Annotated in this window: 55 protein-coding genes and 3 pseudogenes (1 of these 58 running past the window's edge); 34 read left to right on the top strand and 24 right to left on the bottom strand. The window is 72.5% G+C overall.

Going from position 1 to position 55,580, the window contains the following annotated elements:
• Together IE326_RS39745 and IE326_RS39740 are read right to left on the bottom strand one after the other, a co-directional pair.
• Positions 1 to 1,098 carry the 5' portion of a M20/M25/M40 family metallo-hydrolase gene (locus IE326_RS39745; RefSeq protein ID WP_190045100.1) on the bottom strand. 273 nt of this gene lie to the left of the window's left edge, so the window shows 1,098 of its 1,371 coding nt (coding positions 1-1,098); its start codon is at positions 1,096 to 1,098; its stop codon lies off the left edge, out of view.
• Complete coding sequence (locus tag IE326_RS39740; protein ID WP_150235133.1) at positions 1,091 to 1,924, bottom strand: M55 family metallopeptidase; 834 nt, start codon at positions 1,922 to 1,924, stop codon at positions 1,091 to 1,093. The genes IE326_RS39745 and IE326_RS39740 overlap by 8 nt, the downstream gene beginning before the upstream one ends.
• Before the next feature lie 354 nt (positions 1,925 to 2,278).
• On the opposite strand from IE326_RS39740, the gene IE326_RS39735 reads away from it, so the two are divergent.
• Positions 2,279 to 3,481 carry a hypothetical protein gene (locus IE326_RS39735; protein ID WP_373310413.1) on the top strand — a complete coding sequence of 401 codons (1,203 nt, stop codon included), beginning with the start codon at positions 2,279 to 2,281 and terminating at the stop codon, positions 3,479 to 3,481.
• Between the two features lie 12 nt (positions 3,482 to 3,493).
• Here IE326_RS39735 and IE326_RS39730 read toward each other — a convergent pair whose 3' ends face one another.
• Complete coding sequence (locus IE326_RS39730) at positions 3,494 to 6,007, bottom strand: MFS transporter (protein WP_190045099.1); 2,514 nt, start codon at positions 6,005 to 6,007, stop codon at positions 3,494 to 3,496.
• A 277-nt stretch (positions 6,008 to 6,284) separates the two neighbouring features.
• Positions 6,285 to 6,728: an SRPBCC family protein gene (locus IE326_RS39725; protein ID WP_150235140.1), complete on the bottom strand. Its 444-nt coding sequence runs from the start codon at positions 6,726 to 6,728 to the stop codon at positions 6,285 to 6,287.
• 163 nt (positions 6,729 to 6,891) lie between these two features.
• On the opposite strand from IE326_RS39725, the gene IE326_RS39720 reads away from it, so the two are divergent.
• The 3 genes and pseudogenes from IE326_RS39720 to IE326_RS41990 form a co-directional block, all read left to right on the top strand.
• Complete coding sequence (locus tag IE326_RS39720) at positions 6,892 to 7,920, top strand: Rv2578c family radical SAM protein (RefSeq protein WP_190045098.1); 1,029 nt, start codon at positions 6,892 to 6,894, stop codon at positions 7,918 to 7,920.
• A gap of 226 nt (positions 7,921 to 8,146) precedes the next feature.
• Positions 8,147 to 9,760: an alpha/beta hydrolase gene (locus IE326_RS39715; protein ID WP_190045097.1), complete on the top strand. Its 1,614-nt coding sequence runs from the start codon at positions 8,147 to 8,149 to the stop codon at positions 9,758 to 9,760.
• A 227-nt stretch (positions 9,761 to 9,987) separates the two neighbouring features.
• Positions 9,988 to 11,247 (top strand): annotated as a pseudogene (locus tag IE326_RS41990) (MFS transporter); the annotation flags it as partial.
• Here IE326_RS41990 and IE326_RS39710 read toward each other — a convergent pair.
• The gene (locus tag IE326_RS39710; RefSeq protein WP_373310412.1) at positions 11,212 to 11,829 is read right to left on the bottom strand and encodes a HEAT repeat domain-containing protein; all 618 of its coding nucleotides are present in this window, start codon (positions 11,827 to 11,829) and stop codon (positions 11,212 to 11,214) included. The pseudogene IE326_RS41990 and the gene IE326_RS39710 overlap by 36 nt on opposite strands.
• 362 nt (positions 11,830 to 12,191) lie before the next feature.
• Here IE326_RS39710 and IE326_RS39705 point away from each other — a divergent pair, with 362 nt between their 5' ends.
• From IE326_RS39705 to pssA, 9 genes and pseudogenes are all read left to right on the top strand, one after another.
• Entirely contained in the window at positions 12,192 to 13,973 is a 1,782-nt protein-coding gene (locus IE326_RS39705) for a 3-hydroxyacyl-CoA dehydrogenase family protein (protein ID WP_150235149.1), read from the top strand.
• Positions 13,974 to 14,055: 82 nt separating this feature from the next.
• Positions 14,056 to 14,934, top strand: a complete 879-nt coding sequence (locus IE326_RS39700) for a TetR family transcriptional regulator (protein WP_373310411.1) — start codon at positions 14,056 to 14,058, stop codon at positions 14,932 to 14,934.
• 419 nt (positions 14,935 to 15,353) lie between these two features.
• A complete protein-coding gene (gene ccrA, locus IE326_RS39695; RefSeq protein ID WP_150235154.1) occupies positions 15,354 to 16,691 on the top strand; it encodes a crotonyl-CoA carboxylase/reductase in 1,338 nt (445 codons plus the stop codon).
• A 13-nt stretch (positions 16,692 to 16,704) separates the two neighbouring features.
• Positions 16,705 to 18,768, top strand: a pseudogene (locus tag IE326_RS39690) (ethylmalonyl-CoA mutase); the annotation flags it as partial.
• Positions 18,765 to 19,730 (top strand): HpcH/HpaI aldolase/citrate lyase family protein, encoded by a 966-nt coding sequence (locus IE326_RS39685; protein WP_030497083.1) that lies wholly within the window; start codon positions 18,765 to 18,767, stop codon positions 19,728 to 19,730. The pseudogene IE326_RS39690 and the gene IE326_RS39685, both read left to right, overlap by 4 nt.
• A 4-nt stretch (positions 19,731 to 19,734) precedes the next feature.
• On the top strand, positions 19,735 to 20,259 hold the full coding sequence (locus IE326_RS39680) for a MaoC family dehydratase (RefSeq protein WP_150235159.1): 525 nt from the start codon (positions 19,735 to 19,737) through the stop codon (positions 20,257 to 20,259).
• Between the two features lie 2 nt (positions 20,260 to 20,261).
• A complete protein-coding gene (locus tag IE326_RS39675; RefSeq protein ID WP_190045094.1) occupies positions 20,262 to 21,467 on the top strand; it encodes an acyl-CoA dehydrogenase family protein in 1,206 nt (401 codons plus the stop codon).
• A 170-nt stretch (positions 21,468 to 21,637) separates the two neighbouring features.
• The gene (locus IE326_RS39670) at positions 21,638 to 22,294 is read left to right on the top strand and encodes a phosphatidylserine decarboxylase (RefSeq protein ID WP_150235165.1); all 657 of its coding nucleotides are present in this window, start codon (positions 21,638 to 21,640) and stop codon (positions 22,292 to 22,294) included.
• Positions 22,287 to 23,162 (top strand): CDP-diacylglycerol--serine O-phosphatidyltransferase, encoded by an 876-nt coding sequence (gene pssA, locus IE326_RS39665; protein WP_030756906.1) that lies wholly within the window; start codon positions 22,287 to 22,289, stop codon positions 23,160 to 23,162. The genes IE326_RS39670 and pssA overlap by 8 nt, the downstream gene beginning before the upstream one ends.
• Positions 23,163 to 23,260: 98 nt before the next feature.
• On the opposite strand, the gene IE326_RS41790 is transcribed toward pssA, so the two are convergent.
• The 7 genes from IE326_RS41790 to IE326_RS39630 form a co-directional block, all read right to left on the bottom strand.
• Positions 23,261 to 24,244: a GNAT family N-acetyltransferase gene (locus IE326_RS41790; RefSeq protein ID WP_190045093.1), complete on the bottom strand. Its 984-nt coding sequence runs from the start codon at positions 24,242 to 24,244 to the stop codon at positions 23,261 to 23,263.
• A 118-nt stretch (positions 24,245 to 24,362) separates the two neighbouring features.
• The gene (locus tag IE326_RS39655) at positions 24,363 to 25,457 is read right to left on the bottom strand and encodes a winged helix DNA-binding domain-containing protein (RefSeq protein WP_190045153.1); all 1,095 of its coding nucleotides are present in this window, start codon (positions 25,455 to 25,457) and stop codon (positions 24,363 to 24,365) included.
• A 129-nt stretch (positions 25,458 to 25,586) separates the two neighbouring features.
• The gene (locus tag IE326_RS39650) at positions 25,587 to 26,855 is read right to left on the bottom strand and encodes an ABC transporter substrate-binding protein (RefSeq protein WP_190045092.1); all 1,269 of its coding nucleotides are present in this window, start codon (positions 26,853 to 26,855) and stop codon (positions 25,587 to 25,589) included.
• Positions 26,852 to 27,919 carry a branched-chain amino acid ABC transporter permease gene (locus IE326_RS39645; RefSeq protein ID WP_150235171.1) on the bottom strand — a complete coding sequence of 356 codons (1,068 nt, stop codon included), beginning with the start codon at positions 27,917 to 27,919 and terminating at the stop codon, positions 26,852 to 26,854. Before IE326_RS39645 ends, IE326_RS39650 begins: the two co-directional genes overlap by 4 nt.
• Positions 27,912 to 28,802, bottom strand: a complete 891-nt coding sequence (locus IE326_RS39640; protein WP_150235173.1) for a branched-chain amino acid ABC transporter permease — start codon at positions 28,800 to 28,802, stop codon at positions 27,912 to 27,914. The genes IE326_RS39645 and IE326_RS39640 overlap by 8 nt, the downstream gene beginning before the upstream one ends.
• Positions 28,799 to 29,677, bottom strand: coding sequence for an ABC transporter ATP-binding protein (locus IE326_RS39635; protein ID WP_229915921.1), 879 nt, complete (start codon positions 29,675 to 29,677; stop codon positions 28,799 to 28,801). Before IE326_RS39635 ends, IE326_RS39640 begins: the two co-directional genes overlap by 4 nt.
• Entirely contained in the window at positions 29,674 to 30,528 is an 855-nt protein-coding gene (locus tag IE326_RS39630; RefSeq protein ID WP_190045091.1) for an ABC transporter ATP-binding protein, read from the bottom strand. Before IE326_RS39630 ends, IE326_RS39635 begins: the two co-directional genes overlap by 4 nt.
• A 210-nt stretch (positions 30,529 to 30,738) precedes the next feature.
• Here IE326_RS39630 and IE326_RS39625 point away from each other — a divergent pair, with 210 nt between their 5' ends.
• Together IE326_RS39625 and IE326_RS39620 are read left to right on the top strand one after the other, a co-directional pair.
• Positions 30,739 to 31,938, top strand: a complete 1,200-nt coding sequence (locus tag IE326_RS39625; RefSeq protein WP_150235178.1) for a PucR family transcriptional regulator — start codon at positions 30,739 to 30,741, stop codon at positions 31,936 to 31,938.
• Between the two features lie 154 nt (positions 31,939 to 32,092).
• The gene (locus IE326_RS39620; protein ID WP_190045090.1) at positions 32,093 to 32,692 is read left to right on the top strand and encodes a hypothetical protein; all 600 of its coding nucleotides are present in this window, start codon (positions 32,093 to 32,095) and stop codon (positions 32,690 to 32,692) included.
• Between the two features lie 45 nt (positions 32,693 to 32,737).
• On the opposite strand, the gene IE326_RS39615 is transcribed toward IE326_RS39620, so the two are convergent.
• On the bottom strand, positions 32,738 to 33,889 hold the full coding sequence (locus IE326_RS39615) for a glycerate kinase (protein ID WP_190045089.1): 1,152 nt from the start codon (positions 33,887 to 33,889) through the stop codon (positions 32,738 to 32,740).
• A gap of 112 nt (positions 33,890 to 34,001) precedes the next feature.
• On the opposite strand from IE326_RS39615, the gene IE326_RS39610 reads away from it, so the two are divergent.
• On the top strand, positions 34,002 to 35,708 hold the full coding sequence (locus tag IE326_RS39610) for a BCCT family transporter (protein WP_190045088.1): 1,707 nt from the start codon (positions 34,002 to 34,004) through the stop codon (positions 35,706 to 35,708).
• A gap of 72 nt (positions 35,709 to 35,780) precedes the next feature.
• On the opposite strand, the gene IE326_RS39605 is transcribed toward IE326_RS39610, so the two are convergent.
• Positions 35,781 to 35,957 (bottom strand): hypothetical protein, encoded by a 177-nt coding sequence (locus IE326_RS39605; RefSeq protein WP_190045087.1) that lies wholly within the window; start codon positions 35,955 to 35,957, stop codon positions 35,781 to 35,783.
• 6 nt (positions 35,958 to 35,963) lie between these two features.
• Positions 35,964 to 36,167 (bottom strand): type II toxin-antitoxin system VapB family antitoxin, encoded by a 204-nt coding sequence (locus IE326_RS39600; RefSeq protein WP_150235186.1) that lies wholly within the window; start codon positions 36,165 to 36,167, stop codon positions 35,964 to 35,966.
• Positions 36,168 to 36,232: 65 nt separating this feature from the next.
• Here IE326_RS39600 and IE326_RS39595 point away from each other — a divergent pair, with 65 nt between their 5' ends.
• Positions 36,233 to 36,949 (top strand): SIR2 family NAD-dependent protein deacylase, encoded by a 717-nt coding sequence (locus IE326_RS39595; protein WP_190045086.1) that lies wholly within the window; start codon positions 36,233 to 36,235, stop codon positions 36,947 to 36,949.
• Here the strand turns inward: IE326_RS39595 and IE326_RS39590 are convergent, their stop codons facing one another.
• The 6 genes from IE326_RS39590 to IE326_RS39565 form a co-directional block, all read right to left on the bottom strand.
• Positions 36,950 to 37,468 carry a methylated-DNA--[protein]-cysteine S-methyltransferase gene (locus tag IE326_RS39590; RefSeq protein ID WP_190045085.1) on the bottom strand — a complete coding sequence of 173 codons (519 nt, stop codon included), beginning with the start codon at positions 37,466 to 37,468 and terminating at the stop codon, positions 36,950 to 36,952.
• Between the two features lie 32 nt (positions 37,469 to 37,500).
• The gene (locus IE326_RS39585; RefSeq protein WP_150235192.1) at positions 37,501 to 38,970 is read right to left on the bottom strand and encodes an AlkA N-terminal domain-containing protein; all 1,470 of its coding nucleotides are present in this window, start codon (positions 38,968 to 38,970) and stop codon (positions 37,501 to 37,503) included.
• 70 nt (positions 38,971 to 39,040) lie between these two features.
• A complete protein-coding gene (locus IE326_RS39580; protein ID WP_190045084.1) occupies positions 39,041 to 39,820 on the bottom strand; it encodes a metallophosphoesterase in 780 nt (259 codons plus the stop codon).
• Positions 39,821 to 39,911: 91 nt separating this feature from the next.
• Positions 39,912 to 40,532, bottom strand: a complete 621-nt coding sequence (locus tag IE326_RS39575; protein ID WP_150235197.1) for an L-threonylcarbamoyladenylate synthase — start codon at positions 40,530 to 40,532, stop codon at positions 39,912 to 39,914.
• Positions 40,533 to 40,616: 84 nt separating this feature from the next.
• The gene (locus tag IE326_RS39570) at positions 40,617 to 42,050 is read right to left on the bottom strand and encodes a phytoene desaturase family protein (protein ID WP_190045083.1); all 1,434 of its coding nucleotides are present in this window, start codon (positions 42,048 to 42,050) and stop codon (positions 40,617 to 40,619) included.
• Between the two features lie 121 nt (positions 42,051 to 42,171).
• Positions 42,172 to 43,020 carry an inositol monophosphatase family protein gene (locus tag IE326_RS39565; RefSeq protein WP_150235201.1) on the bottom strand — a complete coding sequence of 283 codons (849 nt, stop codon included), beginning with the start codon at positions 43,018 to 43,020 and terminating at the stop codon, positions 42,172 to 42,174.
• Between the two features lie 164 nt (positions 43,021 to 43,184).
• Here IE326_RS39565 and lplB point away from each other — a divergent pair.
• Both lplB and IE326_RS39555 read left to right on the top strand, forming a co-directional pair.
• A pseudogene (gene lplB / locus IE326_RS39560) lies at positions 43,185 to 43,724 on the top strand (lipoate-protein ligase small subunit); the annotation flags it as partial.
• A gap of 115 nt (positions 43,725 to 43,839) precedes the next feature.
• A complete protein-coding gene (locus tag IE326_RS39555; protein ID WP_190045082.1) occupies positions 43,840 to 45,591 on the top strand; it encodes a recombinase family protein in 1,752 nt (583 codons plus the stop codon).
• 139 nt (positions 45,592 to 45,730) lie between these two features.
• On the opposite strand, the gene IE326_RS39550 is transcribed toward IE326_RS39555, so the two are convergent.
• The 3 genes from IE326_RS39550 to IE326_RS39540 form a co-directional block, all read right to left on the bottom strand.
• A complete protein-coding gene (locus IE326_RS39550) occupies positions 45,731 to 47,026 on the bottom strand; it encodes a tyrosine-type recombinase/integrase (protein ID WP_190045081.1) in 1,296 nt (431 codons plus the stop codon).
• Positions 47,027 to 47,103: 77 nt separating this feature from the next.
• A complete protein-coding gene (locus IE326_RS39545; protein ID WP_190045080.1) occupies positions 47,104 to 47,307 on the bottom strand; it encodes a hypothetical protein in 204 nt (67 codons plus the stop codon).
• Between the two features lie 149 nt (positions 47,308 to 47,456).
• Positions 47,457 to 47,882, bottom strand: coding sequence for a helix-turn-helix transcriptional regulator (locus IE326_RS39540; protein WP_190045079.1), 426 nt, complete (start codon positions 47,880 to 47,882; stop codon positions 47,457 to 47,459).
• Between the two features lie 203 nt (positions 47,883 to 48,085).
• Here IE326_RS39540 and IE326_RS39535 point away from each other — a divergent pair, with 203 nt between their 5' ends.
• The 15 genes from IE326_RS39535 to IE326_RS39470 form a co-directional block, all read left to right on the top strand.
• Positions 48,086 to 48,328: a helix-turn-helix domain-containing protein gene (locus tag IE326_RS39535; RefSeq protein WP_190045078.1), complete on the top strand. Its 243-nt coding sequence runs from the start codon at positions 48,086 to 48,088 to the stop codon at positions 48,326 to 48,328.
• A gap of 1 nt (position 48,329) precedes the next feature.
• Positions 48,330 to 48,629 (top strand): hypothetical protein, encoded by a 300-nt coding sequence (locus IE326_RS39530; protein WP_190045077.1) that lies wholly within the window; start codon positions 48,330 to 48,332, stop codon positions 48,627 to 48,629.
• 89 nt (positions 48,630 to 48,718) lie between these two features.
• Entirely contained in the window at positions 48,719 to 49,537 is an 819-nt protein-coding gene (locus tag IE326_RS39525) for a phage antirepressor N-terminal domain-containing protein (protein ID WP_190043619.1), read from the top strand.
• Complete coding sequence (locus IE326_RS39520; RefSeq protein ID WP_190045076.1) at positions 49,534 to 49,794, top strand: hypothetical protein; 261 nt, start codon at positions 49,534 to 49,536, stop codon at positions 49,792 to 49,794. Before IE326_RS39525 ends, IE326_RS39520 begins: the two co-directional genes overlap by 4 nt.
• Positions 49,791 to 49,994, top strand: a complete 204-nt coding sequence (locus tag IE326_RS39515; protein WP_190045075.1) for a hypothetical protein — start codon at positions 49,791 to 49,793, stop codon at positions 49,992 to 49,994. Before IE326_RS39520 ends, IE326_RS39515 begins: the two co-directional genes overlap by 4 nt.
• Positions 49,991 to 50,599 (top strand): hypothetical protein, encoded by a 609-nt coding sequence (locus IE326_RS39510; protein WP_190043615.1) that lies wholly within the window; start codon positions 49,991 to 49,993, stop codon positions 50,597 to 50,599. The genes IE326_RS39515 and IE326_RS39510 overlap by 4 nt, the downstream gene beginning before the upstream one ends.
• Positions 50,600 to 50,684: 85 nt before the next feature.
• Entirely contained in the window at positions 50,685 to 50,999 is a 315-nt protein-coding gene (locus tag IE326_RS39505) for a hypothetical protein (protein ID WP_190045074.1), read from the top strand.
• A complete protein-coding gene (locus IE326_RS39500; protein ID WP_190045073.1) occupies positions 50,996 to 51,178 on the top strand; it encodes a hypothetical protein in 183 nt (60 codons plus the stop codon). Before IE326_RS39505 ends, IE326_RS39500 begins: the two co-directional genes overlap by 4 nt.
• Before the next feature lie 115 nt (positions 51,179 to 51,293).
• Positions 51,294 to 52,088, top strand: a complete 795-nt coding sequence (locus IE326_RS39495) for a phiSA1p31-related protein (RefSeq protein ID WP_190045072.1) — start codon at positions 51,294 to 51,296, stop codon at positions 52,086 to 52,088.
• 109 nt (positions 52,089 to 52,197) lie between these two features.
• Positions 52,198 to 52,443: a hypothetical protein gene (locus IE326_RS41335; protein WP_229915714.1), complete on the top strand. Its 246-nt coding sequence runs from the start codon at positions 52,198 to 52,200 to the stop codon at positions 52,441 to 52,443.
• Between the two features lie 94 nt (positions 52,444 to 52,537).
• On the top strand, positions 52,538 to 53,395 hold the full coding sequence (locus IE326_RS41330) for a PD-(D/E)XK nuclease-like domain-containing protein (protein WP_268983044.1): 858 nt from the start codon (positions 52,538 to 52,540) through the stop codon (positions 53,393 to 53,395).
• Positions 53,392 to 54,183: a hypothetical protein gene (locus tag IE326_RS39485; protein ID WP_190045071.1), complete on the top strand. Its 792-nt coding sequence runs from the start codon at positions 53,392 to 53,394 to the stop codon at positions 54,181 to 54,183. The genes IE326_RS41330 and IE326_RS39485 overlap by 4 nt, the downstream gene beginning before the upstream one ends.
• 30 nt (positions 54,184 to 54,213) lie before the next feature.
• Positions 54,214 to 54,588: a hypothetical protein gene (locus IE326_RS39480; protein ID WP_190043610.1), complete on the top strand. Its 375-nt coding sequence runs from the start codon at positions 54,214 to 54,216 to the stop codon at positions 54,586 to 54,588.
• Entirely contained in the window at positions 54,585 to 54,755 is a 171-nt protein-coding gene (locus IE326_RS39475; protein WP_190045070.1) for a hypothetical protein, read from the top strand. The genes IE326_RS39480 and IE326_RS39475 overlap by 4 nt, the downstream gene beginning before the upstream one ends.
• Positions 54,752 to 55,580: hypothetical protein (locus IE326_RS39470; protein ID WP_229915920.1), on the top strand; the 829-nt coding region annotated here is incomplete at its 3' end. The genes IE326_RS39475 and IE326_RS39470, both read left to right, overlap by 4 nt.

Here is a 55,580-nt window from a genome sequence, read left to right as displayed (position 1 = left end):
GAGCGGCACCTCGCGGTGGTGGAACTCCCAGTCCACGTCCGGGCCGGTGAGCCGGTCCATGGTGGCGGCGAACTCCTCCTCGGTGCCGGGCAGCATGCGTCCGTCGACGTAGGCGACGGCCTGGCCGGGGATGACGTTGCACTTGTACCCGGCCTGGAGCATCGTCGGGTTGGCGCTGTTGCGGACGGTGGCCTCGACGAGGGCGGCGGCCGGTCCGAGCTTGTCGAGGAGGAGCGGCACGTCGAGGTCGCGGGCGTGGGCGTCGATCTCGATGCCGTGCAGGGCGGCCAGCTCGGTGAGGGCCGCGCGGACGGTGGCGGTGAGCCGGATCGGCCAGTCGTGGGCGCCGATGCGGGCGACGGCGGCGGCGAGCCGGGTCACCGCGTTGCTGTCGTTGACCTTCGAGCCGTGGCCGGCCCGGCCCCGGGCGGTGAGCTTGAGCCAGGCGGTGCCCCGCTCCCCGGCGCCGATGGGGTAGAGGGTCATGCCGGGCTGGGCGTGGAAGCTGAAGGCCCCGGACTCGCTGATGCCCTCGGTGCAGCCCTCGAAGAGGGCGGCGTGGCGGTCGGCGAGGAAGCCGGAGCCGTCCTCGGCGCTGTCCTCCTCGTCGGCGGTGTAGGCGAGGACGATGTCGCGGCGCGGCCGGACGCCCTGGCGGGCCCAGGAGCGGACGGTGGCGAGGACCATCGCGTCCATGTTCTTCATGTCGACGGCGCCGCGGCCCCAGACGACGTCGTCGCGGACCTCGCCGGAGAAGGGGTGGACGGTCCATTCGGACGGGTCGGCGGGGACGACGTCGAGGTGGCCGTGGACGAGGAGCGCCGGGGCGTCCGGGTCGGTGCCGGGGATGCGGGCGACGACGTTGGTCCGGCCGGGGGTGCGCTCCAGGAGGGTCGGCTCGATACCGGCGTCGGCGAGCCGTTCGGCGACGTACTCGGCGGCGGGGCGCTCGCGGCAGTCGCCGCCGCCCCGGTTGGTGGTGTCGATCCGGATGAGGTCGGAGGTGAGGGCGACGACCTCGTCGAGGGCCCTCTGGTCCGGCCCCGCGGCGGGTGCGTCCGGGGCGGACGGGTCTGCGGGGGTCGTGCTGCTAGCCATACTGCTCCTCCACGGCGGCCGACACGATGGTCGTCACCGCCTTGAACGTGCGAATCGCCTCGTACATCGTCGCGCTGGTGTACGCGACGCGCCGCTCGCCGCTCCGCGCCACGCCGGGAACCACCGTGGCGGCGGCGCCCAGGTGCTCGGCGTCGAACTCGACCTCGACGGTGTGCGGGCCGGCGTGGACCGGGTCGTGGCGGACCGCGAGGGCGGCGGCCTCGCGGGCGGCGGCCCGGATGTCGGCGGCGGTGCGGGCGGGGGTGCGGCACACCGCCGCGTACCGGGAGACGTGGTCCTTGACCGCGACCTTGAGGGCCTCGGGGGCGTAGCCGAGGGCGTCCTCGCAGGTGAGGTCGTCGCCGGTGACGAGGACAACGGGGACGCCGTACTCGGCGACCACGTGCGCGTTGAGCACGCCCTCGCTCGCCCTCAGGCCGTTCAGCCAGACCCCGGTGATCGAGTTGGCGAGGTAGGTGTGGGCGAGGACGCCCTCGGCGCCGGCGCCGGTGTGGTAGCCGACGAAGGCGATGCCGTCGACGTCACCGTGCTGGACGCCCTCCACCATGGACAGCGACTTGTGCCGTCCCGTCAGCATCTGGACGCGGTCGTCGAGCCGCTCCAGGAGCAGGTTCCGCATCGTCCAGTGCGCCTCGTTCACCAGCACCTCGTCGGCGCCGCCGTCGAGGAAGCCGAGCGCCGCCGCGTTCACGTCCGAGGTGAACATCGGCCGGCAGCGCTCCCACTGGGGCGTGCCGGGCAGCACGTCGGCGGGCCAGGTCACGCCGGTGGCGCCCTCCATGTCGGCGCTGATGAGGATCTTCATGTCTGGCACCGTACGCGTCGTCCGGCGACGGGACCACCCCTGTGGACAACCGTCGTCGGCATGGACCTCTGGCACCGGGGAGCGGACGTTTCCGGCCCCCCGGGGCCGTTCCGCAAAGCCCCGCGGACCGGTCCCGGACCTGCGGTGCGGCGCGTCCCGCGCCGGGCCCGGCCGGGCTCCGGCGGGCGTCGACGGGCTCCGGTTGCCACCGGCGGGCACCGACAGGCACCGACAGGCACCGACAGGCACCGGCGAACTCCGCGTGCGGACTTCCCAATCAGGCCAAACCTCGCCAAGGGGCACGTATAGGCTGTCGGCCGCAGTTGTCCCGCCCGACCGACCGGAGTGCACTCGGTGACCATCGCCCTCGATCCGTCCGACACCACCCCCGACACCCCCGACACCCCCGGCACCACCGCCGCGCCCGCCCCCGAGCCGGAGGAGAACTTCTGGGTCCCCGAGCCGGCCGCGCCCTCCGAGGAGACCGGAAGGGCCGAAGAGATCGAGGAGATCACGGAGGCCGAGGAGACCGCCGGGGCCGAGGAGGTCGACCCCGCCGACCACGACCCGGTCGTCGTCCAGGACGCGCGGGACTTCGGGGTGTACGCCAGGACCGGCGGCTGGACCTTCGCGCTGAAGGTGGCGCGCAGCGTGCGGCCCGGCGGGCAGCCGGCCGAGGGCACGGCGGCGCGGAAGGTGTCGGCGCGGGCGTTCGCCGCGCTCGCGGGGTGCTCGCCGGAGCGCGTGATGCGCCACTACAAGGCGTGGGACATGGCGGCCGACGACGGTCTGGTTCCGCAGTTCGAGGTGCTGGAGCCGGGCGCGGACATCGAGCTGCCGGACGCGGACGTGTGGCTGTCGTACTACACCTCCCGCAACAGCGCGTCCTCGGTGCGCGGCCAGGCGATCAGCGCGGCGGCCGAGGCGGAGGGCATCCGGCCGACGAAGGCGCTGGAGGTGGCGGAGAACCCGACGGCGCTGCGGGCCGCGATCCTCGCCGACCCGGGGACGGCGGAGGCGGCGCGCGGGGCGCTGCTCGACCGGATGAGGGAGGACCCGGCGCTCCAGACGGAGATGGCGCGGGCCATCGCCCGCACCGACGACCTGAAGAAGGCCGTGGCGAGCGAGGCGAAGGTCGCCGACCGGGTCGGCTACGTCCGGCAGATCGTGGAGAGCGGTCAGGTCAGGACGCCCGCCGGGCAGACCGTGGAGGCGCCGCCCGAGGTGCGCGCGGAGGCCGAGCGGCACCTGTCGCTGATCGACGAGCTGGACGACTCGGAGGAGGCCGGCGAGTGGGCCGGCGAGGCGTACGAGTCGGTGAAGGGGCTCGTCGCCAGGGCCGTCGAGGAGAACCCCGAGCTGCGCGTCCAGGAGCGCAGGACCCGCTTCTACAGCTCCCTCCAGAAGGCCACGAAGGTCTTCGAGGAGCTGACCCTCGACGAGGTGATGGAGGAGGAGATCTACGAGGAGGACATGCTCCAGCGCCTCGAAGCCCTCCAGGAGGCGATCGGCAGCTGCATCGCCGCCCTGCGCAAGGCCGCGCCGACCGCCCCCTGAGGCTCCGGCCGGTCAGTCCTGGTGGCCGAGCTGGAGGTCGCGTTCGGTGCGGCCTCCGCCGGCCACCTGGAGGACGGTGGCGACGGGCGGGTAGCCGGCGGCGATGACGGTGTACTCGCCGGAGGACAGGTCGACGAAGCGGAAGGTGCCGTCGGGGCCGGTGGTGAGGGTGTCGACGACGTTCCCGGCCGCGTCGAGGAGGGTGACGCGGGCGTCCTCCACCGGGCGGCCCCCGCCCGCCCTGACCGTGCCCCGGAGCACCGCCCCTCCGGCCAGTTCGATGTCCTGGCGGGTCTCGCGGGAGGACTGGACGCTGACCGGGACGGCGGCGGGCCGGAAGGCGGGGGCGCTGGCGGCGAGCGTGTACTCGCCCGCGACCAGCTCGCTGATCACGTACCCGCCCTCGCGTCCGCTGCGGGTGGAGGCGACGACCTCGCCGCGCACGTCGGTGAGGGTGACGGCGGCGTCCCGGACGGGGGTGCCGTCGGCGGTGAGGACGCTGCCGGCGAGGCGTCCGGCGCCGCCGAGGACGACGTCGAGCTCGACGGGCCGGTCACCGACGGTGACGGAGACGGCCTGCGGCTGGTGGCCGCCCGCGGCGGCGATGAGCACGTACGCCCCGCCGCCGGGCACGCTGAGCGCGTAGCGGCCGTCCTCGCCGCTGGCGCCGCGGCCGATCTGGCGCCCGCCGACGTCGATGAGGGTGAGCGCGGCGCGCGGGACGCGGCTGCCGTCGTGGTGCCGGACGGTGCCGCAGACGGGCAGTCCGCCGTGGTGCGGGGCGACGGACGCCTGCGCGGGCGCGGGGGCCGCGTGGCGGGCGTGCGGCACGGCCTGCGCGCCGGTGTCGTGCGCGGGGTCGTGGGGAGGGCCGTACGCGGGGTCGCGAGGGGCGGCGTAGGGGATGTCGGTGGCCTCGGTGGCGGGGGTGTGGTGGGACACCAGCGGTTTCTCCTTGAGGAAGAAGGCGAGGACGAGGCCGAGCACGAGGACCGGCACGAGGTAGAGGAAGATGCGCGGCATGGCGTCCGCGTACGCCTGGACGTAGAGGTCGCGCAGGGCGGGCGGCAGGGCGTGGACCGTCTGCGGGGTGATCGCATCGGCGGGCGGCAGGGCGGCGCCCGCGCCCTGGACGGCGGGGAGCCGGTCGGCGAGGGCGTCGTCGAGGCGGGCCGCGAAGACGGTGCCGAAGATCGCCGCACCGACGCTGCCGCCGATCTGGCGGAAGTAGTTGTGGGCGCTGGTGGCGGTGCCGAGGTCGGCGGGGCGGACGGAGTTCTGCACGGCGAGGATGAGCACCGGCATGATCAGGCCGATGCCGGTGCCGAGCACGGCCTGCCAGAGGCTGTGGGTGAGGCGGGGCGTGCCGGTGTCCATGCGGGAGAGCAGCGCCATGCCGACGGCGGCGAGGGCGGCGCCGATCACCGGGTACGGCTTGTAGCGGCCGGTGCGGCTGATGAGCTGGCCGGAGACGACGGAGGCGACGACGATCCCGCCCATGAGCGGGAGCATGAGGAGCCCGGACTCGGTGGCGGTGGCGCCCTCGACCATCTGGAGGAAGCTCGGCAGGTAACTGGCGGCGCCGAAGAGGGCGATGCCGACGACGGCGCCGACGAGCGCGGTGACGCCGAAGACGGAGTCGCGGAACAGCCGCAGTGGGATGAGGGGTTCGGGAGCGAAGTGCTCGACGACCAGGAAGAGCAGGGTGGTTCCGGCGGCGCCGCAGCCGAGGGCGATGATGACCCGGTCGCCCCACGCGTACTCGGTCCCGCCCCAACTGGTCAGCAGGACCAGGCAGGTGGAGGCGGCGGCGAGGAGGAGGGTGCCGAGGACGTCGAAGCGGCCGCGGGCCTTCGGCTTGGGCAGCTTGAGGACGACGGCGACGACGGCGAGGGTGACGAGCCCGAAGGGCACGTTGAAGTAGAAGCACCAGCGCCAGGAGACGTGGTCGGTGAAGAAGCCGCCGAGGAGCGGTCCGGCGACGGAGGCGAGGCCGAAGGCGGCGCCGATCAGGCCCATGTAGCGGCCGCGTTCGCGGGACGGGACGATGTCGGCGATGATCGCCTGGACGCCGATCATCAGGCCGCCGGCGCCGGCGCCCTGGAGGGCGCGGAAGGCGATGAGCTGGTCCATGCTGCGGGACCAGCCGGCGAGTCCCGAGCCGATGACGAAGACGACGATGGCGAAGAGGAAGACGCTCTTGCGGCCGAGGAGGTCGCCGAGCTTGCCGTAGACGGGCAGGCCGATGGTGGAGGTCAGCAGGTAGGCGGTGATCGCCCAGGACATCCGGTCCAGGCCCTGGAGTTCGCCGACGATCTTCGGCAGGGCGGTGGCGACGATCATCTGCTCCAGCGCGGCGAGGAGCAGCGCGAGCATCAGGCCGAAGAAGACGAGCCGGACGCGGCGGGGGTCGAGCGGGGTCTCGGCCGGGGGTGACGGCGGGGTTCCGGCGGGCGGTTCGGCCCCGGGGGGCGCCGCGGCCCCCTCGGCGCCCTCGGCGTCCTTCACCAGCGTGATCGCGCCCATGCGCGGCTCCCCTCGTCACGGCTTCGTCCCGGCTCGGAGGCGGCCTCGGCCCGGAGGCGCCCGCGGGGACGCGCCATTCTTCGCATCGGGCGCGAAGCGGGAGCAAGTCGGGCGGTACGGGCGGGCGGTGGTGCGGCGCGGGGTGAACGGAGGGGTACGGGGGCGCACTTGTGGCGCTCATCAGCGCCTTTGCGGAGCTCCCCGCGCCCCCTGGGCGCACTGGGCGCCGGTACGGGGGCGACGGGGAATCCACTCGAACCGGTGAACGCCCCGGGCGTTACTTCTCGGTCTCGGCCGCGAGGTTGGCGAGCACGGCGTCGTAGATCCGGGCGAGGCCCTTGGGGGCGAAGGCCCGCTCGAAGAAGCCGCCGATGCCGCCGGCGCCGTTCCAGACGGAGGTGACGACGGCGCGCGACCTGCCCTCGCCGGCCGGGGTCACGGTCCAGGTGGTGACCATGGAGGAGTTGCGGTCCTTCTCGACGAGCTGCCCGTCGGTGGGCTCGGTGACCTCCAGGAGGCAGTCACGGACGCGCTTGCTGGTGGCCTGGAGCTTCCAGTGGACGAGGGTGCCCTCGCCGTCGCCGCCCTCGCGCACCTCGTACTCGCTGAAGTGCTCGGGCAGCAGCTTCGCGCGCGCTCCGCTGTAGTCGGCCAGCGTGTCGAACACGGTCTCCGCGTCCGCCGCGATGATCCGTTCCGTCGTGGCCTCGACCTGCGCCATCGCATTTCCTCCAGCTGTCGTGGTTCGTCGGGGGGTGTGGGCCAAGCGAACCACGAGCCTCCCGGGGCGCGAAATCCGGGTTGCGACGATCAAGAGAACAGTTGTTCTATTCTGGAGCGGCTGGCAATCGAACAAGCGAACGAAGTCGATCGAGGAGGCGTCCATGCGCTGGGACCACCTGGGCACGGCCCCGCCCGCTCCCGCCGACGCGGCCCTGTTCGGCGCCGACGCCGTCACGACCCGTACCTTCGATACCCCCGAGTTCCGCGGCGTCACCTTCCACGAGATCCGCGCCCGCTCCATCCTCAACCGGGTCCCCGGCGCCTCCCGGATGCCCTTCGAGTGGACGGTGAACCCCTACCGGGGCTGCACCCACGCCTGTGTGTACTGCTTCGCCCGCCGGAGCCACGCCCACCTCGACCTCGACACCGGCCTCGGCTTCGACTCCCAGATCGTCGTCAAGGTCAACGCCGCCGAACTGCTCGCCCGCCAGCTCGCCTCCCCCCGCTGGCAGGGCGCCCACATCGCCATGGGCACCAACGTCGACTGCTACCAGCGGGCGGAGGGCCGGTACCGCCTCATGCCCGGCATCCTCACCGCGCTCCTCGACCGGGCCAACCCCTTCTCGCTGCTCACCAAGGGCACCCTGGTCCTGCGCGACCTGGACCTGCTGGTCCGGGCCGCCGAGGTCACCGAGGTCGGCGTCTCCGTCTCCGTCGGCTTCACCGACGAGGAGCTGTGGCGGACCCTCGAACCCGGCACGCCCGCCCCGCACCGCCGCCTGGACGTGGTCCGCGCCCTGGGCGAGCACGGCATCGGCTGCGCGGTCCTCATGGCGCCCGTCGTGCCCTTCCTCGGCGACTCCCCCGAGCAGCTGCGCGCCACCGTCCGCGCCGTCGCCGCGGCCGGCGCCGTCTCCGTCACCCCGCTCGTCCTCCACCTGCGCCCGGGCGCCCGCGAGTGGTTCACGGCCTGGCTCGCCCGCCACCACCCCCATCTGGTCGGCCGCTACGAGCGGCTGTACGCCGGCGGGGCCTACGCGCCGACCTGGTACCAGCGCCGGATCACCCGTCAGGTCCACGAGCTGGCCGCCGAGTTCGGCATCGGCCCGGCCCACCGGGACGGCCCGCGCCGGATCACCCGCCCCTCCCCCGCGCCCGCCGGAGGGCCGGAGCAGCTCACCCTCCTCTGAACCCGCCGGAGGGCCGGAACGGCTCACCCCTCTCCGCGCCCCCGGCGGAGGAACAGAACAGCCCGCCCCCCTCCGGGCCCCGGCGGAGGAACGGAACAGCCCGCCCTCCTCCAGACCCGCCGACACGCCGGAAGGTCACCTGACACGCCGTCACAGCACCCTCCTTTCGGGTCGATTACCGCCGCGGCAGGTCGTGTCCCGCGCCCCGCGGGGCACTGCACGCTCCATGACCACCCGCGCAGGAATGCTGATCGCCGCCGGGGCGCTGGTCGCCGGGACGGTCGCCGTCCCGCCCGCGTCCGCCGCGGGCGCCGGTGACCCGGCCCCCCGCCCCCTCCCCCCGCTCGCCTGGACCGACTGCGGCACCAAGGCGTACCCGAAGCTCCAGTGCGCCACCCTCCCGGTGCCGCTGAACCACGACGACCCGGCCGGCCGGAGCATCCGGCTCGCCCTCACCCGGGTCCCGCACACCGCGAAGACCTTCCAGGGCCCGCTGCTCGTCAACCCCGGCGGCCCGGGCGGCAGCGGCCGCGGCATGGCCGGTTACGTCGCCGCCTCGCTGCCCGCGAAGGTCGCCGCCCAGTACGACGTCATCGGCTTCGACCCGCGCGGCGTCGGGAAGAGCGAGCCCGCGCTCGACTGCCGGCCCGGCCACTTCGACCCGGTGCGCCCCGACTCGGTGCCGCGCGGCACCGAGGCCGAACGGACCGCGCTGGAGCGGGCCCAGGTCTTCGCCGCCGCCTGCGGCAAGAAGCACGCGGACCTGCTCCCGTACGTCGACACCGTCTCCGCCGCCCGCGACCTCGACCTGATCCGGCGGGCCGTGGACGCCGAGCGGATCAACTACCTGGGCTACTCGTACGGCACCTACCTGGGCGCCGTCTACGCCCGGCTGTACCCCGAGCGGGTGCGGCGGATGGCGCTGGACTCCGTGGTCAACCCGCACGGGGTCTGGTACGAGGACAACATCGCGCAGGACTACGCCTTCGACACCCGCCACAAGGACTTCATGGCGTGGGTGGCGAAGCACGACGGCGCCTACCGGCTAGGCGCGGACCCGGCGGCGGTCGAGGCCGCCTGGTACCGGATGCGCGAGGAGCTGCGCGACTCCCCGGCGGACGGCAGGGTCGGGCCCGGCGAGCTGGAGGACACCTTCCTGCCCGGCGGCTACTACGACGGCTACTGGCCCACGCTCGCGACCGCCTTCTCCGCGTACGTGAATGAGGGCGACCCGGCCCCGCTCACGGCCGCCTACGAGCGGTACGGCGAGGCCGACTCCGCCGCCGACAACGGCTACTCCGTCTACACCGCCGTCCAGTGCCGGGACGCCCCCTGGCCCCGGGACTGGAACGTGTGGCGGAAGGACACCTGGGACGTCCACGCCAAGGCGCCCTTCTCCACCTGGAACAACGCCTGGTACAACGCTCCGTGCGCGTTCTGGCCGGTGGAGCCGCTCACCCCGCCGGACGTGAGCAACGACCAGCTGCCGCCCGTCCTGGTCCTCCAGGCCACGGACGACGCCGCCACCCCGTACGAGGGCGGGCTCGCCCTGCACCGGATGCTGCACGGCTCCAGCCTGGTCGTCGAGGAGGGCGGCGGGAACCACGGCGTGACCCTCGCGGGCAACGACTGCCTCGACGACCACCTGGCCGCCTACCTCGCCACCGGCACCGTGCCGCGCGCCGAGGGCGGCGCCGAGGCCGACGCGGTCTGCGCCGCCCTCCCGGCCCCCGAGCCCGAGCCGAAGGCCGCGAAGGAGAAGACCGGGGAGAAGAAGGCCGCCGCCCGGGTCCTGCCCGCCGGGACGACCCTGCACGGCCTCCTCGGACACGTGCGCTGAACCGCCCGCGCCCCCGTCCCCGCGCCGCCGGTCCGGGGCGGGGACGGGGGCGACGGACGGAGAAGGGGCTGATACGTTGGCGCGCGTGTTCCCCTTCCGTGCGTAGGAGTCGGCGTCCCGACAACCGTGCCCCCGGGTCCGTCCCCGGCGCGGTGTCCCGTCGTCCCCGCACGCCCGGCGCGCGCCCCCAGGGCTGACGCGCGCCCTCTCCTCCGAGGAACACCTCCATGTCCGCATCGCCCCCTGCCGCCGCGCCCTCGTACGCGGCGGTCCTGCGCTTCCCGCACGCGCGCCGGACCTTCGGCGCCGCCCTGCTCGGGCGGCTCTCCAACGGCACGGCCCCGCTCTCGCTGCTGCTCTCCGTGAAGGAGTCGACCGGCTCGTACGCGACGGCCGGCACCGCGATGGCCGCCTTCGGGCTCGTCTCCGTGGTCCTCTCCCCGGTCCGGGCCTCGCTCGTCGACCGGTACGGCCCCGGCCGCGCCCTGCCGCCCCTGGTCCTCCTGTACGCGGCGCTGCTCGGCGTCCTGGCCGCGGCGTGCGCCCGGCCCGGCGTCCCGGGCGTCGTCCTGGTGGCGCTGTCCGGGGCGCTGGGCACGGCGACACCGCCGCTGGGGCCGGTGGTGCGGGCGCTGTGGAGCCGGCTGTTCACCGACCGGGACCTGCTGCGGCGGGCGTACAGCCTGGACACGGTGGCGGAGGAACTGCTCTTCGTCTCCGGCCCGCTGGTGGTGGGTCTGGTGCTCCTCGTGGCGGCACCGCCGGCCGGGCTCGTGCTGAGCGCGGCCCTGATCCTGACGGGCGGTCTGTTCTTCGCCTCCTCGCCGCCGGTCCGGTCCGTGCCCGGCGCCCAGGCGGCCCCGGCGGCCGGGTCCGCCGCCCGGGGGCGCTTCCCGCGCGGCCTCGGGAGCGCGGTGGCCGGGGCGGCGGCCCTGGGCCTGTGTCTGGGGGCGGTGGAACTGCTGGTGGTGGCCTTCTCGGACGCGGCCGGGCGGCCCGGCCTGGCGGCGTGGACCCTGTCGGCGCTCTCGGCGGGCAGCGCCGTCGGCGGTCTGCTGCTCGGGGCCGTGCCGTGGCGCGGTTCCCTCGCCGGTCCGCTCGCGGGGCGGCTGGCGCTCCTCGGGCTCGCGCTCGGCGCGGTGCTGGGGGCGACGGGGTTCGCTCCGCATCCGTACGTCCTGGTGGCCGGGGTGGCGCTGGGCGGGCTGTTCGTGGCGCCGGTGCTCACCACGGCGTACCTGCTGGCCGACGAGTCGGTCGCGGCGGAGCGCCGTACCCGGGCGGGCGCCTGGGTCAACACGGCCTTCAACGCGGGCTCCACGGCGGCGACCGCCGGGGCGGGGCTCCTGGTGGGCCGGCTCCCGCTCCCCCTCTGCTTCGTCCTGGCGGCGCTCGCGCCGGTCCTCGCCGGGCTCGCCGGGGTGCTCGCCGCGCTCCGGCGCCGGGGCGGGTCAGTCGCCGGGGCCTCCGAGGAGGGTGAGGGCGCGCTCGGCGGCGCGGCCGAGGCGGGGGTGCGGAAGGGCGGCTTCGAGGACGTCCCTGGCCAGCGGGTCGCCGAGCGCGCCGAGGCCCTCGACGCAGGCGAGGCCGACCCGCCAGTGGGGGTCTCCGGCCGCTAGCCGCCGCTCCAGGACGGTGACGAGGGCCGGGACGGACTCGGGGGCGCGCAGCCCGGCGAGGAGCCGGACCGGCAGGAGGGCGTAGGCGGCGCGGAGTTCGTTGGTGGCGAGGGCGGCGGCGGCCCGTGCGGTGCGCGGGTCGCCGAGCCGGACGAGGGCGTGGGCGGCGGTGACGCACCGCTCGGGGTCCCGGTGGTTGAGGAGGAGGACCAGGGCCTCGAAGGCGCGCGGGTCGCCGGTGACGCCGAGCCGGTAGGCGGCGATCTCGCGGGCCCAGAGCGGCTGTCCGGGGGCGGTGAGCCGGGTGTGGAGTTCTTCGGGATCGGTGGTGCGGGCGAGTTCTCCGAATGCGGCGGGAAGCGTTCCTCCGTCGTTCTCGATCTCGTCCCGCAATCGATCGATCATCGAGCAGAATTCGGGATCTTCGGAGATTCCCTCGGCTTTTTCCATGAATCCGAGGCTATCCGCGATCCACATCACATTTTCTCGACTTCCCAGGACTGGCGCGCTCGTTACCCGCCGGTTAATCTCAAGTGAGCGGGCAACCCCCGCACTTCCCGCCGCGGCCTGGTGACGCAGCCGCGGCGGACGCCGGTCGGTTCGGCAGTTCTCGACGTGGCCCAGGGACAGGGCTTTCGTCACCTTCCGCTTCTCCTTTCCTCCCGGGCCCATGCCGCCGCACACCGGGTCCGCATCTCCGTACGCCGCGGCGCCGCCCCCGTGCGGCCGGCCGCGCCCTCGGCATTTCCGCGCCCTTCCCTCCGCGCGCGCACCGCCCTCAGTCGTCACTTCTTCCTCCCAGGAGTCCCCTGATGGACACCCCTCTCTCCACCATCGCCGTCGTCGGTCTCGGCACCATGGGCACCGGCATCACCGACGTCCTCGTCCGGGCCGGCCGCGAGGTCGTCGGCATCGACGTCAGCGAGTCCGCGGCCGCCGGGGCCGTCGCCGCCCTGGAGGCGTCCACCGCCCGCGCGGTGGCCCGCGGACGCATCACCGAGGACGAGCGGCAGGACGCGCTGGCGCGCTTCCGCGTCTACTCGGACCTCCAGGCCGCCGCCTCGGCCGACCTGGTCATCGAGGTGGTCCCGGAGTCGTACGAGACCAAGCAGGAGGTCTTCCGGGCGCTGGACGGGATCGTCCGCCCGGACGCCATCCTCGCCACCGGCACCAACGCGCTGTCGGTGACCCGGCTCGCCTCCGGCTCGGCGCACCCCGAGCGCGTCCTCGGCCTGCACTTCTTCACGCCGGTCCAGGCCATGAAGCTGGTCGAGGTGGTCTCCTCGGTGCTGACCGACCCCCGGGCCGTGGACGCGGTCACCCGGCTGGCCCAGGACCTCGGCAAGGAGCCGGTGGCGGTCGGCGACCGGGCCGGTTTCATCGCGGACGGGCTGCTCTTCGGCTACCTCAACCAGGCCGCCGCCATGTACGAGGCCCGCTACGCCTCCCGCGAGGACATCGACGCGGCCATGAAGCTGGGCTGCGGCCTGCCGATGGGCCCGCTGGAGCTGCTCGACCTGGTGGGCGTCGACACCGCCCGTACCGTCCTCGACGCGATGTACCAGGCGTCCCACGACCGGCTGCACGCCCCCGCGCCGATCCTCAAGCAGCTCTCCGAGGCCGGTCTGACCGGCCGCAAGGCGGGGCGCGGCTTCTACACCTACGCGGCGCCGGGCTCGGCCGAGAAGGTCGCCGACGCCCTGACCCCGGCGGCCTCGGACGCCGGCGGCGCGGGCCGCGAGGTCCGCTCGGTGGGCGTGGCGGGCTCGGGCACGATGGCCTCGGGCATCGCCGAGGTCTTCGCCAAGGCCGGGTACGACGTGGTCCTCGCGGCCCGCTCGCAGGAGAAGGCGGACGCGGCCAAGGCGTACATCGCCAAGTCGCTGGAGCGCTCGGTGGGCCGGGGCCGGATGACCGGCGAGGCCCGCGACGAGACGCTGGCCCGGATCGTCCCGGCCGGTTCCCTGGACGCCTTCGCCGAGGTGGACCTGGCGGTCGAGGCGGTCGCCGAGGACCTGGGGATCAAGCAGGAGCTGTTCGCCCGTCTGGACAAGATCTGCAAGCCGGGCGCGGTGCTCGCCACCACGACCTCCTCGCTGCCGGTGGTGGCCTGTGCCAAGGCCACCACGCGCCCGCAGGACGTCATCGGCATGCACTTCTTCAATCCGGCGCCGGCGATGAAGCTGGTCGAGATCGTCCGGACGGTCCTGACCGCCGACGACGTGCACGCCACCGTCCGCGAGGTCACCGCGAAGATCCGCAAGCACGGCGTGGACTGCGGCGACCGGGCCGGCTTCATCGTGAACGCGCTGCTGTTCCCGTACCTGAACAACGCGGTGAAGATGGTCCAGGAGCACTACGCGACGCTGGACGACATCGACACGGCGATGAAGCTGGGCGGCGGCTACCCGATGGGCCCGTTCGAGCTGCTCGACGTGGTCGGCCTGGACGTGTCGCTGGCCATCGAGAAGGTGCTGCACCGCGAGTTCCGCGACCCGGGCCTGGCCCCGGCCCCCCTCCTGGAGCACCTGGTGGCCGCCGGCTGCCTGGGCCGCAAGACGGGGCGCGGCTTCCGCGAATATGCCCGGCGCTGAGTCCGGCGAGTCCCCGCGGGGGTGGGGCGGGCTCCTGGAGCCCGCCGGCGGCCCGCCCCCGCGGGCGCACGCACCTGCACGGATGCAGTACGTTCGGGTCATGCCCAAGGCCGTGAAGACACCCCGTGCCACCTCCCCCTCCGACGCTCAGGAGAGCCCGGCGGGGACCCGTGCCGCCGCACAGCGGCTGAAGATGCGGCGGGAGCTGGCGGCCGCCGCGATGGAGCTCTTCGCGACCAAGGGGTACGAGGCCACCACCGTCGACGAGATCGCGGCGGCGGCCGGGGTGGCCCGGCGGACCTTCTTCCGCCACTTCCGGTCCAAGGAGGAGGCGATCTTCCCGGACCACGACGACACGCTGGTCCGGGCGGAGGCGGTGCTGAACGCGGCCCCGCCGCACGAGCACCCGCTCGACACGGTGTGCCGGGGCATCAAGGAGGTCATGAAGATGTACGCGGGCGCTCCCGCGATCTCCGTGGCCCGCTACCGGCTGACCCGCGAGGTGCCGACGCTGCGCGAGCGCGAGATCGCCTCGGTGGCCCGCTACGAGCGGCTCTTCACCCGCTATCTGCTGGGCCACTTCGACGAGCGGGACCACCACGACGGCAACGACGACCCGCTGCTCGCCGAGGTGGCGGCCTCGGCGGTGGTCACCGCCCACAACCACGTGCTGCGGCGCTGGCTGCGGGCGGGCGGCCAGGGGGACGTGGAGGCCCAGCTCGACCACGCCTTCGCGATCGTCCGGGAGACCTTCGGGACGGGCATAGGCGCGGGCCGGCCTGCCCCTTCCGCCGCGCAGCCGGCATCGTCGGCACAGCCCGCCGGGGAGCCCGCCGCGGTCGCGGCGGCGCCCGCGGCGCGGGTCTCGGCCTCCGGTGACGTGGTGGTCGCCGTGGCCCGTATTGACGCTCCGCTGGACGAGGTCATGCGGACCATCCAGCAGGCACTGACGAAGGGCTGAGGCGCCCTCCTCCCGCACCTTCGAAGGTCCGAAACGAGGGCCGCCCCCGGTTTCCCGGGGGCGGCCCTCTTCGCGTTCTCCCAGCTCAGGGGCCCGTTCGATCGATCATCGCTCATCTGCGGACACCTTTTCACTTCTGAGAGAAATTGTTGGCACGCAGTGCCTTGTCACGTGACACGGCGTGCCATACGTTGAAGTCGTCCGGGCGGTCGGAGCGCGGTGAAAGACCCCTCTCCGACTGTCCCCACGACCCCTCAAGGCCGTGTCGCCCGGACGCCTGCGTCACAGGCACCCCTCGCGCCCCACCCGGCGCAGCCACGCACCACCCGGCCGAACCGACGGCACACCTCCACAGCAGCAGTACTCCCGACGCAACCCTCAGACGTCCGCTCCCGGACGCTCTCCGCCGGAGGCACCCCGTGAAGGAAATCCTGGACGCGATCCAGTCGCAGGACGCCACGTCCGCCGACTTCGCGAACATCAAGCTCCCCGAGTCGTACAAGGCCGTCACCGTCCACAAGGACGAGGCCGAGATGTTCGCCGGCGTCGCCAGCCGCGACAAGGATCCCCGCAAGTCGCTCCACCTCGACCAGGTGCCGCTCCCCGAGCTCGGCCCGGGCGAGGCGCTCGTCGCCGTCATGGCCAGCTCCGTGAACTACAACTCGGTCTGGACCTCGATCTTCGAGCCCGTCTCCACCTTCGGCTTCCTGGAGCGCTACGGCCGCCTCTCCGAGCTGACCAAGCGCCACGACCTGCCGTACCACGTCATCGGCTCCGACCTCGCGGGCGTCGTGCTGCGCACCGGCCCCGGCGTCAACGCCTGGAACCCCGGCGACGAGGTCGTCGCCCACTGCCTCTCGGTCGAGCTGGAGTCCTCGGACGGCCACAACGACACCATGCTCGACCCCGAGCAGCGGATCTGGGGCTTCGAGACCAACTTCGGCGGCCTGGCCGAGATCGCGCTGGTCAAGTCCAACCAGCTGATGCCGAAGCCGAAGCACCTCAGCTGGGAGGAGGCGGCGGCCCCCGGCCTCGTCAACTCCACCGCCTACCGCCAGCTGGTCTCGCGCAACGGCGCCGGCATGAAGCAGGGCGACAACGTCCTCATCTGGGGCGCCAGCGGCGGCCTCGGCTCGTACGCCACCCAGTTCGCGCTGGCCGGCGGCGCCAACCCGATCTGCGTCGTCTCCTCCCCCGAGAAGGCCGACATCTGCCGGTCCATGGGCGCCGAGGCGGTCATCGACCGCAACGCCGAGGGCTACAGGTTCTGGAAGGACGAGCGGACCCAGGACCCGCGCGAGTGGAAGCGCTTCGGCTCCAAGATCCGCGAGTTCACCGGCGGCGAGGACATCGACATCGTCTTCGAGCACCCGGGCCGCGAGACCTTCGGCGCCTCCGTCTACGTCACCCGCAAGGGCGGCACCATCACCACCTGCGCCTCGACCTCGGGCTACATGCACGAGTACGACAACCGCTACCTGTGGATGTCGCTGAAGCGGATCATCGGCTCGCACTTCGCCAACTACCGCGAGGCGTGGGAGGCCAACCGCCTGATTGCCAAGGGCAAGATCCACCCCACGCTGTCGAAGACGTACACGCTGGAGGAGACCGGCCAGGCGGCGTACGACGTCCACCGCAACCTCCACCAGGGCAAGGTCGGCGTCCTCGCGCTCGCCCCCCAGGAGGGCCTCGGCGTCCGCGACGAGGAGCTGCGGGCCCAGCACATCGACGCCATCAACCGCTTCCGCAACATCTGACCTCCGGGGACCGCACATGACTGAGCGCCAGAAGGACCGGCCGTGGCTCATGCGGACCTACGCCGGTCACTCGACCGCCGAGGCGTCCAACGAGCTGTACCGGCGCAACCTCGCCAAGGGGCAGACGGGTCTGTCGGTCGCCTTCGACCTGCCGACCCAGACGGGCTACGACCCCGACCACGTCCTCGCCCGCGGCGAGGTCGGCCGGGTCGGCGTCCCGGTCTCGCACCTCGGCGACATGCGCCGGCTGTTCCAGGACATCCCCCTGGAGCAGATGAACACCTCGATGACCATCAACGCCACGGCGATGTGGCTCCTGGCGCTCTACCAGGTGGCCGCCGAGGAGCAGGGCGCGGACATCGCCAAGCTCCAGGGCACCACCCAGAACGACATCGTGAAGGAGTACCTGTCGCGCGGGACGCACGTCTTCCCGCCCGGCCCCTCGCTCCGCCTCACGACGGACATGATCGCGTACACGGTCAACAACATCCCGAAGTGGAACCCGATCAACATCTGCAGCTACCACCTGCAGGAGGCGGGAGCCACCCCGGTCCAGGAGATCGCGTACGCGATGTCCACCGCCCTCGCGGTCCTCGACTCCGTCCGCGACTCGGGCCAGGTGCCCGAGGAGCGGTTCGGCGAGGTCGTCGCCCGCATCTCCTTCTTCGTGAACGCGGGCGTCCGCTTCATCGAGGAGATGTGCAAGATGCGCGCCTTCGGCCGCATCTGGGACAAGCTCACGCTGGAGCGGTACGGCATCCAGGACGCCAAGCAGCGGCGCTTCCGCTACGGCGTCCAGGTCAACTCGCTCGGCCTCACCGAGGCCCAGCCGGAGAACAACGTCCAGCGGATCGTCCTGGAGATGCTGGCCGTCACCCTCTCCAAGGACGCCCGCGCCCGCGCCGTCCAGCTCCCCGCCTGGAACGAGGCCCTGGGCCTCCCCCGGCCCTGGGACCAGCAGTGGTCGCTGCGGATCCAGCAGGTCCTCGCCCACGAGTCGGACCTGCTGGAGTACGAGGACATCTTCGCCGGCTCGCACGTCGTCGAGGCCAAGGTCGACGCCCTCGTCGACGAGTGCCTGGCCGAGATCGAGCGCATCCAGGAGATGGGCGGCGCCATGGCCGCCGTCGAGTCCGGCTACCTCAAGGCCCAGCTCGTCTCCTCGCACGCCGAGCGGCGGGCCCGGATCGAGTCCGGCGAGGACAAGATCGTCGGCGTCAACGTCTTCGAGACCACCGAGCCCAACCCGCTCACCGCCGACCTCGACACCGCGATCCAGACCGTCGACCCGGCCGTCGAGGCCCGCGTCGTCTCCGCCCTCGGCCGCTGGCGCGCCGAGCGGCAGGAGTCCACGGACCGGCAGGGCAACGGCGACCCGTTCGTCTTCCCCACCACCCAGCAGGCCCTGGAGCAGCTCAAGGAGGCCGCCCGGGGCACCGAGAACCTCATGGAGGCCACCCTGGAGTGCGCCCGCGCCGGCGTCACCACCGGCGAGTGGGCCGGGGCGCTGCGCGAGGTCTTCGGCGAGTACCGCGCCCCCACCGGCGTCTCCTCCGCCCCGGTCGCCGTGCCGGCCGAGGCGGGCTCCCCGATGGCCGAGGTCCGCCGCAAGGTCGACCGCACCGCCGAGGACCTGGGCATCGGCAAGCTCCGCTTCCTGGTCGGCAAGCCCGGCCTGGACGGCCACTCCAACGGCGCCGAGCAGATCGCCGTCCGGGCCCGCGACGCCGGGTTCGAGGTGGTCTACCAGGGCATCCGGCTCACCCCCGAGCAGATCGTGGACGCCGCCCTGGAGGAGGACGTGCACGCGGTGGGCCTGTCGATCCTCTCCGGCTCGCACGCCCAGCTGGTCCCCGACGTCCTCGACCGCCTCAGGGACGCCGGCGCGACCGACATCCCCGTGATCGTCGGCGGCATCATCCCGAACGCCGACGGCGAGGAACTGCGCCGCGCGGGCGTCGCGGCCGTCTTCACGCCGAAGGACTTCGGCATCACCGAGATCATCGGCCGTATCGTCGACGAGATCCGGAAAGCCCACAAGCTCAGCCCCCTTGAATGTACGGAGGTCCCCGCATGACCAGCCCCGTGAACCGGTTGCGTCCCCGCCGCTCCTGCCTCGCGGTGCCCGGCTCCAACCCGCGCTTCCTGGAGAAGGCCCAGGGCCTCGCCGCCGACCAGGTCTTCCTCGACCTGGAGGACGCCTGCGCCCCGCTGGCCAAGCCCGAGGCCCGGCACACCATCGTGAAGTTCCTGAACGAGGGCGACTGGACCGGCAAGACCCGCGTGGTCCGCGTCAACGACTGGACGACCCACTGGACGTACCGCGACGTCGTCACCGTCGTCGAGGGCGCCGGCCAGAACCTCGACTGCATCATGCTGCCGAAGGTCCAGGACGCCCAGCAGATCGTGGCGCTCGACCTGCTGCTGACCCAGATCGAGAAGACGATGGGCTTCGAGGTCGGCAAGATCGGCATCGAGGCGCAGATCGAGAACGCGCAGGGCCTGAACAACGTCAACGCCATCGCGCAGGCCTCGCAGCGCGTCGAGACGATCATCTTCGGCCCGGCCGACTTCATGGCCTCCATCAACATGAAGTCCCTCGTGGTCGGCGAGCAGCCGCCCGGCTACCCGGCGGACGCCTACCACCACATCCTGATGAGCATCCTGATGGCGGCCCGCGCCAACAACCTCCAGGCGATCGACGGCCCCTACCTCCAGATCCGCAACCAGGAGGGCTACCGCGCGGTCGCGCAGCGCGCCGCCGCCCTGGGCTTCGACGGCAAGTGGGTGCTCCACCCGGACCAGGTCGCCGCCGCGAACGAGATCTTCTCGCCCTCGCAGGAGGACTACGACCACGCCGAGCTGATCCTCGACGCGTACGACTACTACACCTCCGAGGCGGGCGGGAAGAAGGGCTCCGCGATGCTCGGCGACGAGATGATCGACGAGGCCTCCCGCAAGATGGCCCTGGTCATCTCCGGCAAGGGCCGCGCCGCCGGCATGCAGCGCACCAGCAAGTTCGAGATCCCGGAGGCGTAGGGCCATGCAGTTCGGACGTACCTATGAGGAGTTCGAGGTCGGTGCGGTCTACAAGCACTGGCCCGGGAAGACGGTCACCGAGTACGACGACCACCTCTTCTGTCTGCTCACCATGAACCACCACCCGCTGCACATGGACGTGAACTACGCGGAGAACACGACCGACTTCAAGCGGAACGTGGTGGTCGGCAACTACATCTACTCGCTGCTGCTCGGCATGTCCGTGCCGGACGTCTCCGGCAAGGCCATCGCCAACCTGGAGATCGAGTCGCTGCGGCACGTGGCGCCGACCTTCCACGGCGACACGATCTACGGCGAGACCACCGTCCTCGACAAGACCCCGTCGAAGTCGAAGACCGACCGCGGCATCGTGTACGTCGAGACCAAGGGCTACAAGCAGGACGGCACCCTGGTCTGCGTCTTCCGCCGCAAGGTGATGGTCCCGACCGCCGAGTACACCGACGCGCGCGGCGGCGAGCAGCCGGGCCGCCCCGAGCTCATCGAGCCTTCCAAGAAGCCGGAGAAGTAGTCATGGCGCGACTCGCCCAGACCCACGGTCTGACCGACGTCCAGCAGGAGATCCTCGCCACCGTGCGGGACTTCGTCGACAAGGAGATCATCCCGGTCGCGACCGAGCTGGAGCACCGCGACGAGTACCCGCAGGCGATCGTGGACGGGCTCAAGGAGCTCGGCGTCTTCGGTCTGATGATCCCCGAGGAGTACGGGGGCCTGGGCGAGTCGCTGCTCACCTACGCGCTGTGCGTGGAGGAGATCGCCCGCGGCTGGATGTCGGTCTCCGGCATCATCAACACCCACTTCATCGTCGCCTACATGCTGAAGCAGCACGGCACGCAGGAGCAGAAGGAGTACTTCCTCCCGCGGATGGCGGCCGGCGAGACGCGCGGCGCGTTCTCGATGTCGGAGCCGGGACTGGGCTCGGACGTGTCGGCCATCACCTCGAAGGCGGTGAAGGACGGCGACGAGTACGTCCTGAACGGCCAGAAGATGTGGCTGACGAACGGCGGCACGTCCACGCTGGTCGCCGTCCTCGTCCGGAGTGACGAAGGCCACCCGGAGGGCACCGCGCCCCACAAGTCGATGACGACCTTCCTCGTGGAGAAGGAGCCGGGCTTCGGCGAGGTGCGTCCCGGCCTCACCATCCCCGGCAAGATCGACAAGATGGGCTACAAGGGGGTCGACACCACCGAGCTCATCATGGACGGCCTGCGCATTCCGGCCAATCGGGTCCTCGGCGGGGCCACCGGGCGAGGGTTTTACCAAATGATGGACGGCGTCGAGGTCGGCCGCGTGAACGTGGCGGCCCGTGGTTGCGGCGTCGCACAGCGTGCTTTCGAACTGGGTGTCCAGTACGCCCAGCAGCGTCACACTTTCGGAAAGCCGATCGCCCAGCACCAGGCGATCCAGTTCAAGCTGGCCGAAATGGCTACCAAGGTCGAGGCCGCTCATGCCATGATGGTGAACGCAGCACGCAAAAAGGACTCCGGGGAACGAAACGACCTCGAAGCGGGGATGGCGAAGTACCTCGCCTCCGAATACTGCAAGGAGGTCGTGGAGGATGCCTTCCGCATTCACGGCGGCTACGGGTTCTCGAAGGAGTACGAGATCGAGCGGCTCTACCGCGAGGCGCCGATGCTGCTCATCGGTGAAGGTACCGCCGAGATCCAGAAAATGATCATTGGCCGCCGCCTGCTGGAGGAGTACCGCTTCCAGGGCTGATTGTCGGTTTTGAGTCGATAAGGCCGCGAAGAAGATCACACCCCGTGTTCATCTTCCGGCCGTCGACTCGGTTCCTGGCTTGCCCAGTTGCGCCCCGCAACCGATAGCATCGGCCGGAAAGCCGCCGTCCCCCGTTGCCAGCGCGGCATCATCCGCTACGAAGGTCATCCATGCCCCACAGCCCAGACTCTGCACACCGCGACAGCCTCAAGGGCGCACGCATCGCACGCGGAGCGTCGCCGTGGCTCCTGCCGACCGTCGCCACGGCGGCGCTCAGCCTCGCGCGCTCCGGCCGCTCGAAGCGCGCCCGGGCCATCGCCGTGCCGACCACCGCGCTCGCGGCCGGCATGCTGTGGTTCTTCCGCGACCCCGAGCGCGAGATCGCCCAGGGCCGCGTCATCTCCCCGGCCGACGGCGTGGTGCAGAGCATCATGCCGTGGAAGGACGGGCGCACCCGGGTCGCCATCTTCATGAGCCCGCTCAACGTGCACGTCAACCGTGCGCCGCTGGCCGGCACGGTGACCTCGGTGGAGCACGTGCCCGGCGGCTTCGTCCCGGCCTTCAACAAGGAGTCCGAGAACAACGAGCGCGTCGTCTGGCACTTCGACACCGAGCTCGGCGACATCGAGATGGTGCAGATCGCGGGTGCCGTGGCGCGGCGCATCGTGCCGTACATCCCGCAGGGGACGAAGGTCGAGCAGGGTGACCGGATCGGTCTGATCCGCTTCGGCTCGCGCGTCGACATCTACCTCCCGGAGGGTGTCGAGGTCGCCGTCGAGGTCGGTCAGACCACGACCGCGGGGGTGACTCGCATTGACCGTGATTGATCCCGACACACGTGCCGCCGACTGGGCCGCCGACGCCGAGGCGGAGGGGGCCGAGGAGGCGGAGGAGATGCCGCTGTCGCTGAGGCTGTCCATAGCGGACGCCCTCACGCTCGGTAACGCCACGTGTGGCTTCATGGCGGTGTACTTCACCACCACGGGCATCCTCATCCCGCACCTCACCGGCAGCACGGAGACGGGCATGGCGCGCAACAGCGCCGCGACCGCCGTGATACTGATGCTGTGCGCGGCGATCTTCGACCTCTTCGACGGCATCGTGGCGCGCAAGCTCCGCAGCTCGCCGATGGGCGCCGAACTCGACAACCTGTCGGACCTGATCAGCTTCGGTCTGGCCCCGGCCTACTTCGTGCTCGTCTACGGCATGGTCGCGGACGACGCGCAGCAGAAGGTCTCGGCGGTCGCCGCGATCGTGGTGCTGCTCGCGGTGGTGCTGAGGCTGGCGCGGTTCTCCTGCGTGACGATGAAGGACGGCATGTTCCAGGGCATGCCGAGCCCCTTCGGCGCGCTGACCGTGGTCTCGATCATCCTGCTCGAACTCCCCTTCATCCCGACGCTGCTCGCGATCATCGGCACGGCGTGGCTGATGGTGAGCCGGGTCGAGTACCCGAAGCCGCGGGGCGTCCTCGCGGCGGCGATGCTCAGCTGGATCGTCGGGGCGATGGCCATGCTGGCCGCCTGGGCCTTCGACGCGCCGGGCGGGCAGTTCCTGCTCCAGACCGGCTGTGCCCTCCAGGTCGTGCTGGGCGCCGTGATCCCCCTCTTCGCGACGGCCCGCCGCGTCAACACCTTCCGCGGCAACCGCCGCGAGAGCCGGGAGGCACGGCAGGCGGAGGCGGCGCAGCTGCGCTGACCCGCCGGCCGTACGGAACGGGTGAAGGGCCCGGAAGCACTCGCTTCCGGGCCCTTCGTCATGCCGCCGTTCGCCATGCCGCCGTCGGACCGGGGCCGTCAGACCAGGCGCTTGTAGTAGAGGGTGGTGGCCCGGAGGGTGCCGGCCGGATCGGCGGCGTACTCGGGGATCCGGCCGGCCGGCGTCCAGCCCGCGCCCCGGTAGAGGCGCTCGGCGGGGCTGTCGGTCTGGGTGTCCAGGACGAGGAGGGTGAGGCCGGTGGCGGCGGCGCGGGCCTCGGCGGCGGCCAGCAGCCGGCGGCCGAGCGCCCGGCCGCGGGCCGCGCGGTGGACGAGGAGCCGGGCTATCTCGCCGCGGTGCCGCCCGTTGGCGGTGGCGGTGCGCAGGAGGGTGACGGCGCCGGTGACGGAGCCGTCCGGCCCGAAGGCCGCCCACACCTCCCGGTCCCCGGCGACGCCGGTCCACCAGGCGGCCGCCTCCGCGGGGTCCAGGGGCGCGAGGAAGCCGACGGAGGCGCCGTCGTCGACGGCGTCCACGAGGAGCGCGCCGAGACCGGCGGCGTGGGCCCGTACGGCGTCGGGGGCGAGGAGCTCGACGCGGTCCCCCGGGGCGAGCCGCTTCTCCAGGAAGACCAGCCCCGGCCGGTCCTCCCAGGGCGCGGCGGGCTCGAAGCCCAGCTTGCGGTAGAGCGCGAGGGGGCCCTCGCGCCACTCCCAGACGGTGAGCCGCACGGCCGGGGCGCCCGCCGCGGCGGCCCGGCGCAGCGCCTCCCCCATCAGCGCGGCGGCGAGCCCCCGGCCGCGGGCCGACGGCTCGACCCACACCCGCTTGACCTCGGGCACCGGCCCGGCCTTCAGGACCAGGCAGCCGGCCGGTTCCCCGGCGTCCCCCGCGGTGGCGAGCAGGACGGTGTCGGCGGCGAAGGCGGCGACGGGGTCCTCGGCCTCCGCCCGGCGGGCGGGCGGCAGGTCGGCGGGGACGGTCGAGACGGTGCCCTTCTCGGTCTCGGTCGCCAGGTGGTAGGCGGTGAGCAGGGCGGGCAGCCGGGGGTGTGCGGCGTTCTCCTCGATCATCACGTTCATGCCCCCGAGCATCACACCGCCAGGTTTCGGACAGGTGACGTGCGGCCCGGGGCGGGGCCCGGGGACGGCCGGGGCGGGGTTCAGGGGGCGGTTCAGGGCAACGGCCCGGGGCGGCGGTTCAGGGTGCGTCGAGCGCGACCCGGTCGCTCTCCCGGCCGGTCAGGAAGGCGGCCAGTGCGCCGCCCTCCTCCGTCACCTCGGCCCGCTCCGCCCGGGAGAGGCGGCGGAGCGGGGTGACGGCGACGGTGTCCCCGCGCAGGGTCCAGGTGGCCGAGACCCGGCCGTCCACGAGCACGACGCGCTCGCCGGCGACGGACAGGCCGCGGTGGGCGTCGTCGATGATCCGGCTCCGGTCCTGGTAGCCGAGGATCGCGTTGTCGAAGGCGGGCAGGAAGCGGACCGGGGCGGGGGTGTCCGGGTCGGGGCGGGGCGCGTCCGGGAGGTCCAGCAGCTCGCGGCCCCGCTCGTCGCGGAAGGCGACGAGCTCCTCCCGTGCGGCCTTGACGGCGGCGGGCAGCCCGGTGAGGCCGCACCAGGCGCGCAGGTCGCTGGAGGAGGCGGGGCCGTGGGCGGCGAGGTAGCGGCGGAGCAGGGCCTGGCCGACCGGGTCGGCGGGGTCCTCGGGGAGCGGCGGGACCTCGCGGCCCAGCCAGGCGGCGAGGGTCTGGTTGCGGACCCCGGCGCGGGAGCCCCACAGGCCGCGCGGGGGCAGCTGGACCATCGGGATCACGCCCGAGACGAGGAGTTCGCCGAGGGGCCGGCGCGGGCGGTCCGGCCAGCGGTCGGCGACCGCCCCGACGAGTTCGGCCGTGGTGCGGGGGGTGCCGTCGGCCATCACCGCGCGGCCCGCGGCGGCCAGCGCGTCGGGGTCGATGCCGGCGAGTTCGTCGCGGTAGACGGTGAGGACCTTGGTGCGGAGCATGGTGGCGTGGCGGGCGTGCCAGGCCAGCGCGTCCTCTGCGGCGACGAGGTGGATGGTGCGGCGCATCAGGGGGAGGCGGACGAGCGCGCGGCCGGTCAGGAGGGCGTCCAGGATCTCCGGGCGGAAGTCCCGGGTCCGCGACCAGAGCCCGATGAACGGTTCCTGCGGTTCCTGGGCCTGCATCCCGCCGAGCCGGGTGACGACGTCGAGGGCGGGGGCGTCGGTGCGGGCGAGGAGGAACTGGCGGGCGAGGGCGGCGCGGCCCAGGGCGCGGGCGTCGAGGACGGTCATGCGGATCACGCTCCCACGGAAAGAGGACGGATCCCGTCCTCTTTCCGTGCGCGTCGCGCGCGGCCCCGGGGAGCCGCGTGCGCCTCGCGCACCCGCCCCCGGGAGCGGGGCGTCGGCAGGGCCCCCGGCTCAGGGGGTGTAGTCCTCCGCCGCCGGGGAGACGAAGGGCTGCCGGACGGTGCTCATGCCGCCGGGCGCCTTCTTGTCGGGCCGGAGGATGACGGACTGGCGGGAGGAGGGCGACTTCGGGTCGGTGAAGTCGTGGGTCATGCCGAAGCCGGGGTCGTGGGCGCTCAGGATGAGGAGCGCCTTGGCGACGCCCTCCCGGGTGAGGTCCTCCTGCTCGCACGCCTTCCGCAGGATCTCGCCGAAGGCCGACGCCGCGGTCCAGCCGGCGACGACGCCGTTGTCGAGGCCGTCGCCGGGGTAGGCGGCGGCGTAGTCGGCGGCGAGCTTCTTCGCGGCGGGGACGTCGGCGCCGATGGGGAGGCTCGGGGAGGCGAACCAGTACATCTTCTCCAGGGCCGGTCCGGCCTGCGTGCCGAGGAGCTGGGGCGCGAAGGCCGAGTTGTTGCCGACGACGGGGACGCGCAGCCCGGTCGCGGCGGCCACGCCGACGAGGGAGGCGGCCTGGCGGGGTCCCGCGCTGACCAGGACCGCCTTCACCCCCGCCTGCTTGAGGGCGGCGACCTGCGCGGACATGTCGTTGTCGGTCGGCTTGATCTTCTGCTCGACGATCGTGAGCCCGGCCTTCCCCGCGGCGTGCTTCGCGCCCTTGAGGGCGTTCTCGCCGTAGTCGCCCTCGAAGTAGACGTGGCCGATCCGGTCGCCCTTCCTCAGGCCCTTGTCGGTGACGAGGAAGTCGACCGCGTTGATGGTCTCGATGTCGTAGGTGGCGCCGAGGACGCGGATGTACGGGGAGCCGAGGAGCGACGCCGACCACGCCTGGGGCATGACCAGGCCCTTGTCCTGGCCGTCGACGCGCTGCTTGACGGCGGCGACGAACGGGGAGCCGATGAACTGGGCGTAGCCGATGACCTTCGGCTCCAGCTCGGTGTAGGCGGCGAGCGCCTTCTGCGGGTCGTAGCCGTGGTCGCGGACGGTCAGCTCCAGCTTCCGGCCGCAGATGCCGCCGGCGGCGTTGACCTGCTTCACGTACAGCTGCTGGGCCTGGGTGACGCTCTTGCCGAGGGTGGCGTAGACACCGGTCATGTCGGTGAGCGCGCCGAGCGCGATGGTGGTGTCGGTGACGCCCTCGCCGGTCTTGATCCCGCCCGAGCCGGTCTCCTTGCCGTCGCCGGTCTTCGCCTTGGAGCTGCAGCCGGCGGCGGTGAGCGCGACCAGGGCGGCGAGCGCCGCGGCGAGGCCCCGCACGGCCGCCTGTCGTCTGTGCTTCATCGTGACTCCCCTGAGGGTCGGTGGATCGGGGTTCGCGCGACGAGCCTCGCGAGGCCGCCGGGCAGGAAGAGGACGACGCCGACGACGGCGGCGCCGTAGAGGTAGCGGGCGGCCTCGCCGGGGGCGACGCCGCCGGTGCCGGGGGCGGAGACCAGCGGCAGGGCCTCGGCGTACCGGCCCAGGAGCTGGGGCAGCAGGGCGACGAAGACCCCGCCCGCGACGGCCCCGGCGACGGAGCCGAGCCCGCCGATGACGATCATCGCGAGGTACTCCAGGGAGAGCGCCATGCCGAAGTACTCGGGCACGGTCCGCTGGAAGACCAGGGCGAGCAGGACGCCGGCCAGGCCCGCGTACATGGAGGAGAGGACGAAGACGGCGGCCCGGTGCCGGGCGACCGGGATGCCGAGGACGCCGGCGGCGATCCGGTGGTCTCGGATGGCGTTCATGGCCCGCCCGGGGCGGCCCCGGAGCACCCCGCGGGCGAACGCCACCCCGCCCAGGAGGAGGGCGAGCCCCAGGTACCAGAGCTTCTCGACGGAGCCGAACGGCACCTGGAGGACGAGGAGTTCGGTGTCGTCGAAGGTGAGGCCGAAGAGGTTCAGCGGGGGGACGGCCCGCCCGTTGTAGCCGCCGGTGAGGCCGTGGGCGTTGAAGAGGACGTGCTGGCCGATGAAGATCAGCGCGAGGGTGGCGATGCCGAGGTACGCGCCGTGCAGCCGGCCCGCGATGGGGCTGAACGCCCCGCCCGCGAGGCCCGCGAGGCCGACGGCGAGGACGGCGGCGAGCCAGCCGGGCAGGCCGAGGCCGGAGAGCCCGTCGGTGCCGTCGCCGGCGAGGGCGCAGTAGCCGTAGGCGCCGACGGCGAGGAAGAAGGCATGGCCCATGGAGAGCTGGCCGGTGGCGCCGGTGAGGAGGTTGATGCCGACGGCGCCGATGGCGGCGGCGATGGCGAAGAGGCCGGCCTGGAGCCAGAACCGCTCCAGGTAGAAGGGGAGGGCGAGCAGGACGAGGCCGGCGGCGGCGTACGCGTACGCCTTCGCGGGGATTCCGCGGCGCTCAGACACGGGCGAGCTCCTTGGTGCCGAAGAGGCCGGCCGGGCGGATCAGCAGCACCGCGACCATCACCAGGTACGGAGCGAGGTCGCCGATGCCCCGGCCGAGGAAGGCCAGGTCGGTCTGGTAGCCGGTGGCGAGGGACTCGGTGACGCCGACGATCAGCCCGCCGGCGAGGGCGCCCGTGGTGGAGTCGAGGCCGCCGAGGATCGCGGCGGGGAAGGCCTTGAGGGCGGCGAGCGCGGTGCCGCGCTCCAGGCCGGGGGTGGGGAAGACGGTGAGGAAGAGCGCGGCGACGGCGGCCAGCGCTCCGGCGACCGCCCAGGCGCCCAGCGAGACCCGGCCCAGCCGGACGCCCATCAGCGCGGCGGTCTCCTGGCTCTCGGCGGCGGCCCGCATGGCCACCCCCCAGGAGGTGTGCCGGAAGGCGAGGAGGAAGGCGGTGATGAGGAGGGCGGCGGCGAGCAGGGCGGCGATGCGGGTCTCGGCGATCGTCACCGGGCCGAGGGTGACGACGGCGTCGCCCCACGGGTCGCCGAGGGCGAGGATGTCGGTGCCGATCCGGCGGGTGAGTTCGGTGGCGAGGAGGATGTCGACCCCGATGGTGACGATGGCGAGGACGCTGTGGTCGGCGCCCCGGTGGCGGCGCATCACCAGGAACTCGACGGCCGCGCCGACGACGGCCGCGCCCGCGGTCCCGGCGGCCAGCGCGGGCCAGAAGCCGAGCGGTTCGTGGAGGACCGCGACGAAGTAGCCGCCGGCGAGGAGCAGCGAGGCGTGGGCGAAGTTGACGACCTCGGTGGCACGGAAGATGACGACGAAGCCGAGGGCGATGAGGGCGTAGACGGAGCCCAGCGAGAGCCCGTTGATGAGGAACTCGGCGAAGGTGCTCACGCGGCGGCCTCCTCTCCGAGGTAGGCGCGGACGACCGCCGGGTCGTCCTGTACGTCGGCGGGGGCGCCGTCCGCGATCCGGCGGCCGAAGTCGAGGACGGTGACGGTGTCGGCGAGCCGCATGACCAGGCCCATGTCGTGCTCGACGAGCAGCACGGAGATGCCGAGGCCGTCGCGGACGCCGGCGATGACGTCGGCGGTGCGCCGGCGTTCGTCGGCGGTCATGCCGGCGACGGGTTCGTCGAGGAGCAGCAGGGTGGGCTCCATGCAGAGGGCGCGGGCCAGTTCGGCGAGCTTCCGCTGTCCGTACGGGAGCGAGCCCGCGGGCCGCCCGAGCCGGTCGCCGAGGCCGACGAAGTCGGCGATCTCCCGGACCCTGGCCCGGTGCCGGGCCTCCTCGCGGGCGGCGGACGGCAGCCGGAGCCCGGCGGCGAGGAAGCCGGTGCGGATGAGCCGGTGGCGGCCCAGCATGAGGCTGTCCTCGACGGTGGCGCGCGGCGGCAGGGCGAGGTTCTGGAAGATCCGGCCGACGCCGAGGCCCGCGATCCGGTGCGGGGGCAGGCCGGTCAGCTCGTGCGCGCCGAGCCGCACGGAGCCGGAGGCGGCCCGGTACACCCCGGAGAGGACGTTGAAGCAGGTGGACTTGCCCGCGCCGTTGGGCCCGATGAGGGCGTGCACGGTCCCAGGCCGCACGGTGAAGTCGACGCCGTCGAGGGCGGTGAGCCCGGCGAAGCGGACGGTGAGGCCGGTGACGGTGAGGGCGGGGACGTCGGGGCGGTGGGCGCGGGCCGGGGCCGGCGCCCCGGGGCCGGTGGCGGCCTCCGCGGCGACGGCCGGGTCGTCCGGGGTCTTCCCCGGCGGTGGTGCGGTGCTCATCGGTTCTCCTTGCGGCGCGGGCCCGGGACGGGGGTCCGGGTCCCTTCGTCCCAGCGGGACAGGACGGGGTGGGCGGTCCTGGCGGGGGCGTCCCCGGCCGCGCCGGCGTCGCCGACGCCGAGGTAGCGGCGGCGCACCTCGTCGGAGGCGGCGAGTTCGGCCGCCGGGCCGGAGAGGGTGACCTCGCCGACCTCCAGGACGTACGCGTGGGAGGCGAGCCGCAGGGCGAGGGCGGCGTTCTGCTCGACCAGCAGGACGGCCGTGCCCTGGGCGTTGATCTCCCGGATCGCGTCCGCGATCCGGGCCGCCATCAGCGGGGCGAGGCCGAGCGAAGGCTCGTCCAGGAGCAGCAGCTCCGGCGCGGCCATCAGGGCCCGGCCGACGGCGAGCATCTGCTGTTCGCCGCCGGAGAGCAGGCCGGCGGGCTGCCGGGCGCGGTCCGCAAGGACGGGGAAGAGCGTGTGGACCCGGCGCAGGGCGGCGGCCTTCGCGGCGCGGTCGCCGCGGCGGGCGAGCCCGCCGGCCCGCAGGTTGTCCTCGACCGTCATGCGGGCGAAGACCTGCCGGCCCTCGGGGACCTGGCAGACGCCGGCGGCGACGACCCGGTCCGGGGTCAGTCCGCCGAGCGGCCGGCCGGCCGCGGCGACCGTGCCGGAGACGACGTCCCCGCCGTGGAAGCGCAGGGTGCGCGAGACCGCCCGCAGCAGGGTGGACTTGCCCGCGCCGTTGCCGCCGAGGACGGTGACGACCGCGCCGGCGGGCACGGTCAGCGACACGCGCCTGAGCGCGCGCACCGGTCCGTATCCCGCCGTCAGGTCCTCCACCGTCAGGGCGGGTGCGGTACCTCCCATGAACTCCCCTTTCCGCGGCCGCCGTTGTTACCGGTGCGTGCTACTCGGCCGTTCGGTGGCGCTCACCCCAGCACCGGGCCGGACCGTCCGTCCACGCCCGGCGGGAGAAACGCTGCCGGTGACCAGCGGGGCCGCCGGGGCGCTGTGCACGCGCACAACGCTGCGCGTCAGGGCGTTGCCGTGGGGCCCGGGGCGGTGGATGCTCCCGGCATGGGACGGCGCAGACGGCGGACCGGTGACGACTGGAAGGTGCTCGCGCGGGCGTGCACGGCGCTTCTGGAGCGGGTGCCGGAGCTGGTGGACGAGCATCTGACGGAGCTGCACGCGTACGAGCCCGCCTACGGGCGGATCGTGCCCTACGACCAGCACTGGCAGGAGGCTCAGGAGGCGATGCGGATCGGGATCGAGATGATCTCGGCGCCCCGGCACTCGCCCCGGCGGGACCTGGAGCACGCGGAGCTGCTGGGCCGGCGGCGGGCCGAGCAGGGCATGCCGCTGGAGCTGGTGGTGCACGCGTACCGGCACGCCGGGCACCTGGTGTGGGACGCGCTGATCGAGGGCGCGGGCCCGGACGCGGCCCAGCTGGCGGCGCTGATGCAGTCGGCGACGACGGTCTGGTCGGCGGTGGACGCGCAGGCGGACCGCGCCTCGGAGGCGTACCGGGCGACCGAGGCGGAGCTGCGGCGCCGGACGGACGAGCAGTTGCAGGCGCTCCTGGACGCGCTGTTGCAGGGGCAGCGGGCACCGGAGATGGTGGCGCGGGCGGCGGCAGGCCTGGACCTGCCGGAGCAGGGCCGGTACGCGGTGGTGGTCCTGCGCCCGGACCGCCGGGAGGAGCGGGAGCCCTTCCACCGCCAGGTGCGGGCGGAGGGGCTGCGGTTCCTGTGGCGGATGCGGGCCGACTGCGAGATCGGGGTGGTGGCGCTGGACGACGGGACGGGCCTCGACGCGCTGGCGGACCTCCTCGACGGGCGGGCCCCGGGCCCCGGCGGCATCAGCCCGGTCGTCACGGGCCTCACCGAGCTGGGCCGCGCCCGGCGCCTCGCCGAACTGGCCCTGCGCACCTGCCCGTCCGGCTCCCGCCAGGTCGTCCGCCTGGACCGGCGCATGACGGGCGCGCTGATCGTGGGCCAGCCGGACCTGGCGGAGCTCCTCGTCACGGACGTCCTCGGCGGCCTCCTCGAACTGGATCCGGCGGACCGGGCGGTGCTCCTGGAGACGCTGGACGCGTGGCTGGAGTGCGAGGGTTCGGCGGGCCGGGCGGCGGGACGTCTGTACTGCCACCGCAACACGGTCTTCAACCGGCTGCGGCGGCTTGAGCAGTTGACGTCCCGGTCGCTGTCCCGGCCGCGGGACCTCACGGAGATGACCTTGGCACTGGACGCGTTCCGGCTGACCTCGTCGGGGTGAGGCGTGGCGTCCGGGCCTTCTCCGTCCACGGCCCCGCCGGAGCCGCCCGGTCCGGGAAGGACGCCCGTGCCCGCCCGGGTGGTGGTCACGTCGACGGAGACTCCTCCTCGGCCGAGTACGTACGCGCACCCGGGTGACCTGGCAGGATTCCCCCGTGACCATGACGAACGCGCGTACGACACCACGGCGGACGACCCTCGGGAGGGTGCTGATCGGCGTGGGGCTGCTGGCTCCGGTGGTCCAGGCACTGGGGTCCCTGGTGGCGGAGTCGACGCGGCTGGTGGTCCTGCTGGCCGTGTTCGGGGCCCCTTGGCCGTACTGGCTCGCCCTGGCGGTGCTGTGCGCGGTGGGCGTCCGGCTGGCGGGCGGGCGGGGATGGGTGCGCGAGGGGCTGGTCGTCGTGTGCGCGGCGGCGGCCGTGCTGCTGGTGTTCCTGCGCGTGGTCCTCGGGGACTTCCTCTCCCCCGGCTGGGAGGAGTCGGAGCGCTGGGCCGCGCCCGGAGGCGTGGAGCGGTACGTGACGGTGGACACGGGTGCCGCGCTCATCGACCCGCTGTGGCGGGTGAGGGTGGTCTCCGGGTCGGGTCTCACCGCGCGCAGCCATGAGGTGGCCGCGTACGGGGAGCGCTCGGGCTTCGTCGCGGTCGCCTGGGACGGGCCGGACGCGCTCCTGGTCACCGGCAGCGACGGTACGACGCGGATCACGCTGGACCCGTCGACCGGCGCTCCGGACCGGACGGTCGACGGGGGCTGACGGCCGCCGGGGCCGGGCGTCGCGGGACGCCCGGCCGTGGGGGGACTACGCCAGGAAGTCCCGCGCGATGTGCGAGGCCACTTCCTCCAGGAGGGGGCCCGCGTTCGGGATGGACCTGGCCGGGTCGGGCTCCAGGGCGGAGAGGGGGTAGGCGCGGCGGATGCCGGCCGCGCCGAGGGTCTCCGGGGGGAGGGCGAGGCGGCCGCAGACCGCGACGACGTCCTTGCCGGCCGCGCGGGCCGCGGCGGCGACGCCCGCCGGGGCCTTGCCGTGGAGGGTCTGCTCGTCGAGGGAGCCCTCGCCGGTGATGACGAGGGTGGCGCGCTCCAGGGCGGGGGCGAAGCCGAGGACGTCGAGCATCAGCTCGATGCCGGGGCGGAAGCCCGCGCCGAGGAGGAGGGCGCCGTAGCCGATGCCGCCGGCGCCGCCGGCGCCCGGGGAGGCGGCGAGCTCGGCCGCCTTCGGGCCGATGGCCTTCTCCAGGACCTGCGCGTAGTGGGCGAGGGCCGCGTCGAGGGTCTCGACGTCCTCGGGGGTGGCGCCCTTCTGCGGGCCGTAGACGGCGGGCGCGCCCTTGGGGCCGGTCAGCGGGTTGTCGACGTCACTGGCGAGGATGAACTCGACCTCGGCGAAGCGCGGGTCGAGGCCGGAGAGGTCGGCGGTGTGCAGGGCCGCGAGGGCCGCGCCGCCGGGTCCGACGGGCTCGCCGGCGGCGTCGAGGAAGCGGGCGCCGAGCGCGGCGAGCATGCCGGCGCCGCCGTCGGTGGTGGCGCTGCCGCCGACGCCGAAGACGAGCGTGGTGGCGCCCGCGTCGAGCGCGGCGCGCAGCAGTTCGCCGGAGCCGTACGTGGTGGCGGTCAGCGGCGCGAACGTGCCGGCCGGGAGGAGCTGGAGGCCGGACGCCTCCGCCATCTCGACGACGGCGGTGGTGCCGCGCAGCGCGAACGCGGCGGTGACCGTCTCGCCGACCGGCCCCGTGACCCGTACCTCGCGCCGTTCGAATCCGGCCGCGACGGCCGCCGCGACCGTGCCGTCGCCGCCGTCGGCGACGGGCAGGGCCTCGACCGAGAGGCCGGGGACGACCTTGCGGAGTCCCGCCGTCACCCGCTCCGCGACCTGTACGGCCGTGAGCGAGCCCTTGAACTTGTCGGCCGCCACGAGCACGTGAGCGACCCGAGTTGCTGCTCCGTCCGTCACCTTGCATCCCTTGCTTTCGAACAGGCAGTCGCGCCAGGGCCGACCCTATCCGTACGGCCGGACGGCGTGCCACCCCCTGATAAAGGGAAATGTCAGACCATAGTGGGCTCACATGAGCACGGATATGAACGAACGACCGTCCCCGGGTCACGTACCGGAACGCCCCGCGCCCGACACCGCGGTCATCGGGATCGGCGTGGCGGCGGTCGTCGCGGTCGTCGGCTGGGCGGCGCTCGGCAAGGACTCCTTCGACAGCGCCTCCTCCTCGGCCCTCTCCTGGGTCCTGAACAACTTCGCGTGGCTGTTCGTGGTCGCCGCGGACGCCTTCCTGGTGCTGTGCGTGGTGATCGCGCTGAGCCGCTTCGGCCGGATCCGGCTGGGCGCGGACGACTCCGAGCCGGAGTTCACGAACCTGGCGTGGATCGCGATGATGTTCAGCGCCGGCATGGGCATCGGCCTGATGTTCTACGGGGTCGGGGAACCGCTCCAGCACTTCCTCGACCCGCCGCCGGGCGGCGGTCCTGCGGGGACGGGCGCGGCGGCCCGGACGGCGATGGAGTACTCCTTCTTCCACTGGACGCTGACCCCGTGGGCGATCTACGGCATCGCCGGTCTCGCGCTCGCGTACGCGGGCTTCCGCAAGGGCCGCGGCAACCGGCTGAGCAGCGCCTTCGTGCCGCTCCTCGGGGAGCGCAGGGCCGCGTCCTGGCAGGGCAGGGCGATCGACCTGCTCGCGGTCTTCGCGACCGTCTTCGGCACGGCGACCAGCCTGGGCCTGGGCGCGCTCCAGGTGGCGGAGGGGCTGAACCTCACGCTGGACGTGGAGACCTCCACCGCCACCGAGCTGATCATCATCGCCGCGCTGTCGGCGGCCTTCGTCCTGTCGGCCTTCTCCGGCCTGCACAAGGGCGTGAAGTGGCTGTCGACGCTGAACATCGTGCTCGCCGCGGGGCTGGCGCTCTTCGTCTTCCTGCTCGGCCCGACCGTCTACGTCCTGGACACGATCCCGGCCTCGGTCGGCGGCTACCTGCACCAGCTGCTGCCGATGGCGAGCCGCACCGGCGCGTTCACCGACCGCGACTGGCTGGGCGCCTGGACGATCTTCTACTGGGCGTGGTGGCTGTCCTGGGCGCCGTTCGTGGGCACCTTCATCGCCCGGATCTCGCGGGGCCGGACGATCCGGGAGTTCCTGATGGGCGTGCTGCTCGTGCCGTCGGGGGCCACGGTGGTGTGGTTCTGCGTGATGGGCGGCACGGCGATCCGCCTGGAGTCCACGGGCGAGGCCGATCTGGCGACGGCGGTGGAGGACGGGGCGGAGGCGTCGCTCTTCGCGATGCTGGAGGCGCTGCCGCTGGGCACGGTCACCTCGGTCCTGGCGATGCTGCTCGTGATGACGTACTTCGTGACCAGCGCCGACTCGGCCTCCCTGGTCATGGGCTCGCTGACCAGCCGGGGCTCGCTGCACCCGCCGACGTGGCTGGTGGTCACCTGGGGCGTGCTGATGGCGGCGGTCGCGGCGGTGCTGCTGGTGGCGGGCGGCCTGGACTCGCTCCAGACGGCGACGATCCTGGTGGCGCTGCCGTTCGTGGTGGTCATGCTGGTGCTGTGCTGGGCGCTGCTGAAGGAGCTGCGGGAGGACCCGGGCGCGGGCCCGACCCGGCAGCACGCCCTGCACGGGCTGCGGGACGCGGTGCGGACCCTGGTCGGCGAGGCGATGACCGAGCAGGGCGGCGGCTCCCGGCACCACCGGCTGCACCGCGCGGCCCGCTCCCGCGCGGACGCGGAGGGCGACGAGCCGCCCCGCGGCGGCGGGGCCTGAGAGCGCGCCGCTTTCCGGTGGGTGGGGGCGGCGCCACCGCCCCCACCCGCCGCGCCGAGACCTGACGTAGCGTCACCGGCTTTCGGTGGGAAGGGGTTTGGTGTCGCCTCCGCCGTCCCGGTGGTAGAAGCCCGTGACCGCCGCGGACACCAGGAGCATCGCGGCGACGGTCAGCAGCAGGCCCACGACGACTGCGCCGAAGCAGCAGCCGATCAGGTTCCGGACGCGCTCGTCCGGTTCCCCTTCCACGGGGCCTCAGCCCTGCGGGGGTTCCGGCGGCAGCAGCGTGCCGGTGCGGTGGGCCTCGTCGCGGTCGGCGGTCCGGGCCTCCGTGCGGTGGCCGCGCGCGATGTAGTCGCGGACGACGGCCTCCACGGCGTCCTGCGGGCTCCCGACGCCCGCCAGGACCATGACTTCCACGACGAGTTCGGCGTCGAGCGCGATGTTCACCTTGGCCATGGGGGGAACCTAACACCGGGAAACCCGCTCGCGGGAGGGGATGCGGAGTCCCTACCCTCCCCGTCATGACCATGGTCGCGATCCTCACCGGTGCCGGCGTCTCCACCGACTCGGGCATCCCCGACTACCGGGGCCCCCAGGGCCTCTGGCGACAGGACCCGGAGGCCGAACGGCTCGTCACCTACGGGCCGTACATGGCCGACCCGGAGGTCCGCCGCCGCTCCTGGCTGATGCGGCGGGACGCCCCGGTCCTCACGGCCGAGCCGAACGCGGCGCACCGGGCGATCGCCGCCTTCGACCGGAGCGGACACGCGCTGCGGGTGATCACGCAGAACGTGGACGGCCTCCACCAGGCCGCCGGGCTCCCCGGGCGGAAGGTGCTCGAACTCCACGGCTCCGCCCGGTCGGTGGTGTGCACCGCCTGTCACGCCCGCTCGCCGATGGCGGAGGCGCTGGAGCGCCTGGAGGCCGGCGACCCCGATCCGGCGTGCCGGGCCTGCGGCGGGATCCTGAAGCCGGCGACCGTGATGTTCGGGCAGCGGCTCGACCCGGTGGTGCTGGGGAACGCGATGTCGATCGCCAAGGCCGCCGAGGTGTTCGTGGCCGTGGGGACGAGCCTCCAGGTCCAGCCGGCGGCCTCGCTGGCCGGGATCGCGGCCGAGCACGGGGCCCGGCTGATCGTCGTGAACGCCGAGCCCACCCCCTACGACCCGCTGGCCGACGAGGTCCTGCGCGAACCGATCGGCACCGCGCTGCCGGCCCTCCTGGAGCGGTTGCGCTAGCTAGAACAGGGCGTCGTCGGCGCCGGTGCCCGCCTCGAAGGCGAGCAGGCGGCGCTTGCGGTCCAGGCCGCCGCCGTAGCCGGTGAGGCTGCCGCCGGAGCCGATGACGCGGTGGCAGGGGACGATGACGCCGACCGGGTTCTTGCCGTTGGCGAGGCCGACCGCGCGGGAGGCGCCGGGGCTGCCGAGGGCCTCGGCGAGTTCGCCGTAGGTGCGGGTCTCCCCGTACGGGATGCGCCGGAGCTGTTCCCAGACGCGCAGCTGGAACGGGGTGCCCTCCAGGTGGAGCGGCAGGTCGAACTCGGTGAGCTCGCCGTCGAAGTAGGCGTCGAGCTGGCGGATCGCCTCGCCGAAGGGCCGGTGGTCGCGCTCGCCGAAGGTCTCCTCCGGCGGGCGGTGGCGCTGCTCGGTCATGTAGAGGCGGCTGAGGACGCCGTCGACGGCCACCAGGGTCAGCGGCTCGTAGGGGCTGTCCACGACCGTGTGCACGACCCTGCGGGTCGTGGTGGTGCGGGGCATGGTGGAGCTCTCTTCCTTGCGCGGTGGGGCGGTTACACGGGGAGGAGGTTGATCGGGTGGCTGTCGGTGGCCCACAGGTACTGGACGGCGTAGGCCCGCCAGGGCGCCCAGACCGCGGAGCGTTGGGTGAGCGCGCCGGGGGCGCCGGGCAGGCCGAGCGTTTCGGCGGCGCGGCGGACGCCGAGGTCGCCGGGGAGGAAGGCGTCGGGGTCGCCGAGCGCGCGCATGGCGATGAGTTCGGTGGTCCAGGGGCCGAAGCCGGGCAGGGCGAGCAGCCGGGCGCGGGTCTCGGCGCGGTCCGTGTCGGGGCCGAGGGCGAGGTCGCCGCCGGCGAGGGCGCGGACCAGGGTGAGGAGGGTGGCGCGGCGGCTGCGCGGCAGGGCGAGGGTCTCGGGGTCGAGTCCGGCGAGCGCCTCGGAGGTGGGGAAGAGGTGGGTGAGGCCGCCCTCGGGGTCGTCGACGGGGACGCCGTGGGCGGTGACGAGCCGGGCGGCGTGGGTGCGGGCGGCGGCCGTGGAGACCTGCTGGCCGAGGACGGCCCGGACGGCGAACTCGGCGGGGTCGACGGTGCCGGGGACCCGTCGGCCGGGCGCCTTGTCGACGAGCGGCGCGAGCAGCGGGTCGGTGCGGAGCCGGTCGTCGACGGCGACGGGGTCGGCGTCGAGGTCGAGGAGGCGGCGGCAGCGGCTGATGGCGTGGGTGAGGTCGCGGAGGTCGGTGAGGGAGAGCCGGCAGGCGATGTGGTCGGGGCGCGGGGCGAGGGCGACGATGCCGTGCCCGTACGGGAGGGCGAGGGTGCGCCGGTAGGCGCCGTCGCGCCACTCCTCGACGCCGGGGACGGCGGTGGCGGCGAGGTGGCCGAAGAGGTTCGAGGGTTCCAGCGGGGCCCGGAAGGGCAGCCGCAGGGAGATCACGCCGGGGGTGTGGGGGGCGGCGGGCCCGGCGGCGCGGGCGCGCAGTTCGCCGGGGGTGAGCGCGAAGACCTGGCGGACCGTGTCGTTGAAGGAGCGGATCGAGGAGAAGCCGGCGGCGAAGGCGATGTCGCCGAAGGGCAGGCCGGTGGTCTCGACGAGGGTGCGGGCGGTCTGGGCGCGCTGGGCGCGGGCCAGGGCGAGCGGGCCCGCGCCCAGCTCGGCGAGGAGCTGGCGCTCGATCTGCCGGGTGGACCAGCCGAGGCGGCGGGCGAGCCCGGGGACGCCCTCCCGGTCGACCACCCCGTCCTGGATGAGGCGGACGGCGCGGGCGACGGCGTCGGCCCGCACGTTCCACTCCGGGGAGCCGGGGCTGGTGTCGGGGCGGCACCGCTTGCAGGCCCGGAAGCCGGCCCGCTGGCAGGAGGCGGCGCTGGGGTGGAAGTCCATGTTCTCCGGCTTGGGCGGGACGGCCGGGCAGCTGGGGCGGCAGTAGATCCGGGTGGTGCGGACGGCGGTGAAGAAGACGCCGTCGAAGCGGGCGTCCTTGGACTGGACGGCCCGCACGCAGCGCTCGGTATCGGTGTGCATGGTTCCAGGATCGAAGACGTCCGGCCGATGGGCTGGCAGGAAAACGACATGGACGTGCGGGCGGGGACGTTCAGGCGGGGGCGGGGACCGTCCGGTAGTGGGTGGTGAGCCGTCCGTCGCCGCCGAGGACGTGGAAGGCGATCCCGGGCGGGGCGTCCCGGTGGACGTACGGGCTGCCGGGGGTCGCCGGTTCCCACGGCAGCCGGATCGTGGAGACCGTGCCGGGGGCGACGAGCAGCGGGCGCCCGGCGAAGGTGGTGGCGGCCCCGGTGTGGGCGTGGCCGGCGAGGAAGGCGGTGAGGTGCGGGTGCCGGTCGGCGAGCGCGGCGAGCCGCTCCTCGCCGAACTGCCGGATCTCGTCCACGTACGGGGTGTGGAGCGGCACCGGCGGGTGGTGGAAGGCGACGAGGACGGGCGTGTCGCGCGGGGTGTCGGTGAGGACGCGGTCCAGCCGCTCCAGGGTGTCGTCCTCCAGGCGCCCGTCGTGCTTGCCGGGGATCGAGGAGTCGCAGACGGCGAGGACGAAGCCGTCGCCGCGGAGCACCTGGTCGACGGGGGCGGTGGGGGCCGGGTCGCCGTCCTCGTGGAGCAGCGGTCCGAGTCCGGCCCGGAAGGCCGCGCGGTCGTCGTGGTTGCCGGGGCAGACCACCAGCGGGTGGCGGCCGGCGAGGAGCGTCCTGGCCCGCGCGTACTCGGCGGGGTCGCCGTGGTCGGCGACGTCCCCGGAGACGAGGACGGCCGCGAGGTCGTACGGCAGCTCCTCCAGGTGGCGCAGGACGGCACGGGTGCGCGCGGTGGCGCGCTCCCCGCCGTCGATGTGGATGTCGCTGACGTGGGCGATGACGATCACGCGCGGGCCTCCTCCGGGTCGGGGTGGACGGTGGTTCACCGGCCGACCGTACGGTGCGGGGCGGAGCGGGGGAAGGCCGTCCGCCCGGACGTCACTCGAAACGGGCGGGGTCCCCGGCGCCGACGCGCAGGATCTCGGGCTCGCCCTCGGAGAAGTCGACGACGGTGGTGGGGACGGTGCCGCAGTCCCCGGAGTCGAGGACGGCGTCGACCTGGTGGTCCAGGCGCTCCTTGATCTCCCAGCCCTGGGTGAGGGGCTCCTCCTCGCCGGGCAGCAGGAGGGTGCTGGAGAGCAGGGGCTCGCCGAGCGAGGCGAGCAGCGCCTGGGTGACGACGTGGTCGGGGATGCGGACGCCGACGGTCTTCTTCTTGGGGTGGAGGAGCTGGCGGGGCACCTCCTTGGTGCCGGGCAGGATGAAGGTGTACGCGCCGGGGACGGCCGCCTTGACGGCGCGGAAGACCCGGTTGTCGATGTGCACGAGCTGGCCGAGCTGGGCGAAGTCCGCGCACATGAGGGTGAAGTGGTGCCGGTCGTCGAGGCGGCGGATCTCCCGGATGCGGGTGAGCCCCTCGTGGTTGCCGATCCGGCTGCCCAGCGCGTAGCAGGAGTCGGTGGGGTAGGCGACCAGGGCGCCCTTGCGGAGCGAGTCGGCCACGCCGTCGATGATGCGCGGCTGGGGGTTCTCGGGGTGCACGTCGATGTACTTGGCCATGGGGCGAGTCTAGGTCGTGTCCTTCGGGTCGGGCCGGAACGGGCACCGGACGCCGCGAGCCCGGCACGGCCCGAAGGACACGGCCTAGGTTCCCGGGGCGTCGGGGCTCCTGAGGTGGCGCCAGACGGCTTTGGCCGCGTTGTGACCGGACATGCCGTGGACGCCGGGTCCGGGCGGGGTGGCGGAGGAGCAGAGGAAGACGGCCGGGTGGGGGGTGCGGTAGGGCCACGGGGAGAGGGTGGGGCGGAGCACCAGCTGGAGGCCGCTGGCGGCGCCGCAGGCGATGTCGCCGCCGACGTAGTTGGCGTTGCGCGCGGCGAGTTCGGGCGGGCCGGCGGTGGCGCGGGCCAGGATCCGGTCGCGGAAGCCGGGGGCGAAGCGCTCGATCTGCCGCTCGACGGCGTCGGTGAGGTCGCCGCGCCAGCCGTTGGGCACGTGCCCGTAGGCCCAGAAGACGTGCTTGCCCTCGGGGGCGCGGCTCGGGTCGACGAGGCTGGGCTGGGCGGTGATGAGGAAGGGCGTGTCGGGGGCGGTGCCGGAGGACGCCTGGCGCAGGGCGGTGGCGATCTCGCGGGTGGTGGGGCCGATCTGGACGGTGCCGGCCCGGCGGGCGGCCTCGGCGGTCCACGGCACGGGGCCGTCGAGGGCGTAGTCGAGCTTGAAGGCGGAGGCGCCGTACCGGTAGTGGGCGTAGTGGTGGGCGCCGAAGCCGGTGATGCGGGCGAGGGCGGTCGGGGAGGTGTCGAAGAGGTAGGCGCGGGCGGGCGGCAGGTCGTCGAGGCGCTTGACCTCGTAGCCGGTGTGGACGGTGCCGCCGAGTTCGGTGAGGTACGCGGTGAGGGCGTCCGGGACGGCCTGGGAGCCGCCCCGGGGCACGGGCCAGCCGCCGGCGTGCGCGGCGAGCGCGAAGACGAGGCCGACGGCGGAGGTGGCGAAGCCGTCGAGGGGGGCGATGACGTGCGCGACCAGGCCGGCGAGGAGGGCGCGGGCCTTCTCGTCGCGGAAGCGGCGCAGCAGCCAGGTGGAGGGCTGGAGGCCGGTGAGGCCGAAGCGGGCGAGGGTGAGCGGGTCGCCGGGCAGCGCGGTGAGCGGCAGCTGCATGAAGTCGCGGGCGAGGGAGTCCCACTTGCCGAGGAAGGGGGCGACGAGCCGGCGGTAGGTCCCGGCGTCGCGGGGGCCGAAGGAGGCGGCGGTCTCGGCGACGGAGCGGGAGAGGACGGCGGCGGTGCCGTCGTCCCAGGGGTGGGCCATGGGCAGTTCGGGGTGCAGCCACTCCAGGCCGTACCGGTCGAGCGGCATGGTGCGGAAGACGGGCGACCCGGCGCCGAGCGGGTGGACGGCGGAGCAGGGGTCGTGGCGGAAGCCGGGAAGGGTCAGCTCCTCGGTGCGGGCGCCGCCGCCGACGGTGTCCTTCGCCTCGAAGACGGCCACGGAGAAGCCCCGGCGGGCCAGTTCCACGGCGGCGGTCAGTCCGTTGGGGCCCGCGCCCACCACGACGGCATCGAGCAGCGACGTCACCTCGGACTCCTCACGTCGGCCGGCGGTTCGGCAGGGCCAGGATAGGCCCGGTCCCGGCGGCGGTGGCGCGGGCCCTCGGGAGGGGCCGGTTCCGCCGCCGGAGCGGGTGGGTGACCACGCGTCAGTCCCCGGCCGTCCCGGTGGCGAGGAGGGCGCGGATCCGTTCGGCGGTGGCGGCGTCGCGGGCCGCCGTGAACGGCAGGGCGTTGCCCCCGGTGATCCGGAAGGGCTCGCCCGTCACCGTGGTCTGGGCGCCGCCCGCCTCCGTGACCAGGAGCAGCCCGGCCGCGTGGTCCCAGGCGTATTCCCAGCTGAAGGCGGTCGCCGCCAGGGCGCCCCGGGCGACGGCGAGGTATTCGAGGCCGGCCGAGCCGCACGGGCGGGGGCGGACGCCCTCGGTGTCCAGGGCGAGCAGGGCCCGCTTCTGGTCGGGGGTGGTGTAGTCGGGGTGGGAGGTGGCGACCTCCAGGGCCGCGCCGGGGGCGGGCGGGCCGGGGCGCAGCGGCCGCCCGTTCAGGGTCGCGCCGCGGCCGCGGACGGCGACGGCCAGCTCGCCGAGGGCCGGGGCGTAGGTCCAGGAGGCGAGGAGTTCGCCGTGCCGGGCGAGGGCGACCAGGGTGCAGAAGGCGGGGTCGCCGTGGACGAACTGGCGGGTGCCGTCGACCGGGTCGACGATCCAGACGGGCGCGTCGCCGCGCAGCGCGTCGTACCGGCCCGGGTCGGCGTCGACGGCCTCCTCGCCGACCACGACGGAGCCCGGGAGCAGGGCCGTCAGGGCGGCGGTGAGGTGGTCCTCGGCGGCCCGGTCGGCGACCGTCACCAGGTCGTAGGGTCCCGTCTTCTGGCTGATCTCGTGGTCGGCGAGCTGCCGGAAGCGCGGCATGACCTCCGCCGCGGCCGCCTCGCGGACCGCTTCCTCCACCTCGGTCGTGCCGCCGTCGAGGACGTGCTCCAGGAAGGATTCGATCATGCGTCCAGCTAAGCACGCCCCGCTGACGACCGGTACGGGGCGTCCGTCGTCCGCCGTTCACCCGGGGAGTACGCTTTGGACGGTTTCACCCCTTACCGAGACTCCCTGGTCCCCCTGCCGAGGTCCCCGGGATTCCCGGGGTTCCCGAGAGGCAGGTCGGTCCGGTGCACGGTGAGTACAAGGTCCCCGGCGGGAAGCTGGTCGTCGTCGACCTCGACGTGGCGGACGGGGTGCTGTCCCGGGTCCGCGTGGCGGGCGACTTCTTCCTCGAACCCGACGAGGCGATCCTCGCCATCGACCGGGCCCTGGAGGGTGCCCCGGCCGACACCGACGCCGCCGGGCTCGCGGCCCGCGTCGACGCGGCGCTGCCGCCCGGCACCCAGATGTACGGCCTCACCAGCGAGGGCATCGGGGTGGCGGTCCGCCGGGCGCTCGCGCACGCCACCGACTGGACCGACTACGACTGGCAGCTGATCCACGGGCGGCCGCAGTCCCCCGCCCTGCACATGGCGCTCGACGAGGTGATCACCGCCGAGGTCGCGGCCGGCCGCCGCCCGCCGACCCTGCGGGTCTGGGAGTGGGGCGCGCCCGCCGTCGTCATCGGCAGCTTCCAGTCCCTGCGCAACGAGGTGGACCCCGAGGCCGCCGAGCGGCACGGCATCCAGGTGGTGCGCCGGATCAGCGGCGGCGGGGCGATGTTCGTCGCAACGCAAAGGCACTACGGGACTGCCGCCTAGCCATTCGGCGGTTTCCATATAGCTTCAGAGTGCAGCAATCGCGACAAAGGGCGGCCGGAAAAACGACCTACTCTGCGCGATTGTGAGCACCATCGTGACAACCGCACCACTCCGACTGCGCCCCGTCGAGGAGCAGCCCGCTGCCGCCGGCCGCCGCAAGCGCGGCCTGATCTACGTCCGGGTCTCCAAGGCTCGAGCCGACATGATCAGCCCCGAACTCCAGGTCGGCCACGCCCTGACCCTCGCTCGGTCAGAGAACATCGACGTCGTCGCCGAGCCCATCATGGACCTCGGCGAATCGGGTCGCGAGTTCGAAGAGCGCCGGATCGAAGAGATCAAGCAAATGGCGCGCGACCAGCAGTTCGACGTGCTCATCCTCTGGATCTGGTCGCGCTTCGGACGCAACCTCCGCGAATCCCTCCAGCACCTCGACGCGCTCATGGACTACGGCGTCGAGGTCCGGGCCGCGAAGGAGGACTTCGACGGCAAGACCACCATCGGTCGCTTCGCGATCGCCCAGATGCTCAACATCGCCGAACTGGAGTCCAACCAGAAAGCCGACTCGTGGCGCGACACCTTCGAGCGCCGGCGGAACAAGGGGCTCCCTCACTCCAACCGCGGCCGGTTCGGATACTACCGCTGTGAGACATGCCCCAAGTGGGAGTTCGGCCATAAGTTGGAGACCTGCCCGAAGTGCCGGAACGGAATCCTGAAGGTCGACCCGGTGACCGGCCCGGTCCTGGCCCGACTCTACCGCGACTACGCGGCCGGCGTATCGGTCCGCAGGCTGCTGGTAGACCTGAACCGGCAGGGCATCAGGACCTTCACGGGCAAGCCCTTCACGTCCGGCGACCTCCACGCGGTCCTCGACAGCGGGTTCGGCCTCGGCTACGTCCGCTACCTCATACCCGAACTGTCCCACCAGGTCGTCACGAACGACGACGGCACCACGAAGAAGAAGCGGGCGAACAGGCAACGCGATGTCACGGCGTTCCTGTACTACGGCGGCGCTCACGACGCAGTCCTCGACGACCCGGTTGAATGCGAGCGCATCTGGGACGCGTACACCAAGCGCCGCATGGCTCAGAGCGGCCAGAGCTTCTTCTCGAATCGCCCGCGCTACTCCCTCTCCCGGCACCTTCGCTGCTCGGGTTGCGGCGGCCGGATGCAGACCGCCCTGCGCGAGAAGAAGTACCGGCGTCCCCTGGTCGACGGCCTCCCCAACCCGCTCGACGTCACGTTTCGCTGCGCCAACCACATCGACTCGAAGTCATGCCCCGTGAACGGCACATACGTCTCTTTGGCCGTCGCGGAGAAATGGCTCCTCCATTGGCTCGACCGCGAAGCACAGATGGGCAAGGAAGAAGCCGACGCGGTCGCAGCTAGGATCGATGCGCTCAGGACCCAGAGTGACGGCGACCAAGCCCTCCTGACCCGCATCGAGAGCATCCAAAGTCAGCTGGAAGGGCTCCGCACCAAGGACGACAAGCTGACCGACGCGGTCCTCGCCGAGCTGGTGTCCAAGGACTCGGCCCGCCGGAAGCGAGCCGAGCTGGACACCCAGAGGACGGTGCTCGTTCAAGAGCAGTCGGAACTGCGTGCGAAGCTGCAGGAGACACCCGTACAACAGCCCCGCCCGCCCCAGGCACACTTGCTCACCGCCCGCCGGATCTATGTGGCCGCGAGCCAGGCCGACCGGCGCGAACTCGTGTCGAAGCTGATCCGCGAAATCCGAGTGAACAAGGGCGGGAGTGGTCCCGACAAGGTCGCTATCTACCCCCTCTGGGAAGCGCCGCCGCCGTGGATCCCCCGGAAGTCGCCGACCGGCTCCTGAACACCGACTCCGACTCCGTACCGAACTGCCAGGACGACCGCGAGATCCAGGAGATCTCGCAGAGCGCGACCCTGTCTGGCCCTGGACCTGGGGTGATACCAACTCGCCCACCCCTAGTGGGAAACGAGTGGGAGATGATCTAGGAATCACCACCCTCTGCAGACCGCCGCTGGAAGGCATCCCAGCGCCCTTGCAGAGTCCTCGTGATGGCGCGCTCCATCGGTACCGTCACACTGCTGTAGATACCCTCCACGCCATCCATCTCATGCCCCATCCGGGCCTCGACGGCGTAGCGGCTGTGCTCCAGCTCCTCGTCCAGCCACGCCTTGTGGCTGTGCCGCAGCAGGTACATCCGCTTGCCCTGGAACTCCGGCACAGCGGGGATCGCGGGCCGGGGGATACGCACCCCGGGGCCCTTCGGCCGCTCGTCGGCGCCGCCCCTGATCTCGTACCAGTAGTCGCCGTTGAAGTCGCCGGCCGCGAGGCAGCCGCCGCGGTAGGCGGGGAACACCCAGCGGCTGCTGTGCGAGGCCAGCATCGCCTCCAGCATGTCCGCGAGGAACGGGGGGATGACGAGAGTGCGCTGGCTCCCGTACTTGGGCGGAAAGAACTCCGCCCCCTTCACCCTCTTGGTGCGCTGGGCCTGCCGCTCCACCCGGATGGCCGGCAGCAGATCCGCTCCCTTGCCGTAGCGCTCCAGGTCCTCGTCGTACCGGTCTGCCTCTTCGGGATCGAGCCTCAGGTCGGAGGCCGGCCAAGCCGGGTAGCAGTACTCGCGGGTGAGGCCGAACAGCTCTCCGGGCCGCATCCCGGTCATGGCCATCGTCCAGATCATCACGTAGCCGGGCTCGCCCAGGAGCACGCGGGCGTTACGGGCCAGCGCCTCGACGGTCTCCTCGGACACGTCTCGCTTCCGTTCCTTCGGCTTCTTGACGAACTTCCCGCGCTTCTTCGTGCGTTCCACCGGAGAGGTCTTGATGAGCCGGGGAACGGCGTCATCGAGGATCATGCCCAGGGTCGACAGCACGTTCTTGGCCGTGGCCGGGCCGACCTTCTGCTGGATGTGCTTCTTGAAGGCCCGGTAGGTCAGGGGGTCGATGTCGCCGATGGCCAGATGGCGGAAGTAGGGGCGGATGTGCGTCTCGACGCGGGACCGGTAGGCCAGCTCGGTCGAGTATGCGTAGTCCATCGCGGCCAGCCAGTCGTCGAGCCACGTGTCCATGAGGGTGGCCCGGTCGCGGTTCTTGATGTGGGTGCCGTGCCGGATCTCGTAGAGCTTGTCCTGGCCGTGCCGGTACGCCTCGCCCTCGTCGGTGAACCCGCCCTTGGACTCGTACCGCTTGCGGCCGTTGGGCAGGAACTCGCCGGCCCACCACTTCACACGGCAGGTGTTTCCCCGCCATTCGACATGCACGAACTGGTCGAAGTCGGCCATGCGACTACCCCCTCTGCACTGTGAGGACGCGGTGCCCGGCAGTACCCCTACCGCCGGGCGTCCGCGTTCCCATGATCTCAGGGCAGGCTGCCGAGGGGGCAGCCGTGGCACTGACCACAGGTTCCTCCGAGGCCCTGCACCAGCTCTCGCAGAGCGTTTCCGGCCTCGCTGTGGGGGTTGAGCTGGCGAGGGATGACACAGACGATCCCGCTGTCGGTCTTGAGAGCCGTCCCGTGGAAGTCGGGCCCGTAGTCGACGATGAGTGCGTCTTCTTGCAGCATGGCTCCCCCTGCTGGGTTGGTACTGGGAGCCTTCGAGGGTGTGCCATGACTCTGCCACGGAAAGTGGAATCCGGTACTAGTTGTGGCCGAACTTGTTCGGTCGTTTTTATCAGTATCTGAGCAGCCGAAAAGGTTGTACGACCATGGGACTAGTTTGAACCGCCGAGAAGCCCTTTCTCCTTGAGGTCGGCGACGACTCGCTCGCTGAGAGCTCTGATCTCGTCGGCTGTCAGGCCACTCGTCGTAGCGATCGCCGCGAGCTGGACGACGTCCTTGGCGGTGTCGAACGCCTCTGGCGGGATGGGTGAGATCGAGACACCGGGAGCCCCGTCTGCGGGAGCGACGGGCACTGGGCTGCGGCCCTCCAGGACGGCTACGCAGCTTCCGGGCGCCCACTGCAGCACGGGGTCGACTCTGCTGTAGCTGAGTTCACGCACGGGCAGCCCGTCTTCGATGCGTTTCCAGGTGCCGGGGGAGATGCCGGCGGTGCGGGCTGCGTTCTTATAGCCGAGGCCCAGGGCCAGTCGGCGCTCTTTGACGGCCTTCGCGAGGGCGTCCAAGTCACGGGGTGCCATGCCCCTCATAGTGACAGGGCCAGCTAGGGCCAGCCAGGACCAGGGTGCACTACGGCCCAAATTTTGACCCTCCCCTAAGGCCCACTTAAGCCCGCTCGAACGCCGCCCGAGGGTCGAGTGTGTGGCACTCAGTGTCCAACTTGAACCCAGTAGGGTCCAACTAGTGCTGGACATGATGGTCCAACTAGGTCTACCTTCAAGGCATGCACCAACCCCCAGCCACCCTCCCGGTGGACGGGCCCGAGCTGCGTAAACGGCGCATGGCCGCAGGTCTCGAAATCGACGACCTCGCCACCGCTGCCGGCATAAGCAGGTCGTACCTGAGCCACCTGGAGACCGGGTCCCGCACCCAGATGCGACCCGCTCGGTACAAGCGCCTGTTCGACGCCCTCTCGGCTGCCGAGAGGGCTCAGACGAACCCCCACGGGGACACAGACAAGGAGTGACATGCCTGGCGACAGGAGCGAGCGGTACCTGAAGTACGAGATGCCGCAGGAGCCGAAGGACCCGAACGCCGACATCCTCACCGTCCAGGAAACGGCCTGGATCCTCAAGTGCAGCGTGAAGACCGCCCGCCGGCGCATCGCCGCCCTGGACATCAAGCGCAAGCCGGGACGACGCGTTGTGACGACCAAGGCTGACCGCCAGCTGCTGCTCGACGACAGCCTGGTCCAGCCGGCGAAGAACACCCCGCGGCGCGGCCGCCAGGGCCTGGGCCGTATGCCGCTCGGCCCCCTCGCCGCCTAAGCGCGGTATGCGGGCCGCCGCCGGAGGTCAGAGCCCGACGGCCGGCCCTAGATCCACCCTCGCCATCCAGACAAGAGAAGGGCAGACCCTTGCCTACATCATCCCCCGAGTCGCGGCAGGTCGTGAAACTCGACCTCTCGGTCGGCTCCATCCACACCACCATGGTCGACGGCCACCCGCACATCGTGCTCAAGCCGGCCGTCGAAGAGCTCGGGCTCAGCTACCCCGCCCAGTACCGCAAGCTCCAGACCCGCTCTTGGGCCTCCGTTGCTCAGAGGGCAATGCAGGTCCCCGGCGACGACCAGACCCGCACGCACACCACGGTCACGGTCCGCACGTTCTTGATGCTGCTGGCGACCGTGAACGAGAACAAGGTCGCCGAGTCCGCCCGCCCGACGCTGGTCGCGTTCCAGAACGAGACCGCGGACGCGATCGAGGCGTACTGGACGCAGGGCGGCGCGATCAACCCGCGTGCCACCGAAGAGCAGCTCGACTCCCTGATCTCCCGCGCGAAGCAGCAGGCCGAGATCCTGTCGATCCTGTCGGGCATCGTCGCCCCCGACTGGCTGGAGATGAAGGGCCGCCTCGTCGCCGCCCGCGCCCTCGGCGAGGAGCCGGAGATCGACCCCCTCGACGTGCCGCTGTACGTGCCCGACTTCCTGAAGGACAAGGGCCTGAAGCGGAAGCAGATCGAGTCGGTGCAGTCCTGGTTCGGCCGCCGCGCCGCCGCCCTGTACGAGGCCGAGCACGGTGAGAAGCCGGGACGCCGGCAGGCAGACCTGCCGAACGGATCGGTCCGTGAGACCTACGCCTGGACGGCCCGCCACCTGCCCCTGTTCGAGGAGACGTGGGACCGCTTCTACGCGAGCCAGTACCCGACCCAGCTCAGCCTCGGCGGTGCAGCGTGATCACCTTCCGACTTGCTTCCGTCCCGATGCCGCACCGGGTCGCCGAGATGGTGCTGGCCGCCATGCCGGAGCCGGTCGGCCAGGCCGTGATGGAGACGGAGGACGCCCTCCGCGAGATCGGCCGCTTCCGCCCGCTGGCCTCCGCTGATGACCGCATCGACTTCGAGGCCGAGCTCGGCCGTCTCGCCGCCCGCAACAAGATCCTCGCCGCCTGTCACCCGCGGTTCGCGGTCTCCCCCTGGGGGCGTGCCGCATGACCGCCCGCGACCTCGAGCGCCTGGACGTGCAGCTGGCGGACCTGATCGAGGCTCTCCGGATCCAGGCCGGCTGTCTCGCCGAGCAGGCCCACCAGATGGACCCGTTCGACGCCGCGTTCGCCCGCCTCGCCTGCGAGCACGGCGACCGCTGCTCCACCCCCGACACCTACCCCACGTGGACGCCCAGGAGGGCCTCGTGAGCGACACCAAGTCCGCCCTCCGATTCGCCGAGGACGTTGCCGAGCACGAGCTGGAGATCGTCCTCGACCAGGGCGTGCACCGGCACCTGCGCTTCAAGGCCCCCGACCACAGCTTCTACTGGTTCGAGATCGTCACCTGGCCCGGCAGCCTCGTCATCCGCGGCGACGTCAGCGACCACGCGTTCTCCCAGCAGACCACGTACATGCTCAGCCTCGCCGAGGACATGCTGCCGTACTTCCGCGGCAACGGCCTCAACCCGTCGTACTGGGCGCAGAAGGTCCGCGGCGGCGAGGGCGTCACCCGCTTCTCGTCCGATGCGTTCCGCCGGCAGGTCGTCGAGGAGCTCAAGACCTACGGCGCCGACTCGAAGCTGATGGCGGCTGTCCGCGAGGAACTGCTGGAGGGCTTCTCCTTCGGCGGCGAAGAAGCCGCCCGCGAAGCCCTGGACTCCTTCAGCTTCGGAGACTTCCGCTTCCACGACATCTTCGAGTGGGACCTGACTGAGCCCACGCCGCAGTTCCTCTGGTGTCTCCGCGCGATCTTGTGGGGCATCGCCCGCTACGACGAGGTCAAGGCCGAGATCGCCGCCGAGGCTGCCTCGTGACCCGGGCCTGGCTGCAGCTCGCCGCCACCACCGCCGGATCTCTCTTCCTGCTGGCCCTCGGCCGCCACCTCAACCGGAGTCCCCGATGACCGACTGGCTCAACGAGATCAAGGACTGTGCCGACGCCGCGACCGACGGCACCTGGTGCATCGAGTACGACGGCGCCACCTACAGCATCACCGGCAACCCCGCGGCCGGCACCGCCATCTGCACGATGACCAACGAGGCCGGCCTCGACGGCGCCGCCCAGACGTGGGCCAACGCTCACTTCATCGCCCGGGCCCGCGCCGACATCCCCCGGCTCCTCGACTGGATCGACCAGTTGCAGGCCGAAGTCGACAGCCTGCGCGCGGAGAAGGACCAGCTGCGGCAGGTGCTCATCAGCGGAGCTGCGGCGTGAACGGCTACCTGCGCTGCCCGGCGCCCCACTGCACGCATCACACGACCGGCGCCAACCGCGAGACCGCGGCCGAGACCATGACCGACCACCTCATCCGCGCCCACGGCCTGCCGGAGGTGTCGGCCAGCTACCAGGCCGACCTGCTCCTCCCCATCACCACCAACCCGCAGGCCGCCTGACTCGCCGGGCCGGCGGTGACCCGACCCGCAGGCCCGGCGCCCAAGCCACCACGCAGGACGCCCCGTCGAGGCGTATTCGACGGGGCGTACCTCAAGCATCCCAGAAAGGGACCCCGTGACCACCATTCTGACCAACGACCTGCAGCGCATGCTGAAGCAGGTAGCCCCGCACGCCAGCACCGACGACACCATCCCGACGCTCACCGCCGTCCACCTGGAGTCCCGGGACGGATACCTCTACGCCGTCACCACCGACCGCTACACCATGGCCGTCTCCCGCCAGGCCATCCTCAACACCGGCGAGTGGAAGACCGCCATCGCTGGTGCCCACGTCCCCACCATCCTGGCCTGGCTGAAGACCAACACCGACATCTCCATCACGGCCCTCGGCGGAGACATCCCGACCGTCACCCTGAACGGCACGGTCAACTCGCTGACCATCGCCGCTCTGCCCGCCTCCACCGTCCTGCCCGACTGGCGGCGTCTCGTGCGGAAGTTCTTCGACATGGGGCTCAACCCGGTCCCCCTGACCGGCGTGACCCCGAAGTACCTGGCCCGATGGAAGGACGCCGCGCAGGTGCTCCACCTCTGGCAGGCGGCGCCGGGGGCCGCGTTCGTCTTCATGGACGACCGGTCGGAGTTCATCGGCATGCAGATGCCGATCCGCAACGACCAGACGTCCCGCGAGGAACTGTTCGACGGCTGGCGGAAGAGCCTGACCCGGTACGTCGACGTCGGCGACATCCGCTTCAACCTCGACGAGGACATGGTCGACCGGGACGGCGACCCGTGGAAGTACTCCGGCGAAGACCAGGATGGCGAGCCGCTGGTCCACCTGCTGGGCATCGAGGACGACACCTTCCCCCTCGCCGCCGCCGTCAGCCAGTTCGGCCTCCGGCCGGCCGCCTGACCCACCCCAGACCGGCGCGTCGAGCCCTCCCCCCGGCTCCGCGCCAGCCAGGCCGCCCCAAGCCCCCAGCGCGGGGCGGCCTGGGCCCCAAGCCATCAAGGAGCCCTTCATGGACCACGCCATCACTCCGGAAGTCGCCAACCATGTCCTGGCCCACTACGGCCGCGGCGGCTACCAGGCCGGCAGCTTCACCGAGCAGATCATCAAGGCCATCGACATGGCCGACGTCGACAACCGCGACAAGCTCGCCCACGGCTTCCCCGGCTACGTCGCCGCCGTCGTCGCCATCCAGTACGACCCCAACGGCGTGGCCCACCTCAAGGCCATCGCGGCCGGCGAGCAGGTGGCGGCGTGATCACCTGCCCCTGCGGCGACACCGCCGGCCCGTTCGTCCGCACTCCCCAGGGCGCGCGCTGCGAGGACTGCGCCGACACCGAAGGCGGCCAGCAGTGACCGCGGCGGCAGGAGCCCCCGAGCTGGGCCTGCACACCGACCTGTCCAACGAGGCCTACCACGCCGACAAGACCAGCCTGTCCTCGTCCGGCGCCCGGAAGCTCCTGCCGCCGTCCTGCCCCGCCAAGTTCCGCCACGAGCAGGACCACCCCCAGCCCGCCACCAAGACCTTCGACTACGGCAACGCCGCCCACAAGGAAGTCCTCGGCAACGGACCCGAACTCGTCCTCGTCGACCACGACCTGTGGAACACCGACGCCATCCGGGCCGAAGTCGCCGCCATCCGCGAAGCCGGCGGGATCCCGCTCAAGCGCCACGAACTCGACATGATCAAAGCGATGGGTGAGGCGCTCCTCTCCAACCCCCTCGCCGCCGCCCTCCTCGACCCCGCCTCCGGGGCCCCCGAACAGTCTGGCTTCTGGCTCGACGGCCCCACCGGCATCCGCCGCCGCGTCCGCTTCGACTGGCTCCCCACCGGCCAGTCCGGCCGGCTGATCATCCCCGACTACAAGACGTCGGACGACGCCAGCGAGGACGCCTTCCAGAGGGCGGTCGCGAAGTACGGCTACAACATGCAGGCCGCCTGGTACGAGGAGGCCGCGCAGGTCCTCGGCCTCGGCGGTGACGACACCGAGCTCCTGTTCATCGTGCAGGAAAAGAAGCCGCCCTACCTGGTGAACGTCATCGGCATCGACTACTTCGCCCGCGAGATCGGCCGCGCCAAGAACCGGGCCGCCATCGAGACCTTCGCCGACTGCATGGAGACCGGGGTGTGGACCGGCTACGGCGACGAGCCGAACTACGTGTCCCTCCCCGGCTGGACCGAGAACCGCGACAAGGAGACCTACCTGTGAACGCCCCCAGCCCCAGCCCCGCCAGCCGCATCGGCCAGTCGACGGCGATCGAGATGTCGCGGGCCGAAGCCGAAGTGAAGGCCGCGGTCTTCATCGCCCAGCAGAACCCGCGCAACATCGAGAACGCGCAGAACGAGATGCGGTTCGCCTGCCGCCAGTACGCGCTCGCCGAGAAGGCGTTCTTCTCCTACCCGAAGGCCGGCGAGACCGTCAGCGGCCCCTCCATTCACCTGGCCCGCGAGCTCGCCCTGATCTGGGGCAACGTCCAGCACGGAACGATGGAGCTGTCCCGCGACACGGTCCTCGGCCAGTCCGAGATCCTCGCCTACGCCTGGGACCTCCAGCGCAACTCCCGCTCGTCGCAGATCTTCATCGCCCCGCACGTCCGCGACACCCGGAAGGGGAAGAAGGACCTCACCGACCTGCGGGACGTGTACGAGAACAACGCGAACCTCGGCGCCCGCCGGCTCCGCGAGGCGATCTTCGCGATGCTGCCGGCCTGGTACACGGCCGAAGCCATCACGATCTGCCAGGAGACCCTCGCAAAGGGCGACGGGACCTCCCTGGAGCAGCGGATCCAGCAGGCCATCGACGGCTACAAGCGGGTCGGCGTCACGGTGCAGCAGCTGGAGACGAAGGTCGGCTACCCGCGGGCTCGCTGGGACGAGGCCGACATCGCGAACCTCCAGGTCGTCTTCCAGTCCGTCGCCAAGGGCGAGATGAGCCGCGACGAAGCGTTCCCGCCGCCCCGCATCACCGCCGCCGAGATCACTGGCCAGCAGCAGTAGCCACCCCACCCCGACCGGAAGGACTCTGCCATGACCCGCCGCCTTTCCCCGGCTGAGCGTCTCGCCTCCGCCGAGAAGGACCTGCTGCTCGAAGACATCGCCGACCAGTCGTCGTGGGACCGGTTCCTCGTCGAGCAGGCCGTCTACCACTTCGGCACCCGCCACAGCGAGTTCTCGGCGAACGACCTGCGCGACGTCCTGCCCGAGCTCGCCCACGGCTTCCTCGGCGCCGCGATCAACAGCCTGCGGACCGCCGGCGTCATCGAGCACACCGGCCGCGTCGTGCCCTCCACTCTGGCCTCCACCCACGGGCATCGGCTCGGAGTCTGGCGGCTGAGTGTCAAGGGCCTCGTCATAGCCGAGCAGCGCCGGGCCCGGGGCCAGCAGCCGCAGGCCGCCGCATGAGGCGCCGGCCGTGGGTCCAGCGCGAGATCGCCGCCTCCTGGATCCTCATCGACCTCCGCCGCTGGCGCGACGACCACCGCACCCGGCAGGCCATCACCGACCTCGCCACCTGCCACGCCCTGTGGAACCTCCCCGCACGACAGCCCCGGAAGGAGACCGGACAGTGACCACCGACCGCGAACCGCCGAACCACGACAAGCTCACCTGCTACGTCAACTACCGCTGCCGACGCCCGGCCTGCGTGGAGCGCTACAACGAGCGGACACGTGAACGTCTGCAGAGCCAGGCATCGGGCGAATGGGACAGGCTCGTTGACGCCCAGCCGGTCAAAGATCACGTCAAGAAGTTGATCGACGCGGGCGGCACGCCTCACGCAATCATGGCCCTCTCTGGAGTAGGAAGCTGCGCAATCCGCAGCCTGCTCCCGCCGGGACACCCCAGCAGGATCCGACACGGCCACCGGGTGACCCGCGAGACCGCCGAACGCATCCTCGCCGTGGCCGAGATCGACGTCACCCCGCCCCTCATCAACGCGTGCGGCACCGCTCGCCGCACTCAGGCCCTCGTCGCGTCGGGCTGGCCGATCATCTACCTGGCTGAGCCCCTCGGATTCAACAAGAAGTACATCTACGAGTTCCTCAAGCGGGCCAGTGCACCCGGCGGGGCAGAGGCTTGCGCGAGGACCGCACAGCGCGTTGCACTCGCCTACGAAGACCTCAGCAGCAAGCGGCCAGCCAAGTCGGGCATCAGCAAGAGGTCGGTGGCCTCCGCTCGCCGCTACGCAGCTTCCCGCCGCTGGCCGGACGTCGCCTACTGGGCCGACCGCATGGACGTCATCGACGACCCCGACTTCGAACCGCTGTACGGGGTCACCCGCCGTGAGCTCGTCGCCCAGGACGCGAGCTGGGTGATGCGGACCACCGGCGCCGACAAGACCACCGCGGCCGAGCGTCTCGGAGTCACCCGCTCGTACATCGAGCACGCCTTCCGCG

Source organism: Streptomyces filamentosus, from assembly GCF_014654895.1.
Taxonomy (GTDB): Bacteria; Actinomycetota; Actinomycetes; order Streptomycetales; family Streptomycetaceae; genus Streptomyces; species Streptomyces filamentosus.
Note: the sequence above shows the minus strand (reverse complement) of the source record. Positions and strands in the feature narration are given on the sequence as shown.

Bases quoted from the DNA above. Each gene is read 5' to 3' on its own strand.
- IE326_RS39740 (WP_150235133.1), bottom strand. From the start codon at position 1,924: ATGAAGATCCTCATCAGCGCCGACATGGAGGGCGCCACCGGCGTGACC.
- IE326_RS39730 (WP_190045099.1), bottom strand. From the start codon at position 6,007: ATGGGCGCGATCACGCTGGTGAAGGACGCCGAGGGCGCCGAGGGGGCC.
- IE326_RS39725 (WP_150235140.1), bottom strand. From the start codon at position 6,728: ATGGCGCAGGTCGAGGCCACGACGGAACGGATCATCGCGGCGGACGCG.
- IE326_RS39720 (WP_190045098.1), top strand. From the start codon at position 6,892: ATGCGCTGGGACCACCTGGGCACGGCCCCGCCCGCTCCCGCCGACGCG.
- IE326_RS39715 (WP_190045097.1), top strand. From the start codon at position 8,147: ATGACCACCCGCGCAGGAATGCTGATCGCCGCCGGGGCGCTGGTCGCC.
- IE326_RS39710 (WP_373310412.1), bottom strand. From the start codon at position 11,829: ATGGAAAAAGCCGAGGGAATCTCCGAAGATCCCGAATTCTGCTCGATG.
- IE326_RS39705 (WP_150235149.1), top strand. From the start codon at position 12,192: ATGGACACCCCTCTCTCCACCATCGCCGTCGTCGGTCTCGGCACCATG.
- IE326_RS39700 (WP_373310411.1), top strand. From the start codon at position 14,056: ATGCAGTACGTTCGGGTCATGCCCAAGGCCGTGAAGACACCCCGTGCC.
- IE326_RS39685 (WP_030497083.1), top strand. From the start codon at position 18,765: ATGACCAGCCCCGTGAACCGGTTGCGTCCCCGCCGCTCCTGCCTCGCG.
- IE326_RS39680 (WP_150235159.1), top strand. From the start codon at position 19,735: ATGCAGTTCGGACGTACCTATGAGGAGTTCGAGGTCGGTGCGGTCTAC.
- IE326_RS39675 (WP_190045094.1), top strand. From the start codon at position 20,262: ATGGCGCGACTCGCCCAGACCCACGGTCTGACCGACGTCCAGCAGGAG.
- IE326_RS39670 (WP_150235165.1), top strand. From the start codon at position 21,638: ATGCCCCACAGCCCAGACTCTGCACACCGCGACAGCCTCAAGGGCGCA.
- IE326_RS41790 (WP_190045093.1), bottom strand. From the start codon at position 24,244: ATGAACGTGATGATCGAGGAGAACGCCGCACACCCCCGGCTGCCCGCC.
- IE326_RS39655 (WP_190045153.1), bottom strand. From the start codon at position 25,457: ATGACCGTCCTCGACGCCCGCGCCCTGGGCCGCGCCGCCCTCGCCCGC.
- IE326_RS39650 (WP_190045092.1), bottom strand. From the start codon at position 26,855: ATGAAGCACAGACGACAGGCGGCCGTGCGGGGCCTCGCCGCGGCGCTC.
- IE326_RS39635 (WP_229915921.1), bottom strand. From the start codon at position 29,677: ATGAGCACCGCACCACCGCCGGGGAAGACCCCGGACGACCCGGCCGTC.
- IE326_RS39630 (WP_190045091.1), bottom strand. From the start codon at position 30,528: ATGGGAGGTACCGCACCCGCCCTGACGGTGGAGGACCTGACGGCGGGA.
- IE326_RS39625 (WP_150235178.1), top strand. From the start codon at position 30,739: ATGGGACGGCGCAGACGGCGGACCGGTGACGACTGGAAGGTGCTCGCG.
- IE326_RS39610 (WP_190045088.1), top strand. From the start codon at position 34,002: ATGAGCACGGATATGAACGAACGACCGTCCCCGGGTCACGTACCGGAA.
- IE326_RS39600 (WP_150235186.1), bottom strand. From the start codon at position 36,167: ATGGCCAAGGTGAACATCGCGCTCGACGCCGAACTCGTCGTGGAAGTC.
- IE326_RS39595 (WP_190045086.1), top strand. From the start codon at position 36,233: ATGACCATGGTCGCGATCCTCACCGGTGCCGGCGTCTCCACCGACTCG.
- IE326_RS39590 (WP_190045085.1), bottom strand. From the start codon at position 37,468: ATGCCCCGCACCACCACGACCCGCAGGGTCGTGCACACGGTCGTGGAC.
- IE326_RS39585 (WP_150235192.1), bottom strand. From the start codon at position 38,970: ATGCACACCGATACCGAGCGCTGCGTGCGGGCCGTCCAGTCCAAGGAC.
- IE326_RS39575 (WP_150235197.1), bottom strand. From the start codon at position 40,532: ATGGCCAAGTACATCGACGTGCACCCCGAGAACCCCCAGCCGCGCATC.
- IE326_RS39565 (WP_150235201.1), bottom strand. From the start codon at position 43,020: ATGATCGAATCCTTCCTGGAGCACGTCCTCGACGGCGGCACGACCGAG.
- IE326_RS39550 (WP_190045081.1), bottom strand. From the start codon at position 47,026: ATGGCCGACTTCGACCAGTTCGTGCATGTCGAATGGCGGGGAAACACC.
- IE326_RS39545 (WP_190045080.1), bottom strand. From the start codon at position 47,307: ATGCTGCAAGAAGACGCACTCATCGTCGACTACGGGCCCGACTTCCAC.
- IE326_RS39540 (WP_190045079.1), bottom strand. From the start codon at position 47,882: ATGGCACCCCGTGACTTGGACGCCCTCGCGAAGGCCGTCAAAGAGCGC.
- IE326_RS39535 (WP_190045078.1), top strand. From the start codon at position 48,086: ATGCACCAACCCCCAGCCACCCTCCCGGTGGACGGGCCCGAGCTGCGT.
- IE326_RS39530 (WP_190045077.1), top strand. From the start codon at position 48,330: ATGCCTGGCGACAGGAGCGAGCGGTACCTGAAGTACGAGATGCCGCAG.
- IE326_RS39515 (WP_190045075.1), top strand. From the start codon at position 49,791: ATGACCGCCCGCGACCTCGAGCGCCTGGACGTGCAGCTGGCGGACCTG.
- IE326_RS39505 (WP_190045074.1), top strand. From the start codon at position 50,685: ATGACCGACTGGCTCAACGAGATCAAGGACTGTGCCGACGCCGCGACC.
- IE326_RS41335 (WP_229915714.1), top strand. From the start codon at position 52,198: ATGGACCACGCCATCACTCCGGAAGTCGCCAACCATGTCCTGGCCCAC.
- IE326_RS39480 (WP_190043610.1), top strand. From the start codon at position 54,214: ATGACCCGCCGCCTTTCCCCGGCTGAGCGTCTCGCCTCCGCCGAGAAG.
- IE326_RS39475 (WP_190045070.1), top strand. From the start codon at position 54,585: ATGAGGCGCCGGCCGTGGGTCCAGCGCGAGATCGCCGCCTCCTGGATC.